General features: G+C 45.6%; 42 protein-coding genes and 6 rRNA genes (1 of these 48 running past the window's edge). 26 read left to right on the plus strand and 22 right to left on the minus strand.

Going from position 1 to position 57,671, the window contains the following annotated elements; all coding sequences use genetic code 11:
• Window positions 1-222 precede the first annotated feature (222 nt).
• The 5 genes from dnaA (at window position 223) to SPEA_RS00035 (ending at window position 7,506) form a co-directional block, all read left to right on the plus strand.
• The gene (dnaA, locus tag SPEA_RS00015) at window positions 223-1,608 is read left to right on the plus strand and encodes a chromosomal replication initiator protein DnaA (RefSeq protein ID WP_012153278.1); all 1,386 of its coding nucleotides are present in this window, start codon (window positions 223-225) and stop codon (window positions 1,606-1,608) included.
• 19 nt (window positions 1,609-1,627) lie between these two features.
• Entirely contained in the window at window positions 1,628-2,728 is a 1,101-nt protein-coding gene (gene dnaN, locus SPEA_RS00020; protein WP_012153279.1) for a DNA polymerase III subunit beta, read from the plus strand.
• A gap of 120 nt (window positions 2,729-2,848) precedes the next feature.
• Complete coding sequence (recF, locus tag SPEA_RS00025) at window positions 2,849-3,931, plus strand: DNA replication/repair protein RecF (RefSeq protein WP_012153280.1); 1,083 nt, start codon at window positions 2,849-2,851, stop codon at window positions 3,929-3,931.
• A 16-nt stretch (window positions 3,932-3,947) separates the two neighbouring features.
• A complete protein-coding gene (gyrB, locus tag SPEA_RS00030; protein ID WP_041410746.1) occupies window positions 3,948-6,365 on the plus strand; it encodes a DNA topoisomerase (ATP-hydrolyzing) subunit B in 2,418 nt (805 codons plus the stop codon).
• Window positions 6,366-6,459: 94 nt separating this feature from the next.
• Window positions 6,460-7,506 carry an HDOD domain-containing protein gene (locus SPEA_RS00035; RefSeq protein ID WP_041411195.1) on the plus strand — a complete coding sequence of 349 codons (1,047 nt, stop codon included), beginning with the start codon at window positions 6,460-6,462 and terminating at the stop codon, window positions 7,504-7,506.
• A 75-nt stretch (window positions 7,507-7,581) separates the two neighbouring features.
• On the opposite strand, the gene glyS is transcribed toward SPEA_RS00035, so the two are convergent.
• Entirely contained in the window at window positions 7,582-9,651 is a 2,070-nt protein-coding gene (gene glyS, locus SPEA_RS00040; protein WP_012153283.1) for a glycine--tRNA ligase subunit beta, read from the minus strand.
• An 11-nt stretch (window positions 9,652-9,662) separates the two neighbouring features.
• Window positions 9,663-10,568: a glycine--tRNA ligase subunit alpha gene (gene glyQ, locus SPEA_RS00045; RefSeq protein WP_041410747.1), complete on the minus strand. Its 906-nt coding sequence runs from the start codon at window positions 10,566-10,568 to the stop codon at window positions 9,663-9,665.
• A 117-nt stretch (window positions 10,569-10,685) separates the two neighbouring features.
• On the opposite strand from glyQ, the gene SPEA_RS00050 reads away from it, so the two are divergent.
• Window positions 10,686-11,246 carry a DNA-3-methyladenine glycosylase I gene (locus SPEA_RS00050; RefSeq protein ID WP_012153285.1) on the plus strand — a complete coding sequence of 187 codons (561 nt, stop codon included), beginning with the start codon at window positions 10,686-10,688 and terminating at the stop codon, window positions 11,244-11,246.
• A gap of 18 nt (window positions 11,247-11,264) precedes the next feature.
• On the opposite strand, the gene SPEA_RS00055 is transcribed toward SPEA_RS00050, so the two are convergent.
• The 9 genes from SPEA_RS00055 to fadB all read right to left on the minus strand — a co-directional run bounded on the left by SPEA_RS00055 (window position 11,265) and on the right by fadB (window position 22,344).
• On the minus strand, window positions 11,265-11,930 hold the full coding sequence (locus tag SPEA_RS00055; protein ID WP_012153286.1) for a hypothetical protein: 666 nt from the start codon (window positions 11,928-11,930) through the stop codon (window positions 11,265-11,267).
• A gap of 229 nt (window positions 11,931-12,159) precedes the next feature.
• On the minus strand, window positions 12,160-15,360 hold the full coding sequence (locus SPEA_RS00060; protein ID WP_012153287.1) for an amidohydrolase family protein: 3,201 nt from the start codon (window positions 15,358-15,360) through the stop codon (window positions 12,160-12,162).
• Between the two features lie 344 nt (window positions 15,361-15,704).
• Window positions 15,705-16,142, minus strand: coding sequence for an MOSC domain-containing protein (locus SPEA_RS00065; protein WP_012153288.1), 438 nt, complete (start codon window positions 16,140-16,142; stop codon window positions 15,705-15,707).
• A gap of 34 nt (window positions 16,143-16,176) precedes the next feature.
• Window positions 16,177-16,422 carry a sulfurtransferase TusA gene (gene tusA / locus SPEA_RS00070; RefSeq protein ID WP_012153289.1) on the minus strand — a complete coding sequence of 82 codons (246 nt, stop codon included), beginning with the start codon at window positions 16,420-16,422 and terminating at the stop codon, window positions 16,177-16,179.
• A 144-nt stretch (window positions 16,423-16,566) separates the two neighbouring features.
• On the minus strand, window positions 16,567-17,037 hold the full coding sequence (ybaK, locus tag SPEA_RS00075) for a Cys-tRNA(Pro) deacylase (RefSeq protein ID WP_012153290.1): 471 nt from the start codon (window positions 17,035-17,037) through the stop codon (window positions 16,567-16,569).
• A gap of 58 nt (window positions 17,038-17,095) precedes the next feature.
• Window positions 17,096-17,557, minus strand: coding sequence for a GNAT family N-acetyltransferase (locus tag SPEA_RS00080; RefSeq protein WP_012153291.1), 462 nt, complete (start codon window positions 17,555-17,557; stop codon window positions 17,096-17,098).
• A 122-nt stretch (window positions 17,558-17,679) separates the two neighbouring features.
• Window positions 17,680-18,914 (minus strand): IS3-like element ISSpe1 family transposase gene (locus tag SPEA_RS22450; protein ID WP_086024287.1). Its coding sequence is split into 2 segments (ribosomal slippage): window positions 17,680-18,557 and window positions 18,557-18,914, totalling 1,236 coding nucleotides; the frame shifts between segments, so codons are not numbered across the junction.
• A gap of 94 nt (window positions 18,915-19,008) precedes the next feature.
• Window positions 19,009-20,172 (minus strand): acetyl-CoA C-acyltransferase FadA, encoded by a 1,164-nt coding sequence (fadA, locus tag SPEA_RS00095; protein ID WP_012153294.1) that lies wholly within the window; start codon window positions 20,170-20,172, stop codon window positions 19,009-19,011.
• An 18-nt stretch (window positions 20,173-20,190) separates the two neighbouring features.
• Window positions 20,191-22,344, minus strand: coding sequence for a fatty acid oxidation complex subunit alpha FadB (gene fadB, locus SPEA_RS00100; protein ID WP_012153295.1), 2,154 nt, complete (start codon window positions 22,342-22,344; stop codon window positions 20,191-20,193).
• Between the two features lie 364 nt (window positions 22,345-22,708).
• On the opposite strand from fadB, the gene pepQ reads away from it, so the two are divergent.
• From pepQ to SPEA_RS22455, 5 genes are all read left to right on the plus strand, one after another.
• Window positions 22,709-24,031: a Xaa-Pro dipeptidase gene (gene pepQ / locus SPEA_RS00110; RefSeq protein ID WP_012153296.1), complete on the plus strand. Its 1,323-nt coding sequence runs from the start codon at window positions 22,709-22,711 to the stop codon at window positions 24,029-24,031.
• Window positions 24,032-24,049: 18 nt separating this feature from the next.
• Window positions 24,050-24,664: a YigZ family protein gene (locus SPEA_RS00115; protein WP_012153297.1), complete on the plus strand. Its 615-nt coding sequence runs from the start codon at window positions 24,050-24,052 to the stop codon at window positions 24,662-24,664.
• Between the two features lie 145 nt (window positions 24,665-24,809).
• Window positions 24,810-26,267 carry a TrkH family potassium uptake protein gene (locus SPEA_RS00120; protein WP_012153298.1) on the plus strand — a complete coding sequence of 486 codons (1,458 nt, stop codon included), beginning with the start codon at window positions 24,810-24,812 and terminating at the stop codon, window positions 26,265-26,267.
• A 141-nt stretch (window positions 26,268-26,408) separates the two neighbouring features.
• Window positions 26,409-26,936: a menaquinone-dependent protoporphyrinogen IX dehydrogenase gene (gene hemG / locus SPEA_RS00125; RefSeq protein WP_012153299.1), complete on the plus strand. Its 528-nt coding sequence runs from the start codon at window positions 26,409-26,411 to the stop codon at window positions 26,934-26,936.
• A 100-nt stretch (window positions 26,937-27,036) separates the two neighbouring features.
• A protein-coding gene (locus SPEA_RS22455) for an IS3-like element ISSpe1 family transposase (RefSeq protein WP_086024287.1) occupies window positions 27,037-28,271 on the plus strand; the annotation gives its coding sequence in 2 pieces (ribosomal slippage) (window positions 27,037-27,394 and window positions 27,394-28,271; 1,236 coding nt in all).
• A 62-nt stretch (window positions 28,272-28,333) separates the two neighbouring features.
• Here the strand turns inward: SPEA_RS22455 and SPEA_RS00140 are convergent.
• Window positions 28,334-28,639 (minus strand): ArsR/SmtB family transcription factor, encoded by a 306-nt coding sequence (locus tag SPEA_RS00140; protein WP_012153300.1) that lies wholly within the window; start codon window positions 28,637-28,639, stop codon window positions 28,334-28,336.
• A 211-nt stretch (window positions 28,640-28,850) separates the two neighbouring features.
• On the opposite strand from SPEA_RS00140, the gene hemG (SPEA_RS00145) reads away from it, so the two are divergent.
• On the plus strand, window positions 28,851-29,390 hold the full coding sequence (gene hemG / locus SPEA_RS00145) for a menaquinone-dependent protoporphyrinogen IX dehydrogenase (RefSeq protein WP_012153301.1): 540 nt from the start codon (window positions 28,851-28,853) through the stop codon (window positions 29,388-29,390).
• Between the two features lie 55 nt (window positions 29,391-29,445).
• Here hemG (SPEA_RS00145) and SPEA_RS00150 read toward each other — a convergent pair whose 3' ends face one another.
• The 5 genes from SPEA_RS00150 to def are packed head-to-tail and all read right to left on the minus strand — an operon-like array spanning window position 29,446 to window position 35,096.
• Window positions 29,446-30,888 carry a TrkH family potassium uptake protein gene (locus tag SPEA_RS00150; RefSeq protein ID WP_012153302.1) on the minus strand — a complete coding sequence of 481 codons (1,443 nt, stop codon included), beginning with the start codon at window positions 30,886-30,888 and terminating at the stop codon, window positions 29,446-29,448.
• A gap of 21 nt (window positions 30,889-30,909) precedes the next feature.
• Window positions 30,910-32,319: a Trk system potassium transporter TrkA gene (gene trkA / locus SPEA_RS00155; RefSeq protein WP_012153303.1), complete on the minus strand. Its 1,410-nt coding sequence runs from the start codon at window positions 32,317-32,319 to the stop codon at window positions 30,910-30,912.
• Between the two features lie 7 nt (window positions 32,320-32,326).
• Entirely contained in the window at window positions 32,327-33,607 is a 1,281-nt protein-coding gene (gene rsmB, locus SPEA_RS00160) for a 16S rRNA (cytosine(967)-C(5))-methyltransferase RsmB (RefSeq protein WP_012153304.1), read from the minus strand.
• Window positions 33,608-33,613: 6 nt separating this feature from the next.
• The gene (fmt, locus tag SPEA_RS00165; RefSeq protein ID WP_012153305.1) at window positions 33,614-34,579 is read right to left on the minus strand and encodes a methionyl-tRNA formyltransferase; all 966 of its coding nucleotides are present in this window, start codon (window positions 34,577-34,579) and stop codon (window positions 33,614-33,616) included.
• A gap of 4 nt (window positions 34,580-34,583) precedes the next feature.
• A complete protein-coding gene (gene def, locus SPEA_RS00170) occupies window positions 34,584-35,096 on the minus strand; it encodes a peptide deformylase (protein ID WP_041411196.1) in 513 nt (170 codons plus the stop codon).
• Window positions 35,097-35,232: 136 nt separating this feature from the next.
• Here def and SPEA_RS00175 point away from each other — a divergent pair, with 136 nt between their 5' ends.
• The 3 genes from SPEA_RS00175 to SPEA_RS00185 all read left to right on the plus strand — a co-directional run bounded on the left by SPEA_RS00175 (window position 35,233) and on the right by SPEA_RS00185 (window position 37,984).
• Window positions 35,233-36,333 (plus strand): LysM peptidoglycan-binding domain-containing protein, encoded by a 1,101-nt coding sequence (locus SPEA_RS00175; RefSeq protein ID WP_041410751.1) that lies wholly within the window; start codon window positions 35,233-35,235, stop codon window positions 36,331-36,333.
• Between the two features lie 155 nt (window positions 36,334-36,488).
• A complete protein-coding gene (gene dprA, locus SPEA_RS00180) occupies window positions 36,489-37,508 on the plus strand; it encodes a DNA-processing protein DprA (protein WP_012153308.1) in 1,020 nt (339 codons plus the stop codon).
• A 2-nt stretch (window positions 37,509-37,510) separates the two neighbouring features.
• Window positions 37,511-37,984, plus strand: a complete 474-nt coding sequence (locus SPEA_RS00185; protein WP_012153309.1) for a DUF494 family protein — start codon at window positions 37,511-37,513, stop codon at window positions 37,982-37,984.
• 267 nt (window positions 37,985-38,251) lie between these two features.
• On the opposite strand, the gene SPEA_RS00190 is transcribed toward SPEA_RS00185, so the two are convergent.
• Complete coding sequence (locus SPEA_RS00190) at window positions 38,252-39,811, minus strand: collagenase (RefSeq protein ID WP_012153310.1); 1,560 nt, start codon at window positions 39,809-39,811, stop codon at window positions 38,252-38,254.
• 200 nt (window positions 39,812-40,011) lie between these two features.
• On the opposite strand from SPEA_RS00190, the gene SPEA_RS00195 reads away from it, so the two are divergent.
• From SPEA_RS00195 to hemF, 3 genes are all read left to right on the plus strand, one after another.
• Window positions 40,012-40,575 carry a DNA topoisomerase family protein gene (locus SPEA_RS00195; protein WP_012153311.1) on the plus strand — a complete coding sequence of 188 codons (564 nt, stop codon included), beginning with the start codon at window positions 40,012-40,014 and terminating at the stop codon, window positions 40,573-40,575.
• A gap of 86 nt (window positions 40,576-40,661) precedes the next feature.
• Entirely contained in the window at window positions 40,662-41,225 is a 564-nt protein-coding gene (tsaC, locus tag SPEA_RS00200; protein WP_012153312.1) for an L-threonylcarbamoyladenylate synthase type 1 TsaC, read from the plus strand.
• Between the two features lie 24 nt (window positions 41,226-41,249).
• Window positions 41,250-42,164, plus strand: coding sequence for an oxygen-dependent coproporphyrinogen oxidase (hemF, locus tag SPEA_RS00205; RefSeq protein ID WP_012153313.1), 915 nt, complete (start codon window positions 41,250-41,252; stop codon window positions 42,162-42,164).
• Window positions 42,165-42,218: 54 nt separating this feature from the next.
• Here hemF and SPEA_RS00210 read toward each other — a convergent pair whose 3' ends face one another.
• On the minus strand, window positions 42,219-42,653 hold the full coding sequence (locus tag SPEA_RS00210; RefSeq protein WP_012153314.1) for a group II truncated hemoglobin: 435 nt from the start codon (window positions 42,651-42,653) through the stop codon (window positions 42,219-42,221).
• A 167-nt stretch (window positions 42,654-42,820) separates the two neighbouring features.
• Here SPEA_RS00210 and aroE point away from each other — a divergent pair, with 167 nt between their 5' ends.
• Both aroE and SPEA_RS00220 read left to right on the plus strand, forming a co-directional pair.
• Entirely contained in the window at window positions 42,821-43,636 is an 816-nt protein-coding gene (gene aroE, locus SPEA_RS00215; protein ID WP_012153315.1) for a shikimate dehydrogenase, read from the plus strand.
• Window positions 43,637-43,659: 23 nt separating this feature from the next.
• Complete coding sequence (locus SPEA_RS00220) at window positions 43,660-43,938, plus strand: DUF1488 family protein (protein WP_012153316.1); 279 nt, start codon at window positions 43,660-43,662, stop codon at window positions 43,936-43,938.
• 29 nt (window positions 43,939-43,967) lie between these two features.
• Here SPEA_RS00220 and SPEA_RS00225 read toward each other — a convergent pair whose 3' ends face one another.
• Complete coding sequence (locus SPEA_RS00225; RefSeq protein ID WP_012153317.1) at window positions 43,968-44,525, minus strand: gamma carbonic anhydrase family protein; 558 nt, start codon at window positions 44,523-44,525, stop codon at window positions 43,968-43,970.
• 614 nt (window positions 44,526-45,139) lie between these two features.
• Here SPEA_RS00225 and SPEA_RS00230 point away from each other — a divergent pair.
• From SPEA_RS00230 to rrf (SPEA_RS00255), 6 genes are all read left to right on the plus strand, one after another.
• Window positions 45,140-46,682 (plus strand): 16S ribosomal RNA (locus SPEA_RS00230).
• Window positions 46,683-47,031: 349 nt separating this feature from the next.
• Window positions 47,032-49,926 (plus strand): 23S ribosomal RNA (locus SPEA_RS00235).
• 132 nt (window positions 49,927-50,058) lie between these two features.
• Window positions 50,059-50,174 (plus strand): 5S ribosomal RNA (rrf, locus tag SPEA_RS00240).
• Window positions 50,175-51,493: 1,319 nt separating this feature from the next.
• Window positions 51,494-53,036, plus strand: a 16S ribosomal RNA gene (locus SPEA_RS00245).
• 349 nt (window positions 53,037-53,385) lie between these two features.
• Window positions 53,386-56,280, plus strand: a 23S ribosomal RNA gene (locus SPEA_RS00250).
• Window positions 56,281-56,412: 132 nt separating this feature from the next.
• A 5S ribosomal RNA gene (rrf, locus tag SPEA_RS00255) occupies window positions 56,413-56,528 on the plus strand.
• The 16S, 23S and 5S rRNA genes sit together here, the layout of an rRNA operon.
• 339 nt (window positions 56,529-56,867) lie before the next feature.
• Here the strand turns inward: rrf (SPEA_RS00255) and SPEA_RS23490 are convergent.
• The gene (locus tag SPEA_RS23490) at window positions 56,868-57,011 is read right to left on the minus strand and encodes a transposase (protein WP_083766698.1); all 144 of its coding nucleotides are present in this window, start codon (window positions 57,009-57,011) and stop codon (window positions 56,868-56,870) included.
• Between the two features lie 150 nt (window positions 57,012-57,161).
• A protein-coding gene (locus tag SPEA_RS00260; protein ID WP_012153318.1) for a motility associated factor glycosyltransferase family protein crosses the window boundary here: on the minus strand, window positions 57,162-57,671 show its final stretch. It continues 1,968 nt past the right edge of the window; the window shows 510 of its 2,478 coding nt (coding positions 1,969-2,478); the start codon falls outside the window, past its right edge; the stop codon is at window positions 57,162-57,164.

The following is a 57,671-nucleotide window of genomic DNA, read 5'->3' on the forward strand; positions in this document are numbered from 1 at the left end:
AAAAAACAGATCGAAGAGGCTATATTATAGATCGATCTGGATCGCTTTATAAAGCTGGATTTGCGGCTTCATCAATATTTTTTGATCGCCACGGATCTTTTTGGATCGAGATCTTAATGATTAGTTGATCTATCTGGGGATAAATATATTTAAAGGATAGCGATCAGCGTGATCTCACTATAGAATAGACCTCTTTTGTATGATCTTCTGGGGATAACTACAGTGGCGGTTTCACTTTGGCAACAATGTATCGCAAGGCTGCAAGATGAGCTCTCTGCTCAGCAATTCAGTATGTGGATAAGACCGTTACAAGCAGAAATGGAAGGCGATACACTCGTCATCTATGCGCCTAATCGTTTTGTTTTGGATTGGGTTAGGGATAAATACCTAAATATCATCAACCAATTTTTTACTGAACAAATGGGTAGCGATGCGCCAAGTTTGCGTTTCGATATCGGTAGTCGTCCGTCGGCTAAACCAGTTGTTCAGGCTACAGCAGCAGTAAGAACTAGCAGACCAGTTACTCGAGAAGTGACTAAGCCTTCTTTTAATACTCCGCACGCAGAGCCAATGGCTAATGCTAATCACCGTAGTAACATTAATCCGACTTACCAGTTTGATAACTTCGTTGAAGGTAAATCAAACCAATTGGGTAAAGCGGCTGCTTTGCAGGTGGCTGAAAATCCTGGTGGTGCGTATAACCCCTTGTTCCTTTATGGTGGCACAGGTTTAGGTAAAACTCACTTATTGCACGCTGTTGGTAATGGCATTATTAAAAATAACCCGAATGCAAAAGTAGTTTACATGCATTCAGAGCGTTTCGTGCAAGACATGGTTAAGGCGTTACAAAATAACGCGATTGAAGAGTTTAAGCGCTACTACCGTAGTGTTGATGCATTGTTTATCGATGACATCCAATTCTTCGCCAACAAAGATAGATCTCAAGAAGAGTTCTTCCATACCTTTAATGCGTTATTAGAAGGTAATCATCAGATCATTCTGACATCGGATAAATACCCGAAAGAGATCGACGGTGTTGAAGATCGTCTTAAATCTCGTTTTGGTTGGGGTCTAACAGTTGCCATTGAGCCACCAGAATTAGAAACCCGTGTTGCGATCTTAATGCGTAAGGCACAAGAGAGTGGCATTAACTTACCCGATGAAGTGGCATTCTTTATTGCTAAGCGCTTACGTTCGAACGTGCGTGAGCTTGAAGGTGCACTGAACCGTGTTATTGCTAACGCTAACTTCACTGGCCGTCCGATCACTATCGATTTTGTGCGTGAAGCACTACGAGACTTACTTGCTCTACAAGAGAAGTTGGTCACTATCGATAATATTCAGAAGACTGTAGCGGAATACTACAAGATCAAGATGGCAGATATGTTATCTAAGCGTCGTTCACGTAGTGTGGCGCGTCCAAGACAGATGGCAATGGCGTTATCGAAAGAGTTAACTAACCAGAGCTTGCCAGAGATTGGCGATGCGTTTGGTGGTCGTGATCACACAACTGTATTACATGCATGTCGTAAAATTGCCCAGTTGCGTGAAGAAAGTCATGACATTAAAGAAGATTATGCTAACTTGATAAGAACTTTATCTTCTTAATATCAGGGATATTGAATCAATGAAATTCTCAATTGATAGGGACGCCTTACTAAAACCGCTGCAATTAGTCAGTGGTGCTGTAGAGAGGCGACATAACTTGCCTATACTGGCAAACCTTTTGGTTGAAGTGAGTAATCACTCACTTAAGTTAACTGGAACCGATTTAGAAGTCGAGTTAGTCGGCGAAGTTCAGCTCGAAGGTGAGATCCTTGAGGGGCGTACCACGGTCCCAGCGAAAAAATTTTTAGATATTGTTAAGTCGCTACCTGATCAGGTAGAGCTTAAGATTGAGCAGCAAGAAAACCGTCTGTTGTTACGTTCGGGTCGTAGCCGTTTTACTTTGGCGACCTTGCCTGCTGAAGAGTATCCAAATGTCGATGCCTTTGAGGCTGAGATTGAGTTTACCTTGAAGCAGGGCACCATGAAGTCGTTGATCGACGCGACTCAGTTCTCTATGGCTAACCAGGACGTGCGTTATTACCTTAACGGACTGTTATTGGAAACCGAAGGCAATGTGCTGCGTGCGATTGCGACTGACGGGCACCGTTTGGCATTGAGCCATCGAATGATCGAGGCGTCACTGCCTGAAAAGCAAGTGATTGTGCCCCGCAAGGGCGTATTAGAGCTTATGCGTTCGTTTGAAGCAGACGATCTCGACGTAACGATTGCGATTGGTGACAATGCGATTAGAGCGACAACGGCAACAGCAGTGTTTACCAGTAAACTTGTTGATGGGCGTTTTCCTGATTATCGTCGTGTACTGCCAAAGGGTGGCGATAAAGTTGTTATTGCGAGCCGATTACAGCTAAAACAAGCGTTACTGCGCGCTTCTATTCTGTCGAATGAGAAGTTCCGTGGTGTTCGTGTCCAGCTGGAAAACAATTTAATCAAGATCACCGCTAATAACCCTGAACAGGAAGAAGCGGAAGAGATCTTAGATGTTGAATATGAAAATACACCATTAGAGATAGGTTTTAACGTCAGTTACTTACTCGACGTTCTCAATAATCTACCTTCAGATGATGTACGCATTACCTTGATAGACGGTAACTCAAGCGCGCTTATCGACAACCACATAGAGCAAGATTCTATGTATGTTGTTATGCCTATGCGTTTGTAGCCTCCGGCCCTTTTCTATCTCGACTTAAGGTTAACCAAGTAAAGGCGTTAAATGTACTTTATCTGGTTAACCTAAGTGACTCAGTAATAGAACACTCCCCCGTTGTTATAAAGGTCATCAATGAGTCTTAGCCGTCTCCATATCGAATCTTTTCGTAATATATCTTCTGCGCAACTGCAGCCGGGTGACGGGCTGAACTTAATCTATGGCCACAATGGCAGTGGCAAAACCAGTATTCTTGAGGCTATTTACTTCCTCGGTATGGGCCGCTCCTTTCGAAGCCATCTTTCCCAGCGTGTGATTAAGAATGACGATGATGCATTGACCCTGTTTGCCAATATGGAAAGCGGTGATGAGCAGAGTAAGATAGGTTTACGTCGTTTTAGAAGCGGTGATATTGAAGTTAAAATCAATGGTGATAAAGTAAAGCGTTTATCGACGCTCGCTGAAACTTTACCGATCCAAGTGATCACACCTGAGAGTTTTTCTCTGCTGTTCGAAGGCCCTAAATCTAGGCGTCAGTTTATTGATTGGGGAGCGTTTCATTCTGACCCACGTTTTTATGCTGCATGGGTCAATGTACGTCGAATTTTAAAGCAGCGAAATCAGTTACTCAGAGATGGTTCGCCCTATAGTTCGATTCAATTTTGGGATAAAGAATTTATTCGTTATGCTGAACTGGTAACCGACATAAGAAAGCAATATGTAGACTCGTTAAATGAGCTACTTAAGGGTATAATCGGAGAGTTTTTACCTCAGGTTGATGTTAAGGTTTCTTTTACCCGAGGGTGGGATGCAAAAACCGAGTATGCACAGTTACTCGAGACGCAATACCCTAGAGATTTAGCCACAGGCTATACCGTCAGTGGGCCGCATAAAGCTGATTTACGTTTGCGGGTAGGGACACTACCTGCACAAGATGCTTTATCTCGTGGCCAGCTGAAATTGTTAGTCTGTGCATTACGCATTGCACAGGGAAAGTTGCTAAAACAACAAATAGATAAAAAAAGTATTTATCTGGTGGACGATCTTCCATCGGAATTGGATGCAAAGCATAGAAAACTATTGTTACAGCAATTAGCGGATACCGGGGCACAAGTTTTTGTCACGGCTATTGAGCCTGCAGCAATAGTAGATTCGTTAATCACGCCGCCAAGTAAGATGTTCCATGTGGAACAAGGTCGTGTAACGGTAATTGAATAACCGACGAGAGAATAATATGTCAGAGAATAGTTATGATTCTTCGAGTATTAAGGTTCTAAAGGGCCTTGATGCGGTACGTAAAAGACCAGGCATGTACATCGGTGATACCGATGATGGTACAGGTCTACATCACATGGTATTCGAAGTAGTCGATAACTCTATCGATGAAGCGTTAGCGGGCCACTGTAACGACGTCATTATTACCATTCATGCCGATGGTTCTGTATCGGTTCGAGATGACGGCCGTGGTATTCCGGTATCGATCCACGAAGAGGAAGGTATCTCTGCTGCTGAAGTTATTATGACCGTACTTCACGCTGGTGGTAAATTCGATGATAACTCTTATAAAGTATCGGGTGGTTTGCACGGTGTTGGTGTGTCGGTTGTAAACGCACTATCTTCAAAGCTGCAGATGACTATCCGTCGTGACGGCAAAGTATACGAGCAATTCTACACCCACGGTGTACCAGATGCTCCTATTGCACCGATTGGCGAAGCGACTAAGACTGGTACAGAAATCCGTTTTTGGCCAAGCACTGAGACATTCACTGACGTCTTGTTCCATTTCGATATCTTAGCTAAGCGTGTTCGTGAACTGTCATTCTTGAACTCAGGTGTGGGTATTCGTCTTGTTGATGAGCGTGATAACCGTGATGAATTCTTCAAATACGAAGGCGGTATCAGTGCATTTGTTGACTACTTAAACGTTAACAAAACACCGGTAAACAAAGAAGTATTCCACTTCTGTCAAGAGCGTGAAGACGGTATTACCGTTGAAGTCGCTATGCAATGGAACGATGGTTTCCAAGAGAATATCTTCTGTTTTACCAACAATATTCCACAGCGCGATGGTGGTACTCACTTAGCGGGCTTCCGTGGTGCGTTGACACGTAACTTGAATAACTACATGGAACGTGAAGGGTATAATAAGAAAGGTAAGACTGCTGCAACGGGTGATGACGCTCGTGAAGGTCTAACTGCAGTTATTTCAGTTAAAGTGCCGGATCCTAAGTTCAGTTCACAGACTAAAGATAAGTTAGTTTCTAGTGAGGTAAAGTCTGCTGTTGAGCAAACTATGGGCGAGCAGTTAGGTGATTACCTAATGGAGCATCCAAACGAAGCTAAGTTAATTGTTGGTAAGATTATCGACGCAGCGCGTGCTCGTGAAGCGGCACGTAAAGCGCGTGAAATGACTCGTCGTAAGGGCGCATTAGATTTAGGTGGTTTGCCGGGTAAGCTTGCTGACTGCCAAGAGAAAGATCCTGGTCTTTCTGAAATTTACATAGTGGAGGGTGACTCAGCTGGTGGCAGCGCCAAGCAGGGTCGTAACCGTAAGAACCAAGCGATTCTTCCACTAAAAGGTAAGATCCTAAACGTAGAGAAAGCGCGTTTCGATAAGATGCTATCTTCGCAAGAAGTGGCAACACTAATCACTGCACTAGGTTGCGGTATTGGTCGTGACGAATATAACCCAGATAAGACCCGTTATCACAACATCGTTATCATGACCGATGCTGACGTCGACGGCTCGCACATTCGTACCTTGCTGTTGACCTTCTTCTTCCGTCAAATGCCTGAGCTTATTGAGCGTGGCTATGTATATATTGCACAACCACCTTTGTACAAGGTTAAGAAAGGTAAGCAAGAGCAATATCTGAAAGATGATCCAGCATTGACTGAGTACTTAACGACTCAAGCACTTGATAATGCCAACATCTATCCTTCGCAGGGGGCACCAGGTATGTCTGGTCAGCCACTAGAGCGTTTGGTTAATCAGTATCGTGAAGTGGAAGCTATCATTGCTCGTCTAGAGCAGCGTTACCCAACTAACATTACCGATCTAATGCTATATCACCCAGCAATCACTAATGAGATGTTGAGTGATGAAGCACAAATCAAAGCTTGGGCTGACGTGTTTGTAGCTGATTTAATTGATAAAGAGACTGGCGGTATTTTATATAGTGCTGAGCCAGTGCTTGATCCTGAACGTCAAGTTTACCTGCCTAAGATTACAATCCGTAAGCACGGTATCGATACACACTACATGTTCTCATATGACTTCTTCCAGTCTACTGATTACCAGCGCATCGTTAAGATGGGCTCTGAAATCAATGGTCTAGTAGAAGATGGTGGCTATGTACAACGTGGTGAGCGTACTAAGGATGTCACTAGCTTCGTTGAAGCATTAGATTGGTTAATGAACGAATCTAAGCGCGGCCTATACATCCAGCGTTATAAAGGATTGGGTGAGATGAACCCTGAGCAATTGTGGGAAACTACAATGGATCCTGAATCTCGTCGTATGCTACAAGTTACCATCGAAGATGCGATTGGTGCTGACCAGTTGTTTACCTGTTTGATGGGTGATCAGGTTGAGCCGCGTCGTGACTTTATCGAAGCCAATGCTCTGAATGTGGCGAACCTCGACGTTTAAGTTTATTTTTATCAGTAAACTTAATAATTGAGTAAAATCGGTGCTATAGGCACCGATTTTTTTTGTTAACAAATCCGTGTCCGGTCATAAGAAATTGATTAGTAAAGCCTTCAAAAAACTGTTTAATATCAGAGAACAGGTTGTCATCGAAAAGCCGAAGAGCTTCAGTGGTTCAATGGAGCAGTTTCACCCTAGGCAAAGCGACTCCATTGTTGCTAGCAGACCACAACCAGTGACCCAGACTCCTGTGGCTGCTATCGATCTATCTGCTTTGTTTTATAGCTTATTATTTCCTAGCACTCAGCTTAGTGGTACGGCAAATGAGTTGGAAAAGAATGTATTTAGGCGGGTAGAAGCGGCCTTGGCATCCCCCAAAGCTATTGCCGAAAGGGTATTAAAACTGCCTACTCAAGTCGCAGCACTAGATAAACAACTTGCGGATGAGAATAGCGATACCAAAGCGCTATTAGCTTTAATCGAGAAGGACCCTGTGTTGAGTGTTGAGGTGCTAAAGTTGTGTAACTCACCTCTGTTTAAACGCAGCGATAAAGAGGTGACCAGCTTACAGCAAGCGTTAGTGCAGCTGGGGCGAGAACAGATGAGACGTTTTGTGACGACAGCTATGATGCGTAAGGTCATCGATATCCAACCCATCTATTTTCGCCGTTTTGGTAGCCAGGTTTGGCGCCATTCTATGCAGGTAGCCTATCTATCCTGTGAGCTGACTCAAGACGATCCTGACACAGCTTTCTTGCTTGGGTTGTTACACGATGTGGGTAAGATAGCGATTTTCAAACTCTTGTTAGAAGCCTTTAAACAAGCAGAACCTAGTGAGCAACCCTGTTCGAGTCTGTTTAGACAGGTGATGACGGCAAAATCTTTAAGCTTAAGTGCGCTATTAGCCCGGTACTGGGAGTTACCCTCACTATTTGAGTCAGAGCTCAGTCGTTTAGCTATCGTTGATTCTAAGCCTATTGGTGGCCATGCTGAAGTTGTTTGGCGAGCTAATCTTATCAGTGAGTGTTCTATGTTATTGGAAGCGGGTAAGTTACTGCCTGAGCAATTAGATAGGTTGCTAATTGATGCATCAATAGATAGTGAAACCTTTGAGCAAATGCATCAGAAGCTGGTGCAGTTTTAGCTTTATTCAGCTAATAACTACTCAATAAAAAAACGCGCCAAATGGCGCGTTTTTTATGATTCATCGATTCAGTGGTTACTGAAGCAGTGAAATATCTGCAGCATGTAAGAACTGCTCTCGCAGGCTAGATAGTAGCGCTAGGCGGTTGTTCTTTAGCGCTTCATCATCAGCCATTACCATCACATCTTCGAAGAAGGTATCAACGCTTTCACGTAGGCTAGCTAGTAACGCTAATGCTTCTTGATAGTTAGCGGCTGCAAATAGTGGCGCTAGCTGTGGTTGCAATTCTGCAAGCTTTTCAGCCAGCGCTTTTTCAGCGGCTTCAACAAGTAGCTTATCGTCGATAGCAGCAGGTAACTCGCCTTCAACTTTAGCCAAGATGTTAGATACACGCTTATTAGCAGCAGCAAGTGCAGATGCTTGTTCAAGAGTTCTGAAGTGAGCAACAGCTTTAATGCGGCTTTCAAAATCGGCAGGAGCGGTAGGGCGACGAGCTAATACTGCTAGAATCACGTCTACACTCACGCCTTGATCTTGATACCAAGCGCGGAAGCGAGCCATAAAGAACTCAAGTACTTGCTCGGCAACATCTGCGTTAGTGAGATTCTCTCCGTGTAGCTCTTGTGCTTTAGCAATTAAATCAACAAGATCTAGCGGTAAGTTGTTCTCTAAACAAATACGTAGCACACCAATTGCTGCACGGCGAAGTGCGAATGGATCCGCAGCACCTTTAGGCGCTTGGCCAATACCAAAGATACCCACTAGCGTGTCTAGTTTTTCAGCGAGTGCAACACAGATAGAGATAGGTGCTGTTGGTACGGTATCACCAGAGAACTTAGGCTTATATTGCTCAGACAGAGCTACGGCTACCGCTTCCGTTTCACCATTTAGGCGGGCGTAATGCATACCCATGGTGCCTTGAAGGTCAGTAAACTCCATTACCATGTTAGTCATCAAATCTGACTTAGATAATAGACCTGCACGCGCCGCTTCTTCGCTGTTAGCATCGATGCTAGTGGCAATGTAACCAGCCATAGCTGAGATACGTTCAACACGTTGCTTAATAGTGCCAAGCTGCTTTTGGAATACAACGGTTTCTAGGCTAGTAAGGCGAGCTTCAAGTGTGTCTTTCTTATCTGTTTCGAAGAAGAACTCAGCATCGGCGAGACGTGGGCGAACCACTTTCTCGTTACCGGCAATAATCTGCTGTGGATCTTTAGATTCGATGTTAGTTACGAAGATAAAGTTAGGCAGTAACTGACCAGCGTTATCAAATACTGGGAAGTATTTTTGGTCGCCTTTCATGGTGTAAACCAAGGCTTCAGCTGGCACATCTAAGAACTTCTCTTCGAAGCTTGCCGTTAGTACTACTGGCCATTCAACCAAAGAGGTCACTTCTTCAAGTAGGTCATCTTCTAAATCGGCTACGCCACCAATTTTAGCTGCTGCAGCTTCGGCATCAGTCTTGATGATTGCCTTACGCGCTTCATAATCCGCTAGTACCTTACCTTTTTCTTTTAGCGCAACAAGGTAGTTGTCGGCATGATCTAGCTTGAAGCTAGACTCACCCATAAAGCGGTGACCACGAATAATGCGATCAGACTTGATGCCTAGTAGCTCACCGTCAACCACTTCACTACCAAGTAACATGGTAACTGTGTGAACAGGACGGATAAATTGCGTGGTATTGCTACCCCAACGCATTGGCTTTGGAATAGGTAATTTGTCTAAAGACCGTTGCGCCATATCGGCAATTAGGCTCTTAGTCTCAACACCGACTACACGTGCTTGGTGTAGTAACCATTCGCCTTTATCTGTCTTTAAACGCTCAGCTTGCTCAACTGTAATACCGTTACCACGGGCCCAGCCCATAGCGGCTTTAGTTGGATTACCATCGGCATCGAAAGCTTGTGCTACAGCGGGTCCGCGTTTCTCAACTACTTTGTCAGCCTGAGCCAGTGCAAGTTGATTAATGCAGATAGCTAGACGACGTGGCGCAGCGTGCCATACAGCAGACTCAAAGCTTAGCTCTGCTTTTGTTAGCTCTTCGGTAAAATTAGCTAAGAAAGACTCAGCCAGTTTACGCAGTGATTTTGGAGGTAACTCTTCAGTACCGATTTCAATCAGTAAGTTTTCAAAATTCATCTGTTATTCCTCTACTTACACATTGGGAAGCCAAGAGCTTCACGGGCCTGATAGTAAGATTCTGCAACGCCTTTAGCCATGGTACGAACGCGTAGGATATAACGCTGGCGCTCAGTAACAGAGATAGCGTGGCGTGCATCTAGCAGGTTAAATGCATGAGAGGCTTTCATTACTTGCTCATAAGCAGGTAGTGGAAGTGGCTTTTCAAGCGTTAATAAACGCTCACAAGCTTGCTCACAGTCATCAAACATCTTAAATAGCACTTCAACATTGGCATGCTCGAAGTTATAAGTTGATTGCTCAACTTCATTTTGATGGAAGATATCGCCGTACATGACTTTACCCATAGGGCCGTCTGTCCAAACAAGATCGTAAACGCTGTCTACTTCTTGGATATACATAGCAAGACGCTCAAGACCGTAAGTGATTTCGCCGGTTACAGGCTTACACTCTAGACCACCCACTTGCTGGAAATAAGTGAACTGAGAGACTTCCATACCGTTAAGCCAAATTTCCCAGCCAAGGCCCCAAGCACCCAGTGTTGGTGATTCCCAGTTGTCTTCTACGAAGCGAACGTCATGCACATTCATATCTACACCTACGGCTTCTAGTGAGCCTAGGTAGAGTTCCTGAATGTTGCTTGGTGATGGCTTTAGTACTACTTGGAATTGGTAGTAGTGCTGAAGACGGTTAGGGTTTTCACCGTAACGGCCATCAGTCGGGCGGCGACATGGTTGAACATAGGCACTACTCATAGGCTCTGGGCCTAATGAACGTAAGAATGTCATCGGGTGGAATGTACCAGCACCCACTTCCATGTCCAATGGTTGAACGATAGCGCAACCTTGCTGCGCCCAGTATTCCTGCAGGGTCATAATGAAGCCCTGGAATGTTTTCACGTCGTGTTTCGTCGTCATATCCGCTTGTCTACTGCCTGGAAGCTCTAATAGAAAATGGGATCAATTATACCTTGTAGAATAACGCTTATGTAGGTTATTTTTTATCTGGTTGGTTAAAAACTCAGGAATTGGACTATGGAAGTAACGCGTTGTGGCTGGGTTAGTAACGATCCCATTTATCAAGAGTACCATGACAGGGTGTGGGGAAGGCCTGTTTATGATAGCCAAGAGTTATTTGCGAAGCTTTGTCTCGACGGTCAGCAGGCGGGTTTATCTTGGATTACCATACTAAAGAAACAGCAAAATTATGAGGCTGCATTTGCTAATTTTGATCCTAAAGTTATCGCAACTTTTGATGATGCAAAAATAGAGGAATTACTGCAAAACCCTGGCATTGTACGTAATAGGCTTAAGGTTAATTCGATCATAAAAAATGCTAAAGGCTATATGGCTTATGTCGAGCAGGGTAATGATTTTTCAGCGTTTTTGTGGAGCTTTGTAGGGGGCGCGCCAAAGACTAATCATTTTATATCAATGAATGAATTACCTGTACAGACCCCAGAGTCAGAAGCCATGTCTAAGGCCTTAAAGAAGATGGGTTTTAACTTCGTCGGCCCCACTATTTGTTATGCCTTTATGCAAGCCGTTGGCATGGTAAATGACCACACCACGGACTGTTTTTGTTATCAAAAATAACCCATATAGCCTAAGGATTTAAGGCTGAGTCATTACAAGTTTTGATGGGTCTTCAGAATGTAAATAGATGGCTTTAAATTCCACTTCGCCAGTAGAGTTAATAGTGCTGTTTACAAAACTATTGTTGTTATCAAATTCAGATAAAAGCTTTCTATTATTTTCTGTTACTTCGTTAGTGGTGAGGGATAGGGCGCAGATACGTCCGGAGCAGGCAACATGCTGATCATAGATGGCCAAGTCTTTAAGAATTATTAGCTGTTGGTTGAGCTTTTCTTGTCTATTAACAGCAAGCTCACTGCTCGTCTGTAAGCGAGAAGCCTGCTCTATAAAATCAGCCATTCCGACAGTTAATACATGGGTCATGGCGCTACTATCTACAGTACCTTGCTCATCTACAAATAATGCATTGATCGAGGCTTCATCGATGAGCTTGGTGTATCTGTTATTGGGACTTTCCTGTAGTTCAAGAGTGACTTGTTGTACTGGGGGGAGCACGGCTTCTTTAGATATATTGGTGTCACTATAATCCGCCAATTTTTTTTCATTGGCTAAAGGTAATAATTTTTCTGTGGAATCTTCTAAGCTTTGAACTGTGGGGGTTGGTGAGTTTAAAAATAGCTGTGTTGCTAATACGGATAGTGTGATGCTAACAAAGACTAAAGCAATGACTCTAGATGTATTCATGTTTTATTTTCCTTAATGTGTAAAGAGTTCCATTCCCTAAGCGCCAACATATAATATTAGCTAAAGTTGATAAAGATATTTGTTCATAAAAAAGGATGTTCCACGTGGAACACCCTTTGTAGTTTTACACTTTAAACTGATTTTTATGGATTTTGCATCAAAAAATAATTTTTCTGAAATTTAAAAATCGCAGCTGAGTTTGGCCAGATTTTAAAATTAAAAATGAAATTTATTTTTCAAAAAAGAACGCTTGTCTCTGCTTGCCTTTGTTTTTGGCACCACCATTTAACTGGTCCATGGTTTCTGCATTAAACAGTTTGCCGTTTACCATGGTGTAAGTTACTCGGTCGGTTACGCGAATATCTTCCAGAGGATTACCATCGATAACAATCAGGTCTGCGAGCTTACCTTGTTTGATAGAACCTATTTGATGATCCATGGCAAAGTGCTTAGCTGGGTTAATGGTTGCCGTTTTTAATACTTCCATATTACTCATGCCACCTTGGGCAAACATCCACATCTCCCAATGAGCCGCTAAACCTTCACGCTGACCATGAGCACCAATGTTGGCTTTGATACCCACTTCATTTAATTCGTTAGCTACGCGTGCAACGTTAAAATGGTTGTAATGTTCATCAGGTGCAGTTGGGCGACGCATTGAGCGAGCGTCCAAAATGTCTGATGGTACATACATAGAAAGGCGGGGGTGAGCCCAGACATCAGTTTTGTCGTACCAGTAGTTTTCGCCAGAAATACCGCCATAGGCGACAACTAGGGTTGGCGTGTAACCAACATCTGTTTGGCCCCAGAACTGCTTAATATCGTCATAGATATTGGCCGCAGGTAGTGAGTGCTCAATACCTGTGTGTCCATCGGCTATCATGGTTAAGTTGTGTTGCAACAAACTGCCACCTTCAGGCACTACCATCATCTCTAGCTCACGAGCGGCTGCGATAACTTGCTGGCGTTGGTTACGGCGAGGCTGGTTATAGCTCTTTACGCTGAACGCGCCAACTTTTTTCAAGCGCTCTAAGTGAAACTTGGCGTCATCTAGCGAATCTATATGAGAGGTATAACCTGGTAGGTTCGCGCCATATAAAATCGTACCGGTTGAGAATATACGAGGCCCAGCAATATTACCGGCTTTCTGTTGCTCAGAAGAGGCGAAGATTTCAGTGGTGTCGTTTGATGGATCATGAATCGCAGTAACACCTAAAGATAGATTTGAGTACAGCTCCCAGTTCTGTTGCGGGATGATCTCATTCTCACCTTGAGCACCATGAGCATGGGCATCGAACAAACCTGGCATTAAGGTTTTGCCTTTGATATCGATAACCTTAGCATCGCTTGGAATATCGATAACTGAAGCTGGACCGACACTGACAATGTGATTGTCTTTAACGATTACAGTGCCATTTTCGATAACTTCATCGTTTTCCATCGTAATGATGTTGCCACCAACAAAGGCAATTGTTCCACGTGGAACATCTGCTTTTTGAGTGAAACCAAGATCGGTAATGCTAGGCTCTACTTTAGTTATTTCAGCGTCTTCAGCCTGTTGTTGATACTGGGTATCAACATTCACTTGATAAAGCTCTGGGCCAAGAGTCCAGTAAAGCTGGTTGCTGTCGGTATTCCAGCTGATGCTTTCACCTGCGCGAACACTTAGCTGTTCAACAGGGAGGTTACTTGCCTTAGGCCCAATTTTAATTGTCTCGCCATGCTTGGCAAAGGGAGTAACGAATACTTTAAAGCGTTCGGCAAAGGCTAGCTGTTTACCGTCTGGTGAGACTCTGAATTCGGTAGCGTGTTTACTGGTGTAGTGTACGCGTTTTTCGAAACCATTGAGTCCAATAGATGCAAGCTGTGGTGTTTCACCGCTTTCCATAAAGTAGACACGGTCATTATCGGCACCAAATTGTGGCTGATAACCTGCAGAGGTGATCTTAGTATTTTTGTCACCATCGATGTCTACTTGGTAAAGTCCGGTTTCTTGTGACCAAGTACGAGGCGTGATGTAACCTCCTTTGGCTTTACGGTAAACCACGGTTTCCCCATCTGGAGAGAAGGTGGGTTCTACATATTTACCCGGCTCATCCGTTAATACCTTAACCCGCTTATTGCGCACGTTCGCCAAACTAACAGTGCCTTGCTCTTGGTCATCCCAAGTGGTGAATACGACTTTCTTGCCGTCACGAGACCACTGTGGGAATAACTCGCGTAGGTCGCTATCCAATTTTGTTAGGCGTGACATTTTGCCGTCGGGTAAGCTCTTAACCCAAATTTTGCCTAGGGCTTCAAAAGCGACTTTTTTGCCGTCAGGAGATACTTGCGCCATGCGCAGCATCTTCACGTCGAACACATCTTTATCAAGATCTTGGGTAAATCGAACAGCTGGTTGGATGGCGCGCTCGGTCTTAATCGTAAATGGAATTTGTGCTACTGACTTAGATTCAACATCAAGCTTGTTGATCTTACCGTTCGCCCAAAACAGGATTTCATTATTATCGGTGGTCCAGCTCATAGTTGGATACACACCATGGATAGCCCAAGTTTCTTGCATGTCTCGGTCTAGTTCGCCATATAACTTTTCAGTTTCGCCAGACTTTAGGTCGAGCAAATAGAGTGAAGACTGGAAACCATCACGCTTAATGTAGGCCAGCTTGTTACCGTCAGGACTTGGTGTTGGTCTAATCGCACCGCCAGTTCCCTGGATTAATACTTCGATATCACCCGTCTGGGTATCGTAACGTTTAATCTTATAGATGCCTTTTACCGAGTCTTTTGAGTAGTGGAATGTCTTACCGGGAGTCGAATCTTGGCTAAAATAGATATAGTGCCCATCTGGTGAGTAGGCTGGCTCACCTAAGTCTTTTTGCTCATTTGGGCGCTCGGTAAGTTTTACACCGTCACCACCGGCAACGTGATACATCCATACTTCTCCAGCACCTAAGCTACGACTACCAGTAAAGTGCTTACGCGCTACTAGGTATTGCCCATCCGGGCTCCAAGCTGGACTGTTCAATAAGCGGAAAGTTTCTTTGGTGACTGGGCGAGGATTACTACCATCGGCTTGCATAACCCAAATGTTGTCACCACCATCTTCATCTGAGGTAAAGGCGATATACTTGCCATCAGGGCTATAAACCGGCTGCATCTGCCATGCGATGCCTTTGGCTAATGGCTTTGCTTCGCCGCCAGCAATTGGCATTTGATAAATATCACCGAGTAAGTCGAACACCACATGTTTGCCATTCGGGCTGACACTGACATTCATCCAGGTGCCTTCATCGACTTCAATTTTAATTTGTTCTAAAGGTGCATCTGCTGGTGTATTGACTTGCCAAGCTTTGTTATCTTCTGCAGCGACTGGAACACTAAGGCTTAATGCGATGGCAGCATATAGGGGAGTTAATTTGTTTTTTAACATGCTAATCCTATGATTATAGTTATCGTTTTAAAGGAGTGGTTTCTGGTATAGGTTATAGATTGTTAGCGCTAGCGCTTAATTGGAGATTAATTTGTGCAACAGTTATCGCACAAATTAGTTAACAGTAAAACAAATATTCTGTTTCAATTAGTAAAGTCGATATTAGGCAATAAAATTGAGTTCACTAGGTGATTGGAGAGCTGAACGAAGGATTAAACTATGGCGAATCTTGCTGATAACTGTAAGAGGGTTGCTAGCGAGTTTGCAGGCTATAAGTTATTTAATTGCTGAGCAGTCTGAATCAAAGGTAAGAGAGATGGCTATAATTATGAATAAAATAGTGGCTATAGCAATTCAACATTGTCGTCTATTTTGATATTTGAACCTGTAATCACTCGACAAGTTACGCCACCGCGCCAGTCAGACATTAATGCTTGCTCGAGTCCAGGGTAAGCCATTTCCATTTTTTCGCAGGGATCAGTTTCACCAGTGATCTCTAAAATGAGTTTGCCGATAATAAGTTGCTTACCTACATCTTGTGAGGAAAAACTTAAGCCATCAATAAGTAAGTTTGCTCGGCGAGTAAGCCAAGGGAGTTGATTGTCGATTTCATTACAGGCTAGCCGCCATTTCTGAATAGACATCACGGTGATTTGGCGTTTCCCCGGACGGCCAAAGATGTCGTTTTCAACACCTTTAGCTTGGGTAACTTCGGCTTGTTCAACCGTAATCATTTGACCACGTTTTTCAGTTTTAAATGCAATGCCAATAAGTGATGCCATGGTAATTCCTTTTATCCATTATCTGGGCAGGCGACTATAAGCCTTTTTTTATCAAGTACTGATAAGGCGTCGATTCTGTTTGGCTGGCAATTAAGGTGTGATCCATAAATTCGCAAAAACTTGGAATATCGCGCGTTGTTGCAGGATCATCAGCAATAATAAGTAAGGTTTCACCATCATTCATGCGCCTTACTGATTTACGCACCATCATCACAGGTTCTGGGCAGCGTAAGCCTAAAGCGTCGAGTTGATGTTGCGCAGCATTAAATAGGTCGTTCATATTTCCTCAGCTGAACGATTAAACAGAAGTGGCTAATATTACTCCAGCCTTTAAGTTTATCCAAGCGCGTAGCGTTTATTTGTGAGCTTGGGTCATTTGGTTATTTGCAGTGTTCCACGTGGAACACTGCAAATGAATAGACGGTTATTCGGCTGTGATAGGGGCAAATTGTGCTCTTAGTAGCAGCTTGATATCTTCAGGTGCTAATTCGATATCTAACCCTCGACGCCCACCGCTAACAAACATCTTATCGAGCGATGCTGCAGACTGATCAATAACCGTTGGCAGCTGTCGCTTCTGCCCTAAAGGACTGACACCGCCGAGCACATAGCCTGAGCTACGCTGTACTTCCATGGCTTCGGCCATCGCAGCTTTTTTGGCTTTGGCTGCTTTTGCGATTGCCTTCATACTAAGCTTTTCGGCTACAGGAATGATAGCTACCGCAAGTTGCTTGCCATCCAATTTAACCACTAAGGTCTTGAATACCAGCTCAGCTGCAACACCGATTTTCTCAGCCGCTTCTAAGCCATAAGCTTGGCAAGCGGGATCATGGTGATACTCATGAACTTGGTGGGCAATCTTGTGTTTTACGAGCAGGTCGATAGCGGGAGTCATTTATTTACCTATATTTGTAGCGAAGGCTGTGTGGGCTTAAGTTGGTACGAGTTTGGGATTAAAGTGATTTTTCCATAACCTGCACTTTAATACCGTGATAAGTGACCTGTTCTACTGCTTGCCAGCCAAGGCGGGCATATAGGCCGCCTGTAAAATCTTCGGTCTGCAAGTTGATGCTGCTTACTCCAAGCTCTTTGGCCTTATCTATAATAGCGGTTACTACGGCATTGGCGATGCCCTTACCTCTATGCTCTGAGGCAACATAAACCCCACCAAGCCAATGTTCTCTCTCGGGGTAGATATCCATTTCATGGAAACGCAGTTGAGCAGCACCGAGCAGTTCATCGCCAGCTTGGGCTAAGATAATCAAAGGCAGTTTGTCGTGATTAAGGTAATCTTTGAGCTTCAACTCCAGCTCTTTGGGGCTACGACCTTCACCAATATAGCCCCACTCATCGCTATACCATTTTGCTATTTGGCTGATGGCAGAATGATTGTCGGCAAGTAATACAAATTTCATAGCGCAGCCTAAGGAATTAACAGATGACTTCAGGTTAAAGCAGTTGTCGGCAATAGGCTAGACGCTTCGGGATAAAACAATTCTACTCTGTGTCCCGTCCTGAAATAGGTTGACGGTTTTTACTAGACCAGTAGCTTCTGCTGCTGGTCTTTTTTATGCACTTGATTAGGTGTTTTCATACCCAAGCTTAAGTGCGGTCTCAGCTCATTGTATATAAAAATTGACTCCTCAACGAGTTGCTTTAACTCATTAAGGTTGCAGCAAGGAGATAATAGAAACTCTTGCTTTAATATCCCATTTATACGTTCTGCTAGTGCGTTTTGGTAGCAGTCATATCCATCGGTCATTGATGCGCGGATGTCACTTCTTTGCAACGCTAACTGATAAACGGCAGAGCAATACTGTAACCCTCTGTCTGAGTGATGCACTGCTCGATGTTGATACTGCCGATTACTTATCGTCATTTCTAACGCTTTGACTACGTCTGTAGCTTTCATTTCATTACTTAATTCATATCCCATTATTTTACGACTGAACGCGTCAGTTACCAATGATAGATAATGTATGCCTTGCTCTGATTGCACATATGTTATATCACTAACAAACACCTCTTCAGGTGCTGTTGGCACTAACTCTTTCAGTAAATTTGGATGTTTCTTCATCCAATGTTTACTGTTAGTCGTCTTGGTATAATTACGCTTAGGTTTGACTAACAAGCCTTCACTTTTCAAGTAACTAAAGAAGTTATCGCGCCCAAGTTTAATCCCTTTCTCGATGAACTTAGGTTTAAGTAAAAAGTAGAGTTTCTTGCCACCAATCCGAGGCATAAACCGACGGATATCTAGTATCATCGCTCTTACAGGGGCTAACTCCATTGCTCTACAATTCGCTCTTCGTTCTCTTTGATAGATAGCTTGTCTTGTTATACCCAGAAGCTTACAAGCGCGATTTAAGCTCGTTACTTTCTGTTTTTGAAGACTTCTCGCTCCCTGGCTAAGTACTTTTTTCTAAGGCCAGCTCCATATTCTGCATCAATAATATCAACGGCTTCATTGAGTAATAGATTACGTAAGTGCTCATCTTCCAGCTCTTTTTCAAGGCGCTTAATCTTTTGAGCTGGGGTTTCTTTAGCTTTAGTTGTTTTTGGCATAGTCATTCTCACTGGTTGAGTCCAGTCCATCTTACCGTGCTTTCTAAGCCAAGTAAGTACCGTGGAGCGACCTTGGATGCCATAGGTTGTTTGAGCTTGTTTATAAGTCATATCGCCTTTTTCTACGGCAGCTACAACTTGTAATTTAAAGCCTAACGAATAATCTCGCTGTGTTCGCTTAACGCGGGCTGGTATTGGTGTAGTCATTATAAAGTCCTAAATGTGTAAACACATTTCAGGACAAGACACTGAACACAAAAAAGCCAGCTTGCGCTGGCTTCTATCTATTATTAATCGAGCCTTATGGGCGCTCGAAGATAGTCGCGATACCTTGGCCTAGACCGATACACATGGTCGCAAGACCATATTTGGCATCTTTGGCTTCCATCAGGTTAATCAAGGTCGTTGAAATACGCGTACCTGAACAACCTAGTGGATGACCTAGTGCAATGGCACCACCGTTGAGGTTAACTTTGTCTTCGACCACATCCATCAAACCTAGGTCTTTAACACAAGGTAGAGACTGAGCGGCGAAGGCTTCATTAAGCTCGATAACATCCATGTCATCAACGGTTAGGCCTGCACGCTTAAGGGCTTTTTGAGTGGCAGGTACAGGGCCATAACCCATAATAGCAGCATCACAACCGGCAATAGCCATAGAGCGGATACGGGCACGAATAGGCAGGCCTAACGCTTTGGCTTTTTCCTCTTCCATGACTAACATGGCAGAGGCGCCATCTGAAAGTGCAGAAGAGGTACCTGCGGTAACTGTGCCGTTAGCTGGGTCAAAAGCTGGGCGTAAACCCGATAGCGATTCCATCGAGGTTTCAGGGCGGATCACTTCATCATGCTCGACTTTAATCAATGCGCCATCGGCGTCATGACCTTCAATCGCTACGATTTCATTGGCGAAGCGGCCTTCAACTGTAGCTGCGTGAGCACGTTGATGCGAGCGAACCGCAAAGGCATCTTGCTGCTCACGAGTAATTCCATGCATCTTACCTAGCATCTCAGCTGTAAGCCCCATCATGGCAGAAGCTTTTGCTACGTTATTAGCAAGACCTGGATGGAAGTCGACACCATGGTTCATCGGTACGTGGCCCATGTGTTCAACACCACCAACAATAAAGGTATCACCTTGGCCAGTCATAATCGCACGAGCAGCCTGATGTAGGGCATCCATAGATGAACCACATAAACGGTTTACGGTAACAGCACCGACTTGTTTTGGAATGCCAGCGAGTAGGGCGGCGTTACGGGCAATATTAAAGCCTTGCTCTAGGGTTTGCTGCACACAACCCCACATCACATCTTCGATGGTGTTTGGGTCAAGCTTTGGGTTGCGCTCAAGTAGCGACTTCATTAGTTCAGCAGAAAGAGTTTCTGCGCGTACATTTCTAAATACTCCAGCCTTTGAGCGACCCATTGGAGTACGAATGCAATCTACGATAACGGCGTTTTTCATTGTTCTAATCCTTCCTGCTTAAGCCTGCTGGTAGTAGCTGCCATTGTTGGCGGCAAGTTCGCGCATAGTGTCGGTCACTTGGTATAGACCACCTAGGTGTGCATATTTGTCGGCAAGCGCGACAAAGTTAGCGACGCCCATAGTATCTAGGTAGCGGAACACGCCGCCTCTAAATGGTGGGAAACCAAGGCCGTAAACTAGGCCCATATCCGCTTCAGCAGGCGAAGCGATAATTCCTTCTTCAAGACAGCGTACTGTCTCAATAATCATAGGGATCATAGTGCGAGCGATGATCTCATCTGATTCAAATGCTTTCTGTTCACCAAACTCAGCTTGTAGTAACTCATAGCTGGTTGGGTCTAAATCTTTCTTTGGCTTACCACGACGGTCAACTGAGTACTGATAGAAACCTTTACTGTTCTTCTGGCCGAAACGCTCAGCTTCGAACATCACATCGATGGCATCTTTACCAGTTTTCCCCATACGGTCTGGGAAGCCTTCAGCCATTACTGCTTGTGCATGATGGCCAGTATCAAGGCCGACAACGTCGAGCAGGTAAGCAGGGCCCATTGGCCAACCAAACTGCTTCTCCATCACTTTGTCGATAGCAGCAAAATCGGCGCCATCGGCAAGCAGGCCACTAAAGCCGGCAAAGTACGGGAAGAGTACACGGTTAACGAAAAAGCCTGGGCAGTCATTAACTACGATAGGTGTCTTACCCATCTTGCTGGCGTAAGCCACAACTGAGGCAACGGTTTCATCTGAGCTGTTCTCACCGCGAATGACTTCGACTAGCGGCATCTTGTGCACAGGGTTGAAGAAGTGCATACCACAGAAACGCTCAGGCTTTTTAAGGCTCTTAGCCAGTAGGTTGATAGAGATAGTCGAAGTGTTTGAGGTGATGATGGCATCTTCACTGACATGCTGTTCAACTTCCGCCAGTACCATAGATTTAACTTTTGGATGCTCGACAACGGCTTCAACCACCACGTCAGCATCTTTTACTGGGGCATAGTCCAGTGCTGGAGTGATGTTGTTCAGTACTGCAGCCATCTTAGCAGGGGTTGAACGGCCACGCTTAACTTGTGCCGTAAGCAGCTTAGCGGCTTCGCCCAAACCTAAATCCAATGCAGGTTGAGCGATATCCTTCATTACAATTGGTGTACCTTTGCTGGCACTTTGGTAAGCGATACCGCCACCCATGATACCTGCGCCAAGTACTGCAGCTGAGTTAACTTTCTTAGCTAACTTGCCCGCTTTCTTAGCCTTACCCTTTACGAGCTGATCATTGAGGAAGATGCCAATCAATGCTTGTGCGACTTCTGTTTTAGCTAGCTTGATGAACGCTTGATGCTCCACTTGAAGCGCACCAGCACGATCTAACTGAGCGGCTTGTTCGATGACACTAATTACTGCCATTGGTGCAGGGTAGTGTTTACCAGCTACTTTAAACACCATGCCTTTAGCTGTGGCGAAAGACATCATGGCTTCAAGCTTTGGTAGTGTTAGCGGCGCCTGTTTCTTAGCGCGGCGAGTCTGCCAATCTAGCTTCTCTATTAGGGCATCTTTTAGCATTTTCAACGCTGCAGGTTTAAGTTGCTCTGGAGCTACAACTGCGTCAATCGCGCCGACTTTAAGTGCCGCTTCTGGACGTTGGTCTTTACCCGATGTGATCCATTCAAGTGCGTTGTCGGCACCGATCACGCGAGGTAAACGTACCGTACCACCAAAGCCTGGAATAATTCCCAGCTTAGTCTCTGGTAGACCTATGCGGGCAGTGGTGTCTGCTATACGGAAGTCTGTAGCTAGAATGGTTTCGCAGCCTGCGCCTAGTGCAAAACCATTAATTGCCGAAATTGTTGGGAAGGGTAGATCTTCTAGCTTGTTGAAAACCACATTGGCTTGCTCTAACCAAGACTGTAAGACCGTGTCCTCTTCAGCAAATAATCCTAGAAACTCAGTGATATCGGCGCCAACGACGAAAGCGTCTTTGGCCGAACTTAACATAAGTGCTTTGATGCTAGAATCTTGTTTGATGCTGTCGAGTGCAGCATTTAATGAGTCGATGGTTTCTCTGTCGAACTTATTAACCGAGCCTTGTGCCTTGAAGCACAGGTGGGCGATATTGTCTTCGAGTAACTCAACCTCAATTGTAGGGCTTTGGTAGATCATTGCTTGCTTCCTTATAGCTTAAGTTCACTATCCAGATCACTAATGATTTTATTATCTGAATGTGACTTTCTTTGTCACAGCAGCCTAGGCCATCATTTGACCAGTTACTGCTCAGTGTGCGACGAATCACAAAAAATTACAACACTCAATTTAAACGACCGTTTAGTTTTGTGCGTGTATAAAGTTGTGAGCCTTAAAAATCAGCGTGTTAGTTACTATTGTTGCAATGGCAATATTTGAGTTTACAGCAGAGAGTTTAGTCATAAAAAGGAATAATGAGTTTGAAGAAAAAATTTTTTTAGCGATGTGATAGACTGAACCGATGTCGAAAATTTGGCTAAATAATAACAATAGGGTAACCCTCATGGAACAGTTAGCGCGCCTCTATCATGACCATATTCAAGTGCTTAATCAGCGTGTCAGCGAAATCATTTCTCGTGAAAACTTATCGGGTCTCGTCATCCATTCAGGTCAGCCACATAGACAGTTTTTAGATGATATGGATTACCCATTTAAGGTGAACCCACACTTTAAAGCTTGGTTGCCGGTCATCGAAAACCCAAATTCATGGTTGGTGATAAACGGCAGTGATAAGCCCCTATTGATTTTTTATCGCCCGGTAGATTTTTGGCACAAGGTTGCCGATGAGCCGAGTGACTTTTGGGCCGAGCATGTCGACATCAAGTTTCTAACTAAGGCCGACAAAGTAGCCGAATATCTGCCAGCGGGTATCGATAATTGGGCCTATATTGGTGAGCATTTAGATGTTGCCGATGTGCTGGGTTTTAGCAGGCGTAATCCTGATTCAGTATTGAGCTATCTCAACTATCACCGCGCGACCAAAACCGATTATGAGTTAGCCTGTATGCGTAAAGCTAATGAAATAGCGGTGACCGGGCATCAAGCGGCTAAAACAGCATTCTATAATGGTGCGAGTGAATTTGAGATCCTACAGGTCTATCTGTCGGCAATCTCACAAGGTGAAAACCAAGTCCCCTATAGCAGCATCGTTGCGCTAAATGAAAACTCCGCCATCTTACATTACACCGCGCTTGAATATACGAGCCCAGCGCAGCGGCGTTCATTCTTGATCGACGCAGGCGCTAACTATAATGGTTATGCCTCCGATATTACCCGTAGCTATTCATTTGAGAAGAACATCTTCGATGATCTGATCACCGCAATGGACAATATGCAGCTACAGATCATAAGCATGATGAAGCCTGGTGTGAGCTATGCTGAATTACACATACAAACTCATTATAAGCTAGCGCAGATCTTGCTGGATTTTGATATTGTCAGCGGCGATGTTCAGGGCCTTGTCGAACAGGGAATTACTCGAGTCTTTTTCCCCCATGGTTTAGGCCATATGTTAGGCATACAAGTGCACGATATGGGAGGTTTCCTCAGCGATGAAAAGGGCACTCATGTCGCAGCACCTGAGGCACATCCATTCTTACGTTGTACTCGAGAACTTGATATCAACCAAGTACTGACGATAGAGCCGGGTGTTTATATTATCGATTCGCTACTCGCAGAGTTAAAACAGGATCAGAGGCAATCACAGATCAATTGGAATACCGTTGATGTCTTAAGGCCGTTTGGTGGTATTCGCATCGAAGATAATGTAATTGTTCATGGCGATCGTATCGAGAATATGACCCGTAATTTGGGTTTGAATCGTTAACCTAATGAGAGAAGCGTTTTGAGTGAGAGTTATCTCATCCCTGCAGCGGAATTATTGATAGAAGAAGAGATAAAGCATAGTCGCTTTATCTCTTTTCTATTCCACTGCCAGTCAGCTGAAGAGCTTAAGTGTGTACTCACTAATGTAAAGGTTGAGTACCCAGGAGCTAACCATTACTGCTATGCGTTTGTTGGTGGTGCACCCAATGACAGTGTCAATATGGGGTCTAGTGATGATGGTGAGCCTTCCGGTAGTGCTGGTCGCCCCATGTTGGCTGCCTTACAAGGAGCAAACATTGGTGAGCTGGGCGCGATAGTAATTCGTTACTTTGGTGGCACCAAGTTAGGCGTGGGGGGATTAGTTCGAGCCTATAGCTCAGGTATTAAACAGGCTATTGTACAACTCGAAACCCAACTGAAGCAGATCCGTTATCCGGGAAGCTTGGTGTGTGAATATCATCAACTCAAAGATGTTGAACATCTATTCACTCAGTTTGATGTATTGATTGAAGATAAGCTGTTTAGCGACAAGATTGTTATTCAGTTTGCCATCCCTAAGGCTTTTAAACAGCAACTGAAGCTTGATTTGGCGACTCTGAGTAAGGGGCAGCTAAAAGCGGAGTTTGAAGAGTAAGCGCCATATTTGTTAGTTGTACCAGTTAAAGCAATGACAAATTTTATGGATTAACAAGTTTTTTCAAGCTTGATAATCGGTTATGAACATTCATTATTAAGTGTGCGAGAATGCGCTATAGCATAAGCGCTAGTGATGGGAATCAATGCAATATCGAACAATTATAAGAATCACAGGCCTGTTAATGGGGCTGTTTTCTTTATCTTTACTTCCTCCAGCCCTTGTCGCCGTTATCTATAAAGATGGCGGTGGTATGGCCTTTATTCAGGCATTTGTGTTGTGCCTGATCTTGGGCTTTGGACTTTGGTACCCTAACCGTGCACACCGCAAGGACTTGCGGACCCGAGAGGGCTTCCTATTGGTAGTGATGTTTTGGGTGGTACTGGGCTCCATTGGTGCCGTGCCATTTATCTTCTCTGGTCAACCCTCTCTCAGTTTAACCGACAGTTTCTTTGAATCTTTTTCGGCGCTGACTACCACTGGTGCCACGGTGATTGTGGGTCTAGATAGTCTGCCCAAGGCGATTCTATTCTATCGACATCTACTACAGTGGCTAGGTGGTATGGGGATCATCGTACTTGCTGTGGCGATTCTACCCGTACTCGGTGTAGGAGGCATGCAGCTGTATCGAGCTGAAATGCCGGGGCCAGTGAAAGACAGTAAGATGACGCCGAGGATTGCCGAGACCGCCAAGGCGCTGTGGTATATCTATTTAGCGCTAACGGTCGCCTGCGCAGTTGCTTATTGGCTGGCGGGAATGGATACATTTGACGCTATCTGTCACTCATTCTCGACCATTGCGATTGGTGGTTTCTCTACTCATGATGCCAGTATGGGTTACTTCGATAGCCCTACAATCAACATGATTTGCGTGGTGTTCCTATTGATTGCTGCGCTCAATTTTAGTCTGCACTTTGCGGCATTTTCTCGTCGCGGTATTAACCTGCGAGTTTATTTTCGCGACGCAGAATTTAAGGTGTTGATCGCTATTCAGTTGGTGCTAACGGCTATCTGTTTTGTCACCCTCTATGGCTCAGGGATCTATGATTCGGCCGAGGAAACCTTCGATTACGCTCTGTTTCAGGCGGTATCAATTTCAACTACCGCAGGCTTCGGCACTGAAAGTTTCCATGCTTGGCCTTTGTTCTTACCGATCCTACTGATTTTTTCGAGTTTTATAGGTGGCAGCGGTGGCTCAACCGCAGGTGGTATTAAAGTCATTCGAGTGATTCTATTGCTGCTACAAGGCTCGCGTGAACTTAAGCGTCTAGTTCATCCTCGTGGCATGTTCTCTATTCGAATCAGCGGTAACGCACTGCCAGATAGGGTTATCGATGCGGTCTGGGGGTTCTTCTCGGCTTATGCTTTGGTGTTTGTTGTTTGCATGTTGATCTTGATGGCTTTGGGAATGGATGCCATCACAGCTTTTAGTGCAACGGCGGCTTGTTTGAACAACCTCGGCCCAGGCTTAGGTGAGGTTGCTAGTAACTACGCCAGTATCGGTGATGGTGAAAAATGGGTACTGCTATTCGCCATGCTATTCGGTCGTTTAGAAGTGTTTACTTTACTTATTTTGTTTACGCCAACATTCTGGAAAAACTAAATCTTTGTAAAAATACTGACATGGTAACGCTAACTCAGTTAGCGTTAATTATTAGCTAGTATATTGATAAGCGGGTAGGCCATTAGGCATTGCTTGAATTGAGTTTCAATCTAGTTTGAATCGGAAAATAGTAGGAAGTTAATGAACAAAACACTAATTATTTATTCGACAGTCGATGGCCAAACCAAAGCGATTTGTGAGCAGATAAAGAGGATTAATCAAGAGCAAGGAGCCAAGGTAACACTGGCTTCTCTTGAGGACGCTGAAACCTTAGGTTTAGCGCAATTTGATAAGATCTTAGTGGCTGCGAGTATTCGTTATGGTAAGCATAGACCTGCACTTTACCAGTTCATTAATCGCCATCACGCGGTACTAGATGCCAAGCATAATGCTTTTTTCACTGTAAATGTGGTGGCGCGAAAACCTGAGAAAAACACTCCAGAAACCAATCCCTATATGAAGAAGTTTTTGGAATTATCACTGTGGCAGCCGCAGCAGTTAGCAGTGTTCGCAGGCAAGATTGATTACCCAAAATACCGCCTATTCGATAAGGTGATGATCCGCTTTATCATGTGGATGACGAAAGGGCCGACCGATACTAGCGGTACCTTTGAGTTTACTGACTGGAACAAGGTCGATGAGTTTGCCCGTGCTTTTGCTGAGCGGTGATCTGACTTTAAACCCTAAAACAAAAAAGCCTGCTCGATGCAGGCTTTTTTGTATCTAGATGTCTTGTCCTGAAATGTGTTTACACATTTAGGACTTTATAATGACTACACCAATACCAGCCCGCGTTAAGCGAACACAGCGAGATTATTCGTTAGGCTTTAAATTACAAGTTGTAGCTGCCGTAGAAAAAGGCGATATGACTTATAAACAAGCTCAAACAACCTATGGCATCCAAGGTCGCTCCACGGTACTTACTTGGCTTAGAAAGCACGGTAAGATGGACTGGACTCAACCAGTGAGAATGACTATGCCAAAAACAACTAAAGCTAAAGAAACCCCAGCTCAAAAGATTAAGCGCCTTGAAAAAGAGCTGGAAGATGAGCACTTACGTAATCTATTACTCAATGAAGCCGTTGATATTATTGATGCAGAATATGGAGCTGGCCTTAGAAAAAAGTACTTAGCCAGGGAGCGAGAAGTCTTCAAAAACAGAAAGTAACGAGCTTAAATCGCGCTTGTAAGCTTCTGGGTATAACAAGACAAGCTATCTATCAAAGAGAACGAAGAGCGAATTGTAGAGCAATGGAGTTAGCCCCTGTAAGAGCGATGATACTAGATATCCGTCGGTTTATGCCTCGGATTGGTGGCAAGAAACTCTACTTTTTACTTAAACCTAAGTTCATCGAGAAAGGGATTAAACTTGGGCGCGATAACTTCTTTAGTTACTTGAAAAGTGAAGGCTTGTTAGTCAAACCTAAGCGTAATTATACCAAGACGACTAACAGTAAACATTGGATGAAGAAACATCCAAATTTACTGAAAGAGTTAGTGCCAACAGCACCTGAAGAGGTGTTTGTTAGTGATATAACATATGTGCAATCAGAGCAAGGCATACATTATCTATCATTGGTAACTGACGCGTTCAGTCGTAAAATAATGGGATATGAATTAAGTAATGAAATGAAAGCTACAGACGTAGTCAAAGCGTTAGAAATGACGATAAGTAATCGGCAGTATCAACATCGAGCAGTGCATCACTCAGACAGAGGGTTACAGTATTGCTCTGCCGTTTATCAGTTAGCGTTGCAAAGAAGTGACATCCGCGCATCAATGACCGATGGATATGACTGCTACCAAAACGCACTAGCAGAACGTATAAATGGGATATTAAAGCAAGAGTTTCTATTATCTCCTTGCTGCAACCTTAATGAGTTAAAGCAACTCGTTGAGGAGTCAATTTTTATATACAATGAGCTGAGACCGCACTTAAGCTTGGGTATGAAAACACCTAATCAAGTGCATAAAAAAGACCAGCAGCAGAAGCTACTGGTCTAGTAAAAACCGTCAACCTATTTCAGGACGGGACAAGAATACTATCGGCTCTTAAAGAGAGTGAGTTAAGCGCAGTATTTACGATGCAATATAGAGATAACTTCGGTGACTTGCTCGTTCTTTAATGCGTAATAAACCACTTGAGAACTCTTGCGGGTCGCGACCAAGTCTTCTGAACGTAATACGGCTAAATGCTGTGATAGGGCTGATTGGCTGAGAGGAACCGTTTTATTTAGCTCAGTTACGCTAAGCTCTTTATCCAGCAGCAAGCATAAAATCATTAATCTATATGGGTTTGCGATAGCCTTAAGCCATTTTGCTGCACTCTCGGCATTGGTGACCATTGCGCTGGCGTCGATTTCTTTTTGCATACGATTACTTACTCCATCGCCTTTAATTAGTTTATTCTAATTGAGTCAGTCTTATAAAACAATCTACTTGTGGAGCATACTTGTAGAGGACTGTTATCTCAATTATTGATGTTGATAATATGAGCTACACCTAATTTGTGATCCATTCTCCTTTAAAAACTGAGATTTGCTGTAACAATGTATCAATAGAAAATTCTCAATTGGAATCAAGATGAAATCAGTTCTGGTACTTTACTATTCTCGCGGTGGACATACTGCCAGAATTAGCCGCGCCATGGCCGATCACCTTATGAGTGAAGGGCACCAGTGCGAAATGATGCATATCAGTGAGGCTAAGGCTGAAGGCGTCGATTGGGCTAAGTATGATGTGGTCGCGTTAGGAGCCTGTGTGCTTTACGGTAGTTACCATAAGTCAGTGTTTGAATTTGTCGAACAGCATCAAGCAGAGTTAAGCGCTAAAGCATCTAGCTTCTTTAGTGTTAATGTTGTGGCGCGTAATCCTGAGAAGCGTGTGCCGGAAAATAATAAATATCTACAGAAGTTTATTGAGCTAGCGGCTTGGAAACCAACAGACGTTAAGGTGATTGCTGGTAAGGTAGATTATCCAGCTTGGCGTTGGTACGACAGAATGATGATCCAGCTGATCATGAAAATCACCAATGGCCCAACCGACCCAAAAGCTGTGATTGATTACACCGATTGGGAAGATGTGAAGGTCTATGCAGACCACCTAGTGAGTTTAGCTAAATAAGCACACCAATCAAAAAAGCCGCAATTAATGCGGCTTTTTTGTGTTTGAAGCTTGTCTAGTACTTCCAGAAACTAGGATGGAAAAGGACTGCGACGGTTAAGATCTCAAGGCGGCCTAGTAGCATGCCGATAGCTAATGCCCATTTTGCAACATCTGGTAGAGATGAGAAGTTGCCTGCAGGCCCTATGGTGCTACCTAATCCTGGGCCAACATTGGTGACTGCGGTAATGGCGCCGGTAAAGCTAGTGACGGGATCGAGTCCTGTTAACACCAAAATGATGGATAGCAGCACTATCACCAGTACAAATAGCAGAATGAAAGTGACTAGTGAGCGGACAATATCTCCACGAACAATATGGTTGTTATAGCGTTCTTTGAACACACCGTTAGGGTGGAATTGCTGCTTAAGTTGCTCACGCATAATCACGCCGGCAATTTGAAAGCGAAAGATCTTGATGCCGCCAGAGGTTGACCCCGAACAGCTACCGACAAACATCAGGAATAGAAACACAATATTCGCCAATGCTCCCCAAGCGGTGTAGTCGGTAAGGCCATAGCCTGTGGTTGTTACCACAGATACTACGTTAAAGCTGGCCAAGCGCAGCGCATCTAAAGGTGCTATCCCTCTGCTGCTCCAAAGCCATAAGGCGAGTGCACAAGAAACGAAAGCCACAAACTTGAGAAAGCCTTTTACCTGGGCGTCGTTCCACACTTTTACCGAACGTTGCTGCACCATATAGACGAACATAAGCAGCGGCAATCCGCCAGCGAGCATAAAGGTGGTGCCGACCCAGTGAGCTTCATTGGAAAATGCTGCCATGGATTGATCTGAAGTGGAGTAGCCGCCTGTAGATAGGGTTGTCATGGCATGGTTGATAGCTTGGAACCAGTTCATGCCGCTGCCGTGATATGCCAAGAAGCATAAGAATGTCAGTAGGCAATAAACAATAAATAGGTTCTTGGCCATGTGTTGGGTACGGGGGGTGGTTTTGTCGCTCCAGTCTGAAGACTCGGTTCTAAATAGCCGCATACCACCAACATTTAAGAAGGGCAGTACGGCTACTGCCATCACGATAAAACCGATCCCACCGAGCCATTGTAGTAATGAGCGCCAGATCAGAATGCTGTGATCCATGGTGTCTAGCCCCGACAACACGGTAGACCCCGTGGTGGTGATCCCCGACATGGTTTCGAAGAAGGCGTCGGTGTAGTTGATGCCGTGATACAGGGTAAAGGGCATTGCCGCAAAAAGACTGACGATGAGCCAAGTGAGGCAGGTTAGTAGAAACATATCTCGAATATTGAGATGTAGTTTACGGCTCTGACCTTGATGCATACAAAAGCTGGCTGCGCTACCAGCAGCCAAGGAGGAGATCATGAATGCACCAACAGTCTCTTCACCATAATAGAGGGCGAAGGCTCCGGGAATTAACATAAACGCGGTCAGCGTCGATAGGAAAATTCCCAGAATAAACAGTAGAGGACGATAGTTCAGCACTATTCCGCTCCTGAAGGTTTTTTAAAAGAAGAAAGCACTCGGTTGGAACAGTTTCTCAACTTCACCAATAAACTTCTTGTTTACTAAGAAGAGGATGACGTGATCACCTTGTTCGATAACGGTTTTATCGTGGGCCATCAGTACTTCTTCATCACGCACGATAGCGCCAATGGTGGTGCCGGGTGGCAGTTTGATTTCGCTGATCTGCTTACCCACAACTTTAGATGTATTAGAGTCACCGTGAGCAATCGCTTCGATGGCCTCTGCTGCACCGCGACGCAGTGAGTAAACGTTACAAATATCACCTTGGCGAATATGGGTTAGTAGCGCTGAGATGGTTGCTTGCTGCGGTGAGATGGCGATATCGATATTGGCTTCTTGCACGATATCAACATAGGCTTCACGCTGGATCAGCACCATGACTTTCTTCGCCCCCATACGCTTGGCGAGCAAGGCGGCCATGATATTGGCTTCATCGTCGTTAGTCACCGCAATAAACACATCTGTTTGGTCGATATGTTCTTCGAGTAACAACTCTTGATCCGATGCATCACCACAAAATACCGTGGTGTTCTCAAGCTTTTCTGATAACTCTTCGGCGCGTTCTTGCTTACGCTCAATCAGCTTCACTGAATGGTTACGTTGCAATTGCTTCGCTAGGCCTAAACCGATATTACCACCGCCGGCAATCATAATGTTGCGGTAGGAGTTATCTAGCTTTTGCATCTCACTCATTACCGCACGCACATGGCGGCTGTCGGCAACGAAGAAGACTTCGTCATCGGCTTCGATAATCGTGGTACCGCGGGGCATAATAGGGCGACCTTGTCTAAAAATGGCCGCGACCCGGGTATCAATATTGGGCATATGTTCACGTAAAGCAGCTAAGGCGTTACCCACTAATGGGCCACCATAGTATGCACGAACGGCCACGAGACTAAGTCGGCCTTCAGCAAACTCCAGCACTTGTAGTGCACCAGGGTATTCAACTAGGCGGCCGATATAAGCGGTGACTAGTTGCTCTGGTGCAATCAGCTCATCAATAATAAAGCCGCCTCGCGGGCGATTGTCTGCATTTTTGGTTTCGCTGTCGATAAACAGCTTGTCGCGCAAACCTAGGTATTGTTCTGAACGAATTCGGGCAATTTTGGTGGGAGTACCATAGAGCGAGTAGGCAATCTGACATGCGGCCATATTACATTCGTCACTATTGGTCACCGCGATCAGCATATCAGCGTCTTCGGCTCCCGCCTCTTTTAATACACTTGGGTGAGCACCGTGACCCACGACCACCCTTAAATCGTACTTATCTTGCAAAGTACGCAGGCGATTTTTGTCATTATCGACAATGGTGATGTCATTGTTTTCGCCAACTAAGTTTTCGGCTAATGTGCCGCCAACTTGTCCTGCACCCAAAATGATAATTTTCATTGCCGTTCTAATCCTTCACTAGGCGAGCGTAATAAAAGCCGTCCATGTTGTCTTGTCCTGGAACAATCTGCCAGCCGATATCGTCTGGGTTGGCTTGCTCTTCTATTGGCACTAAGGTCGCATCAGGTGTTCTGGCTAAGAAGGCGCTGACTTGATCTTTATTTTCTTGAGGCAAAATCGAACATGTTGCGAATAAGAGTGTGCCACCGGGCTTTAACCACTTCCAGCAATGATCGAAAATTTGTGACTGTAATTGCGCCAACTCTTCGATGTCGTTGTTCTTTCTTAGCCACTTAATATCTGGGTGACGACGAATAACACCTGTTGCCGAACAAGGCGCATCGAGCAAGATACGGTCAAATTTGTCACCTTGCCACCATGAGTCAATATTGGCGGCATCGCCATGCACTAACTCAGCTTTGAGTGACAATCTATCAAGGTTTTGCTGCACACGTTCGAGGCGTTTAGCGTCGAAATCTACCGCTACCAGCTTAATGTTGGGTGCAAGTTCTAGCAGGTGGCAAGTTTTACCGCCGGGTGCCGCACAAGCATCAAGTACTAGCTCGTCGCCCTGCGGTGCCAGTAGCGTTGCTGCCCATTGAGCTGCGCCATCTTGCACCGAGGCTGCGCCAGTTTCAAAACCTGGTAGTTGCATTACATCACGTGGGCTAGATAATAAAATCGAGTCTGGGCTGTTACCGGCCTGCGCTTCTATCTCTAATCCAGCCAGTGCTAGTAGGTAAGTCTCTCTGGTTTGCGATTGCTGATTGTTACGCAGCCACATAGGCGGACGTTCGTGACTCTGCTCAATAACACTTTGCCAGTTATCAGGGTAGGCATCCTTTAAACGCTTAATGATCCAAGCTGGGGTGTTATAGGCTAAGGTGTCGTTGTCTGTCGCTAATGGTTTTTCTTGGCGTTGAATATTACGCAAGACACCATTAACGACCTTAACTAAACCTTCAAACTTTAGCTGACGACAGGCTTCAGCCGTTTCAGATATTGCCGCGTGGCTAGGAATACGCGTGAAGTACAGCTGGTAGCAGCCAATCAGCAGCAATTGGTGCACAATGCGCTGCTTACCCTTCATCTGCTTGCTCATGCAATCGCTGACTTGCTTGTCTAGTTGTGGCAAATGACGCATCACGCCATAGCAAAGCTCGGCAAGTAGCGCCTTGTCTTTGCCACTGTCGAGATGTCTTTGCTGATCGGGTAGCGCCACAGAAAGTGAGATACCTTTTTCTAGCACCTGAAAAACGACCTTAGCGGCCAAAGCTCTTAAGTTCATTAGCGATTAAGCCTCTTGATTGTCGGTGCTAGCGAGCACTGTGCCTGGGGTAAACCAGTCGGCTCTAGAGTTTAGAATGTCGGCAACACTTAACGGTTTCTTACCTGGTAACTGCATCTGGGTGATGGTTAATACGCCTTCGCCTGTCGCAATGCTGATGCCGCTTTTATCTGCCGATAATATGGTGCCGGGTTGCTGTGAACTGGTCTCATCACTAACAGAACTTTGCCATACCTTGATGGTATTGCCTTCATGTTCGTAGTGGCTAACAGGCCAAGGGTTAAAGGCACGAATTTCACGCCATAATGCTGAAGCTGGCTTAGACCAATCTAGACGGGCCTCCTCTTTTGAAAGCTTTTCGGCGTAGTTAGCTAGGCTCTCGTCTTGCTTCTCTGCTGGAAGGGTGCCTTCAGCAATGCCTGCTAGTGCTTCTACTAGTGCCGTCGGGCCTTGCTCTGCTAGTTTTTCATAAAGAGTTGAAGAGGTGTCATTGTCTTCAATAGGAAGCAGAGTCTTAAGTAGCATGTCACCGGTATCTAGACCAATATCCATCTGCATGATGGTCACGCCAGTTTCAGTATCGCCGGCCCACAATGCACGTTGGATCGGGGCTGCACCACGCCAGCGTGGTAAGATAGAACCGTGCACATTGATACAACCTAGGCGTGGGGTGTCTAGCACCACTTTTGGCAAGATAAGACCATAAGCCACCACAACCATGATATCGGCGTTTAATGCTGCAAGTTCTGCTTGGGCGTCTTCGTCACGTAGGGATTTAGGCTGAAAAACTGCAATGTCATTTTCAAGCGCTAATGCCTTGACTGGACTCGCTTGCAGTTTTTTACCACGGCCGGCAGGTCTATCTGGCTGGGTGTAGACTGCGATCACATTGTGCTCTGAGTCGATTAGCGCTTGAAGATGGCGTGCAGCAAAATCGGGTGTTCCTGCAAAAATGACATTTAATGGTTTCAAAAATTTATCCTTGTTTCGCTTCGAGACGAGCCGCTTTTTCGAGTTTCTGCTTGATACGTTGACGCTTTAGAGGCGATAGATAGTCAACAAACAGCTTGCCCGATAGGTGGTCTAATTCATGCTGTAAACAGATAGCGAATAAGCCATCGGCTTCCAAGGTGAACTCTTTACCATCACGATCTAGCGCCTTGATGGTGACAAATTCGGCGCGGTCCACTTTTGCGTAAACACCTGGGACAGATAGGCACCCCTCTTCGTTACAGAAGTCACCACTCTTGGCGGTAATTTCAAGATTGATGAACACTTTAGGGCGTTCAACCTCATCTTGAAGGTCCATAACGATAAGTTGATGGTGATAATCAACCTGTGTTGCCGCTAGGCCAATTCCCTTCTCTTCATACATAGTTTCGAACATATCGTCGATTTGTGTTTGAAGGGCAGGGTTAAACTCTGTGATCGGCTGTGCAACTGTTCGTAATCTTTCGTCGGGAAAACGTAAAACTTTTAATAAACTCATACCTAAACTCTTAACAAGTCTGTCAAATTTGAGCCAGTTAGTTATACTGACTTTGGCTAATGGCTCAATTTTAGTCGTTAGCGGCATTCAATAACAGCAAAAGCTCTACATATACTCTAATAAAAGAGCAAATAGCATGGGTACCCTGATGAAACGGTTAATATTACTTGCTTCACTTATAATTGGTTGCACTTCTGTTTTCGCTGATACTTTAACGCTAAAGTCGGGGCATCCTGATTCTTATGTGGTTCAAAAAGGCGATACGCTTTGGGATATCTCTGCATCTTTTCTTAACGATCCATGGCGTTGGCCTAAGTTGTGGGGAGTCAATCCGCAAGTAGCTAACCCCCATTTGATTTACCCCGGAGATAGGCTGACCATAGTTTTTATCGATGGTGAACCACGCCTAGTAGTTAAGCCCCATGTTAGAAAGAGTCCTCAAGGGCGTATTTCGGCTAAAGGTGGTGCTATTCCGGCGATAGATCTTTCTCTTATTCAACCCTATTTATTACAACATCGCGTGGTCGATGCCGATTGGTTTGAGCTGCAGCCAAAAGTGATGGGTGGTGAGAGTCCCTCAAATTTCCATGTCGTTAATGACATTATTTATGTGCAGGGGGAGCTGACTGTTGGCGATAAGTTTGGCGTCTACCTAGATGGCCGTACCTTTAAGAATAGTGACGGTGATAACTTAGGTTTAGAAGTGATTTTGTCTGCCTCAGGTCGAGTGGTTGAGTCTGGGCCTATCTCCAAGGTGGAGCTGCTGAGCAGCTTGAGGGAGACCGCTGCCGGTTACCGTGTACTACCTATCGAAGATGATTTGTTAATGTCGGCGTATTTTATGCCTCGTGCGGCAGAGTTAACTGAGCCCGCGACGGTTCTCGCTTCGGGGAAGAGCATTCGAGAAATGGGTAAACTGGATGTAGTTTACTTAGATCGTGGTGCAGTAGACGGACTCGAAACTGGGCATGTGTTCTCAATCTTTAAAGATGGCGACGTTGTAGTGATCGATGGTGATGGCATACCTGTACAGCCCCATGATCGCAATCGCTACGAGAAGATGCTCGCCAATATCTCTTCTGACAGCGCAGTTAAGATGCCGGATCTTTACCGCGGTAAATTGATGGTGTTTAAAGTTTTCGATAAAACCAGCATGGGTATTATCTTAGTCAACGAGCGTCCTGTGCGAGTGGCTGATAAGTTAGCGATACCTGATTCGCTGTTCCGTAGCGAGTAGACTAGAGTTAGTTATAGTTTTTCTTTCGATGCCATCTTGATGATGGCATCGACTTTTTATAAGGACAAACTATTAACGACAGACTGGTCGATTGGCTAGTTGTTTCAGCGGTATCTGGGCTAGGACCGGCTCGGATTAAACAATTAATAAATTACATGGATGTAACCGAACTGAGGCAAAGATTGACGCATGAGCCACAAGCGTTGCCTTTACCAGAGTCGTTACTACAATCTCATCTTACTCCCGATCATGCTTTAGTTGATGCGGCCTTAGCATGGCAGCAAGCCGAAGCACATCATCACCTTATCTGCCTTGGTGATGCTAATTACCCTCCATTATTGAAACAGATTAACGATCCTCCCCCTGTACTGTTTTTAAAGGGCAATACAGATGCTTTATTGTTTCCTGCTATGGCTGTTGTAGGAAGCCGTCTGGCCACTCCCGGCGGTAAGAGGATGGCGCATGAGTTAACAACGGAATTAGCCCTAAATGGCATGGCTATTACGAGTGGCATGGCTTTAGGGATTGATGGGGTGGCTCATCGAGCAGCGATAGAGATTAATAAACCCAGTATCGCCGTACTCGGTACAGGGGTTGATGTTATCTATCCCAAGCGGCACCGTGATATTTATAATGGCATTCAAGAGGATGGGTGTGTGCTCTCAGAGTTTTGGCCTGAGGTGAAGCCTTTTTCTGGAAATTTTCCGAAACGAAACCGTATTATCAGCGGTCTAACTATAGGAACATTAGTGGTTGAAGCAAGCCTGAGAAGTGGTTCATTGATCACTGCGCGACTTGCTAATGAACAGGGGCGAGAGGTATTTGCCGTTCCGGGAAGCGTACTAAGTGGTCAGAGCGAGGGTTGCCATAAGTTATTGCGTGAAGGTGCCAAGTTGGTCGAGACTTTGACTGACATTTTAGAAGAAGTGACTTCTTTATCGCACTTTCACCTTGAAGAAGTTAAAGCGTGCCACCATATAGAGGGGGAAAGCGCCTCTGATTTGCCATTTTCCTCGCTGTTAGCTAGTGTTGGCTATGAGACCACAACAATAGATGATGTGGTCGAGCATAGTGGAAAAACCATAGAGCTAGTATTGGAGCAATTGCTTGAACTCGAGCTGCAGGGTTGGATTTCTGCAGTCCCTGGTGGTTACATAAGACTAAAGAGGAGCTAGCCATGTTTGATATCCTCATGTATTTGTTTGAAAACTATGTGCATAGTGAAGTCGAATTATTAGTAGATGAAGACGAACTCACGAAAGAACTGACTCGCGCTGGATTTCATCAAAGTGAAATCATTAAGGCACTCTCCTGGTTAGAGCGGTTAGCTGACCTACAGGAAGCGGGTACGCCTTATCTCTGCAATCATGATCAGCAATCATTCCGTATTTACACTAAAGCCGAGATGGAAAAAATTGACGTCGAGAGTCGTGGTTTTTTACTGTTTTTAGAGCAGATTAAAGTGCTCAGTGTAGAGATCCGCGAAATGGTCATTGACCGAGTGATGGAAATTGATGAGCCGACCTTGAACCTTGATGATATTAAATGGGTTATCTTGATGGTGCTATTTAATGCTCCGGGTCATGAATCTGCCTACGAGCAGATGGAAGATCTTATCTTTGAGCAACCCGATGGCCGCTTACACTCATAATGAGCGACATGAATAAAAGAAAGGAGGCCTAAGCCTCCTTTTTTGTGTCCGGAACACTTATGCCAATTTACCATGGATGGAGCCAAATTGGCTTTGTACATGGAAGTCGGCTATTCCCTCTAACATCAGCCTGAACGCAGGGATAGCGTAGGAAGGGGTTTGTGTCCGGCGATAAATGTTCCATACATTTATTCGCATTTCCTCTATCCCTAGAGGTCAGAACACTTATGCCAATTTGCCACGGATGGACACAAATTGGCGTTGTGCCTAGAACTTCAGATGGTTCTCACCATGGGCTAAATGCTGTGGCTGCAAATAGTCACGGTAGTCATATCTACCCTGCTTGTGCAGTCTTGGCTTTGCTTCCTCTTCACTATCATTAAAGGCATTAACCTGAGTGTTTAACCAATCGGCAAACTGGGGTTGATGTTCAGTCAATGAAGCCATTAGCTGGTCATAGCCTTCAAAGTAGTCGGTTTTAAGGTAATGGCTTAACTGTACAAACTCAGTGTGGTGGTTTTCCGCTAGGAAGCGAATCGCCATGTAGCTCCACTTGTAAGTTCTGTCTTGGCCATCCTTATACTCGGTGGCAAAGATCTCTTCTAGAGTAGGAGCTTCTTCTATATCACGCTTAATAACGCGAAGTGCCGATGGGTTGTTATCACCTTTAGAGATGTATTCGGCTAGACCTTCAGACCACCACACCATTTTCTCGGGGAAGTGGCCAAATCCAGCGTATTTTACGAAGTGACCATCGAGATAGTGCACATATTCATGGTTCAAGTTCCAGACTTTAAATTCTGGCTCAATCCACCATTGGCGGTAAGCAAAGAAGGTGGCTTGGTTACCGGGTTTTGACGGTGTACCTTCGATATACATCCCACCGTTATCGGTATTGATGTCGAAGATAAGCTGACCATTTAAGTGATATTGGCTCCAGTTCTTAAAGGCGACGACTCTAAGGGCGGTATTAAAGTCATTGGGCGCAGGCTCAAGTTTGGTTTCTAGCACGTTGTGGAAGTTAGACTCTTGAGATGTCAGCTTGGTGCAGCTCTCAGCTAGTTCTTGTTCGTTTAGATCTTGTGTCAATATGAATAGGCTATCAGAGCAATGGTGCTCAATAGGTAGGGCGGTTTTAAGCTCTGGAATACGGCATATTTCGCTATTCTCTTCACACAGCTCTTGGCCGCCAAATACGTTTACATGAAAGCCTGCCGTATAAGCATCTTTTGCGGCATCACCACGTAGCGTTACGTCGGCTTTAGCTATTGCAGCTACGGCTTCATCTACGGCAAGCTCTTGCTCGGTCTCTTCACCATCTTCTGATGATGGAAGGGCGAGGCGGTACAGTGCTAAGGCCCAGTATGCATTGGTGCGTGGCCAATCACTCTCGGCACGAATACTCGCTGGACTCGCTGCAAACTCGAGTAGCGGTGTATTTAGATCGGCTGCTAGTAATACTTTGTTAAGCTCGCCATCGACATCTTTACGGCTCTTATTAAGTAGGAAACCGTAGGCTTTGAGAGTTTCTAGCAACGCATAGTCATTGCTTGTATTAGGCGTTGATGTTGCCAGTTGCTTTAGTTGTGAATCTAACTGAGCGAGTAACGGAGCTAAGGCTTCAGCCGCATCGTTATCTGCAAAGTAACGGTATAGGGTGACGGCATACTGCTCTTGCAAGCGTGCTTGGTTATCGAGTAGGCCTGAATCACTAAGTTCCTCAAGTGTTAGCGCTAAAGCGACAGTATCAGCATCGGTAAGATCATCTACTGGGCCGTAATAACTAAAGGCGCGGAAATAGTAGCTTGTTGATCGACACTGGCGCATCCAGAGAGAGAGGCGAGCATTCCCGCTATAATAGTCATAGCGAACTTTGAGGGTGTATTCATTTTTTATCCCTTAATTATTATTCCCTTCGATTTATTGAATACAATATATCATTGCTTTTTACTAAATTCTAACATTGGAATATAAAACTTAGGCTATTCCTTGGTAGAATAACGTTATATAGATGAACTGAGACAATCATGGCCAAAATAGATCAGCAATTGTTTACTACGCACGAGCACGCTCTTGAGAAAGAGTTTGAGCTTTGCCCCAAGTGTGGCTGCGAGTTGTCGGTAAAGCACAGTAAGCACGGTGGTTTTATTGGATGTAATAACTATCCAAGTTGTGATTACACTAGGCCACTGGTGCAGCATGAGTCGATAGAGACTCAAGTTATTGAAGGCTCCGTTTGCCCAGATTGTGGCAATGAGTTGGCGGTTAAGTCGGGCCGATTTGGTATATTTATCGGTTGTACTAACTATCCTGCATGCAGCCATATAGAGAAGCATGATCAGAGCGATAGCAAAGATGAGATCCCTTGCCCTAAGTGCAAAACGGGCCATATCGAGCATAGAACCAGTCGATTTGGTAAGTCTTTCTATGCTTGTAGTGCCTACCCTAAGTGCAAGTTCTTAGTCAACTATCCCCCAGTTGCTGAAACTTGTCCTGACTGTGGTTTTGGTATCTTAGTTGAGCGCAAAGGGGCCGCGGGATTGCGCTTAGAGTGCCCAGAAAAAACGTGCAAATATAAGCGCCCAGTTTAAACAATCATATTAACTTTCACTAATGTCGCTTTTGAGTAATGATAGCGGCTGACATTGTGCTGTTTATATAAGGTGAAGAGAGACAGATGTTACAAGTATTGCCAGCTGATGCGGCCGAGTTAGTCGAGCAAGGCGGTGTGATAGCCTATCCAACCGAAGCGGTTTATGGTTTAGGTTGCGACCCTGATAACGATGAAGCTATTAATCAACTACTGCAGATAAAGCAGCGTCCTTGGCAGAAAGGGCTTATTTTGGTTGCGGGTGATTATCAGCAATTATTACCTTATATCGATGAATCCCAATTAAACGCACAGCAGTTGGCATTTGCTCAGAGTAAATGGCCGGGTCCCTTCACCTTTATCATGCCGGTTAAGCCTGGACTGTCTAAGTTACTCAGTGGCGCTTTTGACTCGATAGCGGTGCGAGTCACTGCTCATGCAGGCGTAAAAGCTTTATGTGCCGCAATCCATAAACCAATAGTTTCGACTAGCGCAAATTTATCAGGACAAGAGCCTGCCTTGTCGCCATTAGCGGTGAAGCAGCAATTTGAAGGTATTATTTCTGGATTGGTGGTGGGTGAGCTGGGTAGCCAGGCCTCACCATCTACGATTATCGATGCCAGAAGTGGAACCGTTATAAGAGAAGGTTAATCAGCCTCTATAAAAAGGAATAATATGAGCACACCCGATTCAACACTAGTAAAAGCTTTCTTACTCGATCTTCAAAATCGAATTTGTAATGGACTCGAAGCATTGGATGGCGCTGCGCAATTTGCTGAAGACTCTTGGAAGCGCGAAGAAGGCGGCGGTGGCCAAAGCCGTGTGTTGACTGGCGGTGCTGTATTTGAACAAGCCGGGGTAAACTTTTCCCACGTGATGGGCGCTTCAATGCCTGCATCGGCAACGGCGCATCGTCCAGAGCTTGCGGGTCGCAGTTTCGAAGCCATGGGAGTGTCGTTAGTTATTCACCCTAAAAATCCTCACATTCCAACGACTCATGCCAATGTGCGTTTCTTTATCGCCCATAAAGAAGGGGCCGATCCAGTCTGGTGGTTTGGTGGTGGCTTTGACTTAACTCCATACTATCCGTATTTAGAAGATGTGGTGGAGTGGCATCAGAGCGCCAAATCTTTATGTGAGCCATTTGGTGAAGAGGTTTACCCTAAGTATAAGCAGTGGTGTGATGAATACTTCTGGTTACCGCATCGTAATGAGACGCGTGGCGTTGGCGGACTCTTCTTCGATGATCTCAATAAGCAGGGCTTCGAACAGAGTTTTGCTTTTATGCAGGCGGTAGGTAATGGCTTCTTAACGGCGTACGCCCCTATCGTTGAGCGTCGTAGAGATACTGAATATGGCGAGCATGAACGCCAGTTCCAACTATATCGTCGTGGGCGCTATGTTGAGTTTAATTTGGTTTATGATCGTGGCACGCTATTCGGTCTGCAAACTGGTGGGCGTACAGAGTCGATACTGATGTCTATGCCGCCACTCGTGCGCTGGGAGTATGCCTATACACCAGAAGCGGGTGGTCCAGAGGCGCAGCTTTATAGTGATTACCTAAAGCCCCGAGACTGGTTAAACCTTTAACGTTTTTTATAACGAGCATAGCCATACCGACGAGACCAATAATGTGTTTAAACGTTATTGGTTTCGCATATGGTCCGCTAGGGTTGCAATTGCACTATATATAGCTTGCTGGTGCTGGGGCTCTGTGACTTCTATCTCTATCGCTGCCTTCATACATAATAGCCATTGATCACGCATGGCTTCGTCGACCTTAAATGGCATATGTCTGGCTCGCAGTGCTGGGTGACCATGTTTTTGCTGATACAGCTGCGGCCCACCAAGCCAACCACTCAGAAATTCAAATAGTTTCTGTTCTGATTCATCGATTGGTGCTCTGTGAATCGACAATAACGCTTGTGTCGCTTCATTGCTCTGCATCTGCAAATAAAACTGATGGGCAATCGCGCGAATAACTATCTCTCCTCCAATGCGATCGTAAGCATTAGATTGGTTTGGGTCTCTATCCTTATTGCTATCGCGATTACCAATGATCTTTTTTAACCAGTTCATTTAATTGTTCTACTTTTATAAAAGCTTATCGCTAGTGTAACTAGTATCGGATTAGCGCTGCAAACAGTAAGCTGAAATATAAAAGATGAAAATTACTCCAATAGAGACGATTGCCTAGCAGCGGAACCGAGTTACACTAGAGTTTTTCGCGGCAAAGAGAAGTAAGCATGACCGAACGATATGCAGTATTTGGTAATCCAATTGGTCACAGTAAGTCGCCAGCCATACATTCCATGTTTGCCACAGAAACGGCTCAGTCATTAACTTATGAGGCAATCTTAGCGCCAATTGATGCATTTGAAGCGACATTCAAAGAGTTTGTGACTAATAAGGGCTATGGAGCCAATGTTACCGTGCCTTTTAAAGAGCAAGCATTTGCACTTTGTGATGAGTTAAGTGAGCAAGCTAAGCTAGCAGGCGCAGTAAACACTCTATCAGTACTGGCCGATGGCAAAATTCGTGGTGATAATACAGATGGGCTAGGCCTAGTTGCCGATCTGCAACGAAACTTAGGCAGTCTTACAGGGCTTAAAGTTCTTCTGGTTGGGGCTGGTGGTGCGGCTCGGGGTAGTGTGCTGCCATTATTGCAGGCAGGAATTGCCAAGCTTAGTATCGTTAACCGCACACAGGCGAAAGCAGAGATTCTGGCTGAACTCTTTTCGAGCTATGGCGATGTGGTTTCTTTACCGATAAGTCATACGGGCAAAAGCTACGATGTGATTATTAATTCAACCTCCTCAAGTTTAAGTGGTGAGGTGCCCAATATCAGTAGCGATAGCATTACATCACAAACCGTTTGCTACGATATGATGTACGGCAAAGAGCCAACGTCATTTAATGTATGGGCTAAGGCGCAGGGTGCCAAACAGACCGTAGATGGTTTAGGCATGCTGGTGGGACAAGCTGCAGAAAGCTTTAATATTTGGCGCAAGGTAAGGCCAAGTGTTGAGCCTGTATTAACTCAGCTTCGAGCCGAACTCTAAATTGAGATAAGTTTGAGATAGAAATGAATCAAAGTATTTTATTCCCCGATCTACAAAATTGGGACTCACAAACACAAACCGTGGTATTTCCTGTTCAGATACAAGGTGCCAACATCGAATGTCGTATCAGTTTGGTTAAGCTTGCTTCTTTGTCATCGACAACGATAGATGCAGGTGAGCAAGATATTGCGTCTAAAGCACTAGTCTTATTTGATGAATATCGATTTGATATCGAAGAAGAGGTGGAAGCGCTCATCGAACAAGAGATATTCGATGAGCAAGGAAGAGTGGTGCTGTTATAGGTCTAATTTATAGAAAGCTATAACACTTACTATTCGCCTTCTTGCAAATACTCATTCTTAAGCCTGACATAGTTATCAGCCGACTGGGGCAGGAAGGCAAGCTCCGCTTCCGTCAATGGGCGCGCCTGTTTCGCTGGACTGCCCACGTAAAGATAGCCGCTCTTAAGTACTTTACCTGGTGGTACTAAAGAGCCTGCTCCCAAGATCACATCATCTTCTAATATGGCACCATCCAAAATGATGGCGCCCATGCCGACTAAAATACGATTACCGACCTTACACCCATGGAGCATAGCCTTGTGTCCAATTGTCACGTCATCACCAATGATCAATGGGTGGCCTTCTGGCAACGATGGTGATTTTCGAGTGACATGCAACACGGTACCGTCTTGGATATTTGAGCGCTTACCTATATAGATATGATTTACATCACCACGTGCGGCAACTAAAGGCCAAACACTAGAGTCATCATCTAAGGTAATATCGCCCACAAGCACACAGTCTTGATCGACATAAACATCCTTCTTAAGCGCTGGCACGGTTCCCTTATATGATCGCAGTGACTTATTGTTTCTCGAGCTAGTCATGTAAAAGTCCTTTAAATGGCGTTTTTTGGCATTATAAAGCCTAAAAAGTGACTAGTCAGTGGGTTTTATAAGCAAGCAGGAATAAAACTAGAGTTTAATTCATTTTTGCCCTTGCGCTTTAGTCTTACATCCCTATAATGCGCATCCACTGACACGGCACAGCAGGCCAACTACCCAGCGTAAACGCTAGATAGCACGGGACTTGCAGCGGTGTTAGAGAGATTAACTTCTACGGAAATTAGCCTCAGGTGATAATCGCTTGAAGAGCTTCATTTGATGTGTCTTGTATAAAGAATCATCGCTTGAAAAACTTCTTAAAATAAGCGCTTGACGCCGACACTGGAGAGTGTAGAATACGCCTCCTCAGCCAAACGACCTAAGCGTCTAAGGCGCTAGTTTGAAAGACTTAGTCTTAATAGAATTAGCACCGCTCTTTAACAATATGACAAGCAAATCTGTGTGGACACTCACAGAGATTAAGTTATTCGAAATTGTCTCTCACGAGACAATCAAAAATTGACTTAATGAATGAGTGTTCATAGCAATATGTAATACAGAATTCGTTGAGCCGCTGATTTAGCCTTACTTGTAAGGTGGAAGAAGCAAAAAAACTTTAATTGAAGAGTTTGATCATGGCTCAGATTGAACGCTGGCGGCAGGCCTAACACATGCAAGTCGAGCGGTAACACAAGGGAGCTTGCTCCTGAGGTGACGAGCGGCGGACGGGTGAGTAATGCCTAGGTATCTGCCCAGTCGAGGGGGATAACAGTTGGAAACGACTGCTAATACCGCATACGCCCTACGGGGGAAAGGAGGGGACCTTCGGGCCTTCCGCGATTGGATGAACCTAGGTGGGATTAGCTAGTTGGTGAGGTAATGGCTCACCAAGGCGACGATCCCTAGCTGGTCTGAGAGGATGATCAGCCACACTGGAACTGAGACACGGTCCAGACTCCTACGGGAGGCAGCAGTGGGGAATATTGCACAATGGGCGAAAGCCTGATGCAGCCATGCCGCGTGTGTGAAGAAGGCCTTCGGGTTGTAAAGCACTTTCAGCGAGGAGGAAAGCTCAAGCGTTAATAGCGTTTGGGTGTGACGTTACTCGCAGAAGAAGCACCGGCTAACTTCGTGCCAGCAGCCGCGGTAATACGAGGGGTGCAAGCGTTAATCGGAATTACTGGGCGTAAAGCGTACGCAGGCGGTTTGTTAAGCAAGATGTGAAAGCCCCGGGCTCAACCTGGGAACTGCATTTTGAACTGGCAAACTAGAGTCTTGTAGAGGGGGGTAGAATTTCAGGTGTAGCGGTGAAATGCGTAGAGATCTGAAGGAATACCGGTGGCGAAGGCGGCCCCCTGGACAAAGACTGACGCTCAGGTACGAAAGCGTGGGGAGCAAACAGGATTAGATACCCTGGTAGTCCACGCCGTAAACGATGTCTACTCGGAGTTTGGTGTCTTGAACACTGGGCTCTCAAGCTAACGCATTAAGTAGACCGCCTGGGGAGTACGGCCGCAAGGTTAAAACTCAAATGAATTGACGGGGGCCCGCACAAGCGGTGGAGCATGTGGTTTAATTCGATGCAACGCGAAGAACCTTACCTACTCTTGACATCCAGAGAATTCGCTAGAGATAGCTTAGTGCCTTCGGGAACTCTGAGACAGGTGCTGCATGGCTGTCGTCAGCTCGTGTTGTGAAATGTTGGGTTAAGTCCCGCAACGAGCGCAACCCTTATCCTTATTTGCCAGCACGTAATGGTGGGAACTTTAGGGAGACTGCCGGTGATAAACCGGAGGAAGGTGGGGACGACGTCAAGTCATCATGGCCCTTACGAGTAGGGCTACACACGTGCTACAATGGTCGGTACAGAGGGTTGCGAAGCCGCGAGGTGGAGCTAATCTCACAAAGCCGGTCGTAGTCCGGATCGGAGTCTGCAACTCGACTCCGTGAAGTCGGAATCGCTAGTAATCGTAGATCAGAATGCTACGGTGAATACGTTCCCGGGCCTTGTACACACCGCCCGTCACACCATGGGAGTGGGCTGCACCAGAAGTAGATAGCTTAACCTTCGGGAGGGCGTTTACCACGGTGTGGTTCATGACTGGGGTGAAGTCGTAACAAGGTAGCCCTAGGGGAACCTGGGGCTGGATCACCTCCTTACCTATACGACTAACTTAATAGTTGTTGAGTGTTCACACAGATTGCTTGTTTGTCTCTACTTTGTAGGGATGAGCGACGAAATATCCTACTTCACGTAGTTGATATCGTTCTTTAAAAATTTGGAAAGCTGATAGTAATAATCGAAAGATTATTGCGAAATTAAAAAATTGAGTTCTATAAACACTTAACATTAAGTGTCTTAGCTCGTTGTTTAACATTAACTTGTTGGATGATGAGATAAAAATTCTAATTTTGGCGAAAGTAGAAACCATTAGTTACGATACGGCTGTTGTGAGCTTACCCGCTCAGAACAACGGATATATCTCATAGAGACTTATTTGGGTTGTATGGTTAAGTGACTAAGCGTATATGGTGGATGCCTTGGCAGTCAGAGGCGATGAAGGACGTAGTAACTTGCGAAAAGCGTTGGCGAGCTAGTAACAAGCATTTGAGCTAACGATGTCCGAATGGGGAAACCCACATGCATAAGCATGTATCACTACATGAATACATAGTGTAGTGAGGCGAACCCGGGGAACTGAAACATCTAAGTACCCGGAGGAAAAGAAATCAACCGAGATTCCCCTAGTAGCGGCGAGCGAACGGGGATTAGCCCTTAAGCGTAGAGGGTGTTAGTGGAATGTGTTGGAAAGCACAGCGGCACAGGGTGATAGCCCCGTACATGAAAACTAACTTTACGTGAAAACGAGTAGGACGGGACACGTGACATCCTGTTTGAACATGGGGGGACCATCCTCCAAGGCTAAATACTCCTGACTGACCGATAGTGAACCAGTACCGTGAGGGAAAGGCGAAAAGAACCCCTGTGAGGGGAGTGAAATAGAACCTGAAACCGTATACGTACAAGCAGTGGGAGCGGTTCTTGAGACCGTGACTGCGTACCTTTTGTATAATGGGTCAGCGACTTACATTTTGTAGCAAGGTTAAGCGAATAGCGGAGCCGTAGGGAAACCGAGTGTTAACTGCGCGTTTAGTTGCAAGGTGTAGACCCGAAACCGAGTGATCTAGCCATGGGCAGGTTGAAGATTGAGTAACATCAATTGGAGGACCGAACACACGTATGTTGAAAAATGCGGTGATGACTTGTGGCTGGGGGTGAAAGGCCAATCAAACTCGGAGATATCTGGTTCTCCTCGAAAGCTATTTAGGTAGCGCCTCGTACGAATACCATTGGGGGTAGAGCACTGTTAAGGCTAGGGGGTCATCCCGACTTACCAACCCTTTGCAAACTCCGAATACCAATGAGTACTATACGGGAGACACACGGCGGGTGCTAACGTCCGTCGTGAAAAGGGAAACAACCCAGACCATCAGCTAAGGTCCCAAAGTTATTGCTAAGTGGGAAACGATGTGGGAAGGCTTAGACAGCTAGGATGTTGGCTTAGAAGCAGCCATCATTTAAAGAAAGCGTAATAGCTCACTAGTCGAGTCGGCCTGCGCGGAAGATTTAACGGGGCTAAGCAATACACCGAAGCTATGGGTACTAGTGTTTACACTGGTGCGGTAGAGGAGCGTTCTGTAAGCCGTTGAAGGTGAAGGGGTAACCCACACTGGAGGTATCAGAAGTGCGAATGCTGACATGAGTAACGATAAAGGGGGTGAAAAACCCCCTCGCCGAAAGACCAAGGGTTCCTGTCCAACGTTAATCGGGGCAGGGTGAGTCGACCCCTAAGGCGAGGCCGAAAGGCGTAGTCGATGGGAAACGGGTTAATATTCCCGTACTTCTGCTAACTGCGATGGAGAGACGGAGAAGGCTAGGCTAGCGCGGCGTTGGTTGTCCGCGTTTAAGGTTGTAGGCTGTACACTTAGGCAAATCCGGGTGTACTTAAGGCTGAGAGCTGATGACGAGGTCCTAAGGGACTGAAGTAGTTGATGCCATGCTTCCAGGAAAATCTTCTAAGCTTCAGGTTAGCAGGAATCGTACCCCAAACCGACACAGGTGGTCGGGTAGAGAATACTAAGGCGCTTGAGAGAACTCGGCTGAAGGAACTAGGCAAAATGGTACCGTAACTTCGGGAGAAGGTACGCTCCTAGCGGTGATGAGACTTGCTCTCTAAGCTGCCGGGAGTCGCAGATACCAGGTGGCTGCAACTGTTTATCAAAAACACAGTACTGTGCAAACTCGCAAGAGGAAGTATACGGTATGACGCCTGCCCGGTGCCGGAAGGTTAATTGATTGGGTTATCTTCGGAGAAGCTCATGATCGAAGCCCCGGTAAACGGCGGCCGTAACTATAACGGTCCTAAGGTAGCGAAATTCCTTGTCGGGTAAGTTCCGACCTGCACGAATGGCGTAATGATGGCCACGCTGTCTCCAGCCGAGACTCAGTGAAGTTGAAATTGCGGTGAAGATGCCGTATACCCGCGGCTAGACGGAAAGACCCCGTGAACCTTTACTATAGCTTGGCACTGAACATTGAACCTACATGTGTAGGATAGGTGGGAGACTTTGAAGCTTCGTCGCTAGATGGAGTGGAGTCAATCTTGAAATACCACCCTTGTAGTTTTGATGTTCTAACCGCGGCCCCTGAATCGGGGTTCGGGACAGTGCCTGGTGGGTAGTTTGACTGGGGCGGTCTCCTCCCAAAGAGTAACGGAGGAGCACGAAGGTTGGCTAAGTACGGTCGGACATCGTACGGTTAGTGCAATGGCATAAGCCAGCTTAACTGCGAGACATACACGTCGAGCAGGTACGAAAGTAGGTCATAGTGATCCGGTGGTTCTGTATGGAAGGGCCATCGCTCAACGGATAAAAGGTACTCCGGGGATAACAGGCTGATACCGCCCAAGAGTTCATATCGACGGCGGTGTTTGGCACCTCGATGTCGGCTCATCACATCCTGGGGCTGAAGTCGGTCCCAAGGGTATGGCTGTTCGCCATTTAAAGTGGTACGCGAGCTGGGTTCAGAACGTCGTGAGACAGTTCGGTCCCTATCTGCCGTGGGCGTTGGATGATTGAAGGAAGCTGCTCCTAGTACGAGAGGACCGGAGTGGACGAACCGCTGGTGTTCGGGTTGTTATGCCAATAGCATTGCCCGGTAGCTACGTTCGGAATCGATAACCGCTGAAAGCATCTAAGCGGGAAGCGAGTCCTAAGATGAGTCATCCCTAGGAATTTAATTCCTCTAAAGAGCCGTTCGAGACTAGGACGTTGATAGGCAAGGTGTGTAAGCGTTGTGAGGCGTTGAGCTAACTTGTACTAATGACTCGTGAGGCTTAACCATACAACCCTAATGGGTTTTATGAGTTAACTATGTTTCTTATAGAAACCAGAATTAGAAAACACTTAATGTAGTGTGAACCCAATTTATTAAGACTTGCATAGCGAGTCCAGCTTTCTAAATTTACCAAATTTGTCTGGAAACCATAGAGTTGTGGCACCACCTGAATCCATTCCGAACTCAGAAGTGAAACGCAATATCGCCGATGGTAGTGTGGGGTCTCCCCATGTGAGAGTAGGTCATTTCCAGGCGCCTAATTATTCTCGAAAGAGAAGCGAAAAAGCCCGTTGCTAACGCAACGGGCTTTTTCGTTTTTGTCTGGGCTCATTATTGTAAGAATTGACCTCTCGAACATGGGGAATAGAATAGAAAGTCCGAGTGTCGCGAGGTGAAATAACAATGTGGAGGTCGATAATTGCATCCTCGGTAACTGCTCCTGCGTTTATTAAGCGAAGCTTGAACGGATGGTGAATGCGTAGAACTTGTGACCTACAGGATGTAGGGAATACCATTTATGCAGGGTGCATATAAATGACCACGTATCTGGCTTTTTTACGTCTGGAATTTGTGGATTGTGTGTGTTTTATAGTCACATATTTGTAAGTAGGCTCTATAAGTCGGTCGATAGGTGCTCGCCGCTATCTGAAGTTTAAATTGAAGTAGGAGCTGTAATTCTCAAAGTGTAAATAAGAATAGGGAGTTGAATATAGAGCGATATTTATAATGCCTTACCATTAAGCGGTTGATAGGCCATATTTAAAGTCATGCTCAGAAGTTAAAGCTTCAATTGTTGCTAAAGATCTTTGTCTGCAACAAGAAAAATATTTAGCCAATTAAGGATTGTTGTGCAGATTTTTTGTTATTTGTTAGCAGCCAACCTGGCGAACAAAGCGCTTATGTAGCCTTTTACCTACCTCTGTACTGGTGGAAGGTGTCTAGCGAGGCCAATTAGCTATCACAAAAAGTGTCAAAAATAGACGGTAAATAGATTCGTTCAGCCTCTTTTGTGTACGAATAGTTTGATTACTATTCGCTTGATTCAAAAAGGCTAATTTAATTACGAAAGCCCCTTGCGCTCTTCCGAGAACTCCCTATAATGCGACCCCACTGACACGGCACAGCAGGCCAACTACCCAGCGTTAAGCTAGATAGCACGGGACTTGCAGCAGTGTTAGAGAGATTAACTTCTACGGAAATTAGCCTCAGGTGATAATCGCTTTAAGAGCTTCATTTGATGTGTCTTGTATAAAGAATCATCGCTTGAAAAACTTCTTAAAATAAGCGCTTGACGCCGACACTGGAGAGTGTAGAATACGCCTCCTCAAGCCAACGACCTAGCGTCTTAGGCTGCTAACTGAGAGACTCGTTCTCAATAGGATTAGCACCGCTCTTTAACAATATGACAAGCAAATCTGTGTGGACACTCACAGAGATTAAGTTATTCGAAATTGTCTCTCACGAGGCAATCAAAAATTGACTTAATGAATGAGTGTTCATAGCAATATGTAATACAGAATTCGTTGAGCCGCTGATTTAGCCTTACTTGTAAGGTGGAAGAAGCAAAAAACTTTAATTGAAGAGTTTGATCATGGCTCAGATTGAACGCTGGCGGCAGGCCTAACACATGCAAGTCGAGCGGTAACACAAGGGAGCTTGCTCCTGAGGTGACGAGCGGCGGACGGGTGAGTAATGCCTAGGTATCTGCCCAGTCGAGGGGGATAACAGTTGGAAACGACTGCTAATACCGCATACGCCCTACGGGGGAAAGGAGGGGACCTTCGGGCCTTCCGCGATTGGATGAACCTAGGTGGGATTAGCTAGTTGGTGAGGTAATGGCTCACCAAGGCGACGATCCCTAGCTGGTCTGAGAGGATGATCAGCCACACTGGAACTGAGACACGGTCCAGACTCCTACGGGAGGCAGCAGTGGGGAATATTGCACAATGGGCGAAAGCCTGATGCAGCCATGCCGCGTGTGTGAAGAAGGCCTTCGGGTTGTAAAGCACTTTCAGCGAGGAGGAAAGCTCAAGCGTTAATAGCGTTTGGGTGTGACGTTACTCGCAGAAGAAGCACCGGCTAACTTCGTGCCAGCAGCCGCGGTAATACGAGGGGTGCAAGCGTTAATCGGAATTACTGGGCGTAAAGCGTACGCAGGCGGTTTGTTAAGCAAGATGTGAAAGCCCCGGGCTCAACCTGGGAACTGCATTTTGAACTGGCAAACTAGAGTCTTGTAGAGGGGGGTAGAATTTCAGGTGTAGCGGTGAAATGCGTAGAGATCTGAAGGAATACCGGTGGCGAAGGCGGCCCCCTGGACAAAGACTGACGCTCAGGTACGAAAGCGTGGGGAGCAAACAGGATTAGATACCCTGGTAGTCCACGCCGTAAACGATGTCTACTCGGAGTTTGGTGTCTTGAACACTGGGCTCTCAAGCTAACGCATTAAGTAGACCGCCTGGGGAGTACGGCCGCAAGGTTAAAACTCAAATGAATTGACGGGGGCCCGCACAAGCGGTGGAGCATGTGGTTTAATTCGATGCAACGCGAAGAACCTTACCTACTCTTGACATCCAGAGAATTCGCTAGAGATAGCTTAGTGCCTTCGGGAACTCTGAGACAGGTGCTGCATGGCTGTCGTCAGCTCGTGTTGTGAAATGTTGGGTTAAGTCCCGCAACGAGCGCAACCCTTATCCTTATTTGCCAGCACGTAATGGTGGGAACTTTAGGGAGACTGCCGGTGATAAACCGGAGGAAGGTGGGGACGACGTCAAGTCATCATGGCCCTTACGAGTAGGGCTACACACGTGCTACAATGGTCGGTACAGAGGGTTGCGAAGCCGCGAGGTGGAGCTAATCTCACAAAGCCGGTCGTAGTCCGGATCGGAGTCTGCAACTCGACTCCGTGAAGTCGGAATCGCTAGTAATCGTAGATCAGAATGCTACGGTGAATACGTTCCCGGGCCTTGTACACACCGCCCGTCACACCATGGGAGTGGGCTGCACCAGAAGTAGATAGCTTAACCTTCGGGAGGGCGTTTACCACGGTGTGGTTCATGACTGGGGTGAAGTCGTAACAAGGTAGCCCTAGGGGAACCTGGGGCTGGATCACCTCCTTACCTATACGACTAACTTAATAGTTGTTGAGTGTTCACACAGATTGCTTGTTTGTCTCTACTTTGTAGGGATGAGCGACGAAATATCCTACTTCACGTAGTTGATATCGTTCTTTAAAAATTTGGAAAGCTGATAGTAATAATCGAAAGATTATTGCGAAATTAAAAAATTGAGTTCTATAAACACTTAACATTAAGTGTCTTAGCTCGTTGTTTAACATTAACTTGTTGGATGATGAGATAAAAATTCTAATTTTGGCGAAAGTAGAAACCATTAGTTACGATACGGCTGTTGTGAGCTTACCCGCTCAGAACAACGGATATATCTCATAGAGACTTATTTGGGTTGTATGGTTAAGTGACTAAGCGTATATGGTGGATGCCTTGGCAGTCAGAGGCGATGAAGGACGTAGTAACTTGCGAAAAGCGTTGGCGAGCTAGTAACAAGCATTTGAGCTAACGATGTCCGAATGGGGAAACCCACATGCATAAGCATGTATCACTACATGAATACATAGTGTAGTGAGGCGAACCCGGGGAACTGAAACATCTAAGTACCCGGAGGAAAAGAAATCAACCGAGATTCCCCTAGTAGCGGCGAGCGAACGGGGATTAGCCCTTAAGCGTAGAGGGTGTTAGTGGAATGTGTTGGAAAGCACAGCGGCACAGGGTGATAGCCCCGTACATGAAAACTAACTTTACGTGAAAACGAGTAGGACGGGACACGTGACATCCTGTTTGAACATGGGGGGACCATCCTCCAAGGCTAAATACTCCTGACTGACCGATAGTGAACCAGTACCGTGAGGGAAAGGCGAAAAGAACCCCTGTGAGGGGAGTGAAATAGAACCTGAAACCGTATACGTACAAGCAGTGGGAGCGGTTCTTGAGACCGTGACTGCGTACCTTTTGTATAATGGGTCAGCGACTTACATTTTGTAGCAAGGTTAAGCGAATAGCGGAGCCGTAGGGAAACCGAGTGTTAACTGCGCGTTTAGTTGCAAGGTGTAGACCCGAAACCGAGTGATCTAGCCATGGGCAGGTTGAAGATTGAGTAACATCAATTGGAGGACCGAACACACGTATGTTGAAAAATGCGGTGATGACTTGTGGCTGGGGGTGAAAGGCCAATCAAACTCGGAGATATCTGGTTCTCCTCGAAAGCTATTTAGGTAGCGCCTCGTACGAATACCATTGGGGGTAGAGCACTGTTAAGGCTAGGGGGTCATCCCGACTTACCAACCCTTTGCAAACTCCGAATACCAATGAGTACTATACGGGAGACACACGGCGGGTGCTAACGTCCGTCGTGAAAAGGGAAACAACCCAGACCATCAGCTAAGGTCCCAAAGTTATTGCTAAGTGGGAAACGATGTGGGAAGGCTTAGACAGCTAGGATGTTGGCTTAGAAGCAGCCATCATTTAAAGAAAGCGTAATAGCTCACTAGTCGAGTCGGCCTGCGCGGAAGATTTAACGGGGCTAAGCAATACACCGAAGCTATGGGTACTAGTGTTTACACTAGTGCGGTAGAGGAGCGTTCTGTAAGCCGTTGAAGGTGAAGGGGTAACCCACACTGGAGGTATCAGAAGTGCGAATGCTGACATGAGTAACGATAAAGGGGGTGAAAAACCCCCTCGCCGAAAGACCAAGGGTTCCTGTCCAACGTTAATCGGGGCAGGGTGAGTCGACCCCTAAGGCGAGGCCGAAAGGCGTAGTCGATGGGAAACGGGTTAATATTCCCGTACTTCTGCTAACTGCGATGGAGAGACGGAGAAGGCTAGGCTAGCGCGGCGTTGGTTGTCCGCGTTTAAGGTTGTAGGCTGTACACTTAGGCAAATCCGGGTGTACTTAAGGCTGAGAGCTGATGACGAGGTCCTAAGGGACTGAAGTAGTTGATGCCATGCTTCCAGGAAAATCTTCTAAGCTTCAGGTTAGCAGGAATCGTACCCCAAACCGACACAGGTGGTCGGGTAGAGAATACTAAGGCGCTTGAGAGAACTCGGCTGAAGGAACTAGGCAAAATGGTACCGTAACTTCGGGAGAAGGTACGCTCCTAGCGGTGATGAGACTTGCTCTCTAAGCTGCCGGGAGTCGCAGATACCAGGTGGCTGCAACTGTTTATCAAAAACACAGTACTGTGCAAACTCGCAAGAGGAAGTATACGGTATGACGCCTGCCCGGTGCCGGAAGGTTAATTGATTGGGTTATCTTCGGAGAAGCTCATGATCGAAGCCCCGGTAAACGGCGGCCGTAACTATAACGGTCCTAAGGTAGCGAAATTCCTTGTCGGGTAAGTTCCGACCTGCACGAATGGCGTAATGATGGCCACGCTGTCTCCAGCCGAGACTCAGTGAAGTTGAAATTGCGGTGAAGATGCCGTATACCCGCGGCTAGACGGAAAGACCCCGTGAACCTTTACTATAGCTTGGCACTGAACATTGAACCTACATGTGTAGGATAGGTGGGAGACTTTGAAGCTTCGTCGCTAGATGGAGTGGAGTCAATCTTGAAATACCACCCTTGTAGTTTTGATGTTCTAACCGCGGCCCCTGAATCGGGGTTCGGGACAGTGCCTGGTGGGTAGTTTGACTGGGGCGGTCTCCTCCCAAAGAGTAACGGAGGAGCACGAAGGTTGGCTAAGTACGGTCGGACATCGTACGGTTAGTGCAATGGCATAAGCCAGCTTAACTGCGAGACATACACGTCGAGCAGGTACGAAAGTAGGTCATAGTGATCCGGTGGTTCTGTATGGAAGGGCCATCGCTCAACGGATAAAAGGTACTCCGGGGATAACAGGCTGATACCGCCCAAGAGTTCATATCGACGGCGGTGTTTGGCACCTCGATGTCGGCTCATCACATCCTGGGGCTGAAGTCGGTCCCAAGGGTATGGCTGTTCGCCATTTAAAGTGGTACGCGAGCTGGGTTCAGAACGTCGTGAGACAGTTCGGTCCCTATCTGCCGTGGGCGTTGGATGATTGAAGGAAGCTGCTCCTAGTACGAGAGGACCGGAGTGGACGAACCGCTGGTGTTCGGGTTGTTATGCCAATAGCATTGCCCGGTAGCTACGTTCGGAATCGATAACCGCTGAAAGCATCTAAGCGGGAAGCGAGTCCTAAGATGAGTCATCCCTAGGAATTTAATTCCTCTAAAGAGCCGTTCGAGACTAGGACGTTGATAGGCAAGGTGTGTAAGCGTTGTGAGGCGTTGAGCTAACTTGTACTAATGACTCGTGAGGCTTAACCATACAACCCTGATGGGTTTTATGAGTTAACTATGTTTCTTATAGAAACCAGAATTAGAAAACACTTAATGTAGTGTGAACCCAATTTATTAAGACTTGCATAGCGAGTCCAGCTTTCTAAATTTACCAAATTTGTCTGGAAACCATAGAGTTGTGGCACCACCTGAATCCATTCCGAACTCAGAAGTGAAACGCAATATCGCCGATGGTAGTGTGGGGTCTCCCCATGTGAGAGTAGGTCATTTCCAGGCGCCAAATAAACGATAAATCCCCAGCACTTTGTGTTGGGGATTTTTTCGTTTAACCGCTTTTGAAATAATACTCGAGCATGGGAAAATAAAGAGTCCGAACGTAGTGAGGCTCAATACCCATGTGGAGTAGGGCGAATATCGCGCTAGCGATGTGCTAATGAGCGCGAAGCTTTAGCGTAGCTGGCCATGACAGGCGCCAAATTATACGATTCCATTTAATACTTAGTCATTCTCGCCAAGTCCCTTTGGCATAGCAACATCACTCTTTTCGTATCACTGACAAAATTATTCCAAGTAATTGAATAGGCGCTCACTATTTCCTCGAAAGCTTTGATACTCCTAGTTAGTAAGATGATGTGGTCGTAACCAATTCCACACCTGTTCTATAGGGTTGAGTTCGGGTGAGTATAGGGGCAACTTTATAATTCTGAAGTTGCTAAACTCAACCGCGACGTCTGCAGTATGCCACCCTGCTAGGGATATTGGGCTCGCTTCTGGTTAGAAGTTTTTGAAGATTCTTTAGCTACTTTAGATGGGTACTGAAATAGAGGGAGGGGAGTCGTATAGCCTTCTCTACAACCTATACGTTCGTATAGGTCATGGAGAAAGTGATGGTTATTAGGAGCGAAGAAACTATTGAGTAGGGACTAGTTGTTTCAGGTAACTTAGTGCACTTAAGTTGTTAATATCGACCGTTAATACTTGCTTGAAGCAGGTTATAGCGCCATCTACCTGCCCTATCTTCAGTAAGAATATCCCAAGGCTTAAGCGTACTTTTGTATCGTTTGGCATGACGTCCAAATAATCTAAGTAGGTATTGATGGCTTGAATATTATCGCCTTGAATTGTTAAGGCATGGGCATATAAGGGTAAATACTCATTACTAAAGGCCGTTATTTTCGCAAGGGATTGTACAGTAACATCAATTATTTGAAGCTCTGACGCAAGTGCTATCATCTGTTTTAGGATTACTTCCGTTTGATTAATCTCATCAATTTTCTGTAATTCGGATAATGCAGCCATATTATCCTCTTTGAGGATAAACACGTAGCTTTTGGCTAGATAGAATAAACGTTGCGCTAAGCTATCACTTTCTATCATTGGCTCAATGCTATGGAACAGCTGTTGAAGCCCTGCGCTATT

The sequence above is a fragment of the Shewanella pealeana ATCC 700345 genome, assembly GCF_000018285.1.
GTDB lineage: Bacteria > Pseudomonadota > Gammaproteobacteria > Enterobacterales > Shewanellaceae > Shewanella > Shewanella pealeana.

Excerpts from the sequence above, each read along its gene's own strand:
- SPEA_RS00055 (WP_012153286.1), bottom strand. The coding sequence starts at position 11,930 with ATGAATACATCTAGAGTCATTGCTTTAGTCTTTGTTAGCATCACACTA.
- hemG (WP_012153299.1), top strand. The coding sequence starts at position 26,409 with ATGAACAAAACACTAATTATTTATTCGACAGTCGATGGCCAAACCAAA.
- SPEA_RS00185 (WP_012153309.1), top strand. The coding sequence starts at position 37,511 with ATGTTTGATATCCTCATGTATTTGTTTGAAAACTATGTGCATAGTGAA.
- SPEA_RS00190 (WP_012153310.1), bottom strand. The coding sequence starts at position 39,811 with ATGCGCCAGTGTCGATCAACAAGCTACTATTTCCGCGCCTTTAGTTAT.
- SPEA_RS00120 (WP_012153298.1), top strand. The coding sequence starts at position 24,810 with ATGCAATATCGAACAATTATAAGAATCACAGGCCTGTTAATGGGGCTG.
- SPEA_RS00220 (WP_012153316.1), top strand. The coding sequence starts at position 43,660 with ATGAATCAAAGTATTTTATTCCCCGATCTACAAAATTGGGACTCACAA.
- recF (WP_012153280.1), top strand. The coding sequence starts at position 2,849 with ATGAGTCTTAGCCGTCTCCATATCGAATCTTTTCGTAATATATCTTCT.
- SPEA_RS00210 (WP_012153314.1), bottom strand. The coding sequence starts at position 42,653 with ATGAACTGGTTAAAAAAGATCATTGGTAATCGCGATAGCAATAAGGAT.
- gyrB (WP_041410746.1), top strand. The coding sequence starts at position 3,948 with ATGTCAGAGAATAGTTATGATTCTTCGAGTATTAAGGTTCTAAAGGGC.
- glyQ (WP_041410747.1), bottom strand. The coding sequence starts at position 10,568 with ATGACGACGAAACACGACGTGAAAACATTCCAGGGCTTCATTATGACC.
- tsaC (WP_012153312.1), top strand. The coding sequence starts at position 40,662 with ATGTTACAAGTATTGCCAGCTGATGCGGCCGAGTTAGTCGAGCAAGGC.
- SPEA_RS00140 (WP_012153300.1), bottom strand. The coding sequence starts at position 28,639 with ATGCAAAAAGAAATCGACGCCAGCGCAATGGTCACCAATGCCGAGAGT.
- pepQ (WP_012153296.1), top strand. The coding sequence starts at position 22,709 with ATGGAACAGTTAGCGCGCCTCTATCATGACCATATTCAAGTGCTTAAT.
- SPEA_RS00060 (WP_012153287.1), bottom strand. The coding sequence starts at position 15,360 with ATGTTAAAAAACAAATTAACTCCCCTATATGCTGCCATCGCATTAAGC.
- rsmB (WP_012153304.1), bottom strand. The coding sequence starts at position 33,607 with ATGAACTTAAGAGCTTTGGCCGCTAAGGTCGTTTTTCAGGTGCTAGAA.
- hemG (WP_012153301.1), top strand. The coding sequence starts at position 28,851 with ATGAAATCAGTTCTGGTACTTTACTATTCTCGCGGTGGACATACTGCC.
- trkA (WP_012153303.1), bottom strand. The coding sequence starts at position 32,319 with ATGAAAATTATCATTTTGGGTGCAGGACAAGTTGGCGGCACATTAGCC.
- ybaK (WP_012153290.1), bottom strand. The coding sequence starts at position 17,037 with ATGACTCCCGCTATCGACCTGCTCGTAAAACACAAGATTGCCCACCAA.
- SPEA_RS00050 (WP_012153285.1), top strand. The coding sequence starts at position 10,686 with ATGGAAGTAACGCGTTGTGGCTGGGTTAGTAACGATCCCATTTATCAA.
- aroE (WP_012153315.1), top strand. The coding sequence starts at position 42,821 with ATGACCGAACGATATGCAGTATTTGGTAATCCAATTGGTCACAGTAAG.
- dnaN (WP_012153279.1), top strand. The coding sequence starts at position 1,628 with ATGAAATTCTCAATTGATAGGGACGCCTTACTAAAACCGCTGCAATTA.
- glyS (WP_012153283.1), bottom strand. The coding sequence starts at position 9,651 with ATGAATTTTGAAAACTTACTGATTGAAATCGGTACTGAAGAGTTACCT.
- fadA (WP_012153294.1), bottom strand. The coding sequence starts at position 20,172 with ATGAAAAACGCCGTTATCGTAGATTGCATTCGTACTCCAATGGGTCGC.
- fadB (WP_012153295.1), bottom strand. The coding sequence starts at position 22,344 with ATGATCTACCAAAGCCCTACAATTGAGGTTGAGTTACTCGAAGACAAT.
- SPEA_RS00065 (WP_012153288.1), bottom strand. The coding sequence starts at position 16,142 with ATGGCATCACTTATTGGCATTGCATTTAAAACTGAAAAACGTGGTCAA.
- SPEA_RS00195 (WP_012153311.1), top strand. The coding sequence starts at position 40,012 with ATGGCCAAAATAGATCAGCAATTGTTTACTACGCACGAGCACGCTCTT.
- tusA (WP_012153289.1), bottom strand. The coding sequence starts at position 16,422 with ATGAACGACCTATTTAATGCTGCGCAACATCAACTCGACGCTTTAGGC.
- SPEA_RS00080 (WP_012153291.1), bottom strand. The coding sequence starts at position 17,557 with ATGAAATTTGTATTACTTGCCGACAATCATTCTGCCATCAGCCAAATA.
- dprA (WP_012153308.1), top strand. The coding sequence starts at position 36,489 with ATGGATGTAACCGAACTGAGGCAAAGATTGACGCATGAGCCACAAGCG.
- SPEA_RS00225 (WP_012153317.1), bottom strand. The coding sequence starts at position 44,525 with ATGACTAGCTCGAGAAACAATAAGTCACTGCGATCATATAAGGGAACC.
- hemF (WP_012153313.1), top strand. The coding sequence starts at position 41,250 with ATGAGCACACCCGATTCAACACTAGTAAAAGCTTTCTTACTCGATCTT.
- def (WP_041411196.1), bottom strand. The coding sequence starts at position 35,096 with ATGAGTTTATTAAAAGTTTTACGTTTTCCCGACGAAAGATTACGAACA.
- SPEA_RS00175 (WP_041410751.1), top strand. The coding sequence starts at position 35,233 with ATGGGTACCCTGATGAAACGGTTAATATTACTTGCTTCACTTATAATT.